At 66.5% G+C, this 55,906-nt stretch carries 53 protein-coding genes and 2 tRNA genes (1 of these 55 cut by a window edge); 32 read left to right on the top strand and 23 right to left on the bottom strand.

Annotation, left to right across the window (positions count from 1 at the left end; all coding sequences use genetic code 11):
* The 5 genes in view from AC3G88_RS28075 to AC3G88_RS28055 are tightly spaced (at most 6 nt apart) and all read right to left on the bottom strand, a layout consistent with a single transcriptional unit that may run on beyond the window.
* Positions 1-87, bottom strand: the start of a protein-coding gene (locus tag AC3G88_RS28075; protein WP_488772438.1) for a formyltransferase. Its footprint begins 840 nt before the window's first position; 87 of the gene's 927 nt are visible here — the first part of the coding sequence; the start codon lies at positions 85-87; its stop codon lies off the left edge, out of view.
* Positions 75-1,067: a glycosyltransferase gene (locus AC3G88_RS28070; RefSeq protein ID WP_488772437.1), complete on the bottom strand. Its 993-nt coding sequence runs from the start codon at positions 1,065-1,067 to the stop codon at positions 75-77. The genes AC3G88_RS28075 and AC3G88_RS28070 overlap by 13 nt, the downstream gene beginning before the upstream one ends.
* Entirely contained in the window at positions 1,046-2,221 is a 1,176-nt protein-coding gene (locus tag AC3G88_RS28065) for a DegT/DnrJ/EryC1/StrS family aminotransferase (protein ID WP_488772436.1), read from the bottom strand. The genes AC3G88_RS28070 and AC3G88_RS28065 overlap by 22 nt, the downstream gene beginning before the upstream one ends.
* 6 nt (positions 2,222-2,227) lie before the next feature.
* On the bottom strand, positions 2,228-2,599 hold the full coding sequence (locus AC3G88_RS28060; RefSeq protein WP_066739936.1) for a DMT family transporter: 372 nt from the start codon (positions 2,597-2,599) through the stop codon (positions 2,228-2,230).
* Positions 2,596-4,311, bottom strand: coding sequence for a glycosyltransferase family 39 protein (locus AC3G88_RS28055; protein ID WP_488772435.1), 1,716 nt, complete (start codon positions 4,309-4,311; stop codon positions 2,596-2,598). The genes AC3G88_RS28060 and AC3G88_RS28055 overlap by 4 nt, the downstream gene beginning before the upstream one ends.
* A 398-nt stretch (positions 4,312-4,709) precedes the next feature.
* Here AC3G88_RS28055 and AC3G88_RS28050 point away from each other — a divergent pair, with 398 nt between their 5' ends.
* Positions 4,710-5,525, top strand: coding sequence for a hypothetical protein (locus AC3G88_RS28050; RefSeq protein WP_488772434.1), 816 nt, complete (start codon positions 4,710-4,712; stop codon positions 5,523-5,525).
* A 79-nt stretch (positions 5,526-5,604) separates the two neighbouring features.
* On the opposite strand, the gene AC3G88_RS28045 is transcribed toward AC3G88_RS28050, so the two are convergent.
* Together AC3G88_RS28045 and AC3G88_RS28040 are read right to left on the bottom strand one after the other, a co-directional pair.
* Positions 5,605-5,889: an amino acid ABC transporter permease gene (locus AC3G88_RS28045; protein ID WP_488772433.1), complete on the bottom strand. Its 285-nt coding sequence runs from the start codon at positions 5,887-5,889 to the stop codon at positions 5,605-5,607.
* Between the two features lie 158 nt (positions 5,890-6,047).
* Entirely contained in the window at positions 6,048-6,959 is a 912-nt protein-coding gene (locus AC3G88_RS28040; RefSeq protein WP_488772432.1) for an amino acid ABC transporter substrate-binding protein, read from the bottom strand.
* A gap of 232 nt (positions 6,960-7,191) precedes the next feature.
* Here AC3G88_RS28040 and AC3G88_RS28035 point away from each other — a divergent pair, with 232 nt between their 5' ends.
* The 14 genes from AC3G88_RS28035 to AC3G88_RS27970 all read left to right on the top strand — a co-directional run bounded on the left by AC3G88_RS28035 (position 7,192) and on the right by AC3G88_RS27970 (position 22,204).
* Positions 7,192-8,295 carry an acyltransferase family protein gene (locus tag AC3G88_RS28035; protein WP_488894357.1) on the top strand — a complete coding sequence of 368 codons (1,104 nt, stop codon included), beginning with the start codon at positions 7,192-7,194 and terminating at the stop codon, positions 8,293-8,295.
* 286 nt (positions 8,296-8,581) lie between these two features.
* Positions 8,582-9,820, top strand: coding sequence for a GTP cyclohydrolase II (locus tag AC3G88_RS28030; protein WP_488772430.1), 1,239 nt, complete (start codon positions 8,582-8,584; stop codon positions 9,818-9,820).
* Entirely contained in the window at positions 9,817-11,124 is a 1,308-nt protein-coding gene (locus AC3G88_RS28025) for a URC4/urg3 family protein (protein ID WP_400393806.1), read from the top strand. The genes AC3G88_RS28030 and AC3G88_RS28025 overlap by 4 nt, the downstream gene beginning before the upstream one ends.
* 110 nt (positions 11,125-11,234) lie before the next feature.
* A complete protein-coding gene (gene upp, locus AC3G88_RS28020) occupies positions 11,235-11,927 on the top strand; it encodes a uracil phosphoribosyltransferase (protein ID WP_488772428.1) in 693 nt (230 codons plus the stop codon).
* Positions 11,927-12,622: a TetR family transcriptional regulator C-terminal domain-containing protein gene (locus AC3G88_RS28015; RefSeq protein WP_488772427.1), complete on the top strand. Its 696-nt coding sequence runs from the start codon at positions 11,927-11,929 to the stop codon at positions 12,620-12,622. Before upp ends, AC3G88_RS28015 begins: the two co-directional genes overlap by 1 nt.
* Positions 12,623-12,767: 145 nt before the next feature.
* On the top strand, positions 12,768-13,709 hold the full coding sequence (locus AC3G88_RS28010; protein WP_488894358.1) for a BMP family protein: 942 nt from the start codon (positions 12,768-12,770) through the stop codon (positions 13,707-13,709).
* A gap of 81 nt (positions 13,710-13,790) precedes the next feature.
* Positions 13,791-15,350, top strand: a complete 1,560-nt coding sequence (locus AC3G88_RS28005) for an ABC transporter ATP-binding protein (RefSeq protein WP_488772426.1) — start codon at positions 13,791-13,793, stop codon at positions 15,348-15,350.
* The gene (locus AC3G88_RS28000) at positions 15,340-16,431 is read left to right on the top strand and encodes an ABC transporter permease (RefSeq protein ID WP_488772425.1); all 1,092 of its coding nucleotides are present in this window, start codon (positions 15,340-15,342) and stop codon (positions 16,429-16,431) included. Before AC3G88_RS28005 ends, AC3G88_RS28000 begins: the two co-directional genes overlap by 11 nt.
* Positions 16,428-17,381, top strand: coding sequence for an ABC transporter permease (locus AC3G88_RS27995; protein WP_488772821.1), 954 nt, complete (start codon positions 16,428-16,430; stop codon positions 17,379-17,381). Before AC3G88_RS28000 ends, AC3G88_RS27995 begins: the two co-directional genes overlap by 4 nt.
* Positions 17,382-17,402: 21 nt before the next feature.
* Entirely contained in the window at positions 17,403-18,692 is a 1,290-nt protein-coding gene (locus AC3G88_RS27990; protein WP_488772424.1) for an amidohydrolase family protein, read from the top strand.
* An 87-nt stretch (positions 18,693-18,779) separates the two neighbouring features.
* Positions 18,780-18,866 (top strand) — tRNA-Leu (locus AC3G88_RS27985).
* A gap of 685 nt (positions 18,867-19,551) precedes the next feature.
* Positions 19,552-20,289, top strand: coding sequence for a hypothetical protein (locus AC3G88_RS27980; protein ID WP_488772423.1), 738 nt, complete (start codon positions 19,552-19,554; stop codon positions 20,287-20,289).
* Positions 20,290-20,381: 92 nt separating this feature from the next.
* Positions 20,382-20,458: transfer RNA gene (locus tag AC3G88_RS27975), tRNA-Arg, on the top strand.
* Between the two features lie 333 nt (positions 20,459-20,791).
* A complete protein-coding gene (locus tag AC3G88_RS27970; RefSeq protein WP_488772422.1) occupies positions 20,792-22,204 on the top strand; it encodes a DUF1254 domain-containing protein in 1,413 nt (470 codons plus the stop codon).
* Between the two features lie 85 nt (positions 22,205-22,289).
* On the opposite strand, the gene AC3G88_RS27965 is transcribed toward AC3G88_RS27970, so the two are convergent.
* Both AC3G88_RS27965 and metE read right to left on the bottom strand, forming a co-directional pair.
* Positions 22,290-24,395 (bottom strand): TonB-dependent receptor family protein, encoded by a 2,106-nt coding sequence (locus AC3G88_RS27965; protein ID WP_488894356.1) that lies wholly within the window; start codon positions 24,393-24,395, stop codon positions 22,290-22,292.
* A gap of 157 nt (positions 24,396-24,552) precedes the next feature.
* A complete protein-coding gene (gene metE / locus AC3G88_RS27960) occupies positions 24,553-26,937 on the bottom strand; it encodes a 5-methyltetrahydropteroyltriglutamate--homocysteine S-methyltransferase (protein ID WP_488772420.1) in 2,385 nt (794 codons plus the stop codon).
* A gap of 138 nt (positions 26,938-27,075) precedes the next feature.
* Between metE and AC3G88_RS27955 the strand changes: the two genes are divergently transcribed.
* Positions 27,076-28,008 carry a LysR family transcriptional regulator gene (locus AC3G88_RS27955; protein WP_488772419.1) on the top strand — a complete coding sequence of 311 codons (933 nt, stop codon included), beginning with the start codon at positions 27,076-27,078 and terminating at the stop codon, positions 28,006-28,008.
* Here the strand turns inward: AC3G88_RS27955 and AC3G88_RS27950 are convergent, their stop codons facing one another.
* Positions 28,009-28,299, bottom strand: a complete 291-nt coding sequence (locus AC3G88_RS27950; protein ID WP_488772418.1) for an AsnC family transcriptional regulator — start codon at positions 28,297-28,299, stop codon at positions 28,009-28,011.
* Between the two features lie 177 nt (positions 28,300-28,476).
* Here AC3G88_RS27950 and AC3G88_RS27945 point away from each other — a divergent pair, with 177 nt between their 5' ends.
* Positions 28,477-28,947, top strand: a complete 471-nt coding sequence (locus AC3G88_RS27945) for an Lrp/AsnC family transcriptional regulator (RefSeq protein WP_066740198.1) — start codon at positions 28,477-28,479, stop codon at positions 28,945-28,947.
* Positions 28,948-28,968: 21 nt separating this feature from the next.
* On the opposite strand, the gene AC3G88_RS27940 is transcribed toward AC3G88_RS27945, so the two are convergent.
* Positions 28,969-29,904: a DMT family transporter gene (locus AC3G88_RS27940; protein WP_488772416.1), complete on the bottom strand. Its 936-nt coding sequence runs from the start codon at positions 29,902-29,904 to the stop codon at positions 28,969-28,971.
* 158 nt (positions 29,905-30,062) lie between these two features.
* Between AC3G88_RS27940 and AC3G88_RS27935 the strand changes: the two genes are divergently transcribed.
* Together AC3G88_RS27935 and AC3G88_RS27930 are read left to right on the top strand one after the other, a co-directional pair.
* Entirely contained in the window at positions 30,063-30,533 is a 471-nt protein-coding gene (locus AC3G88_RS27935) for an Lrp/AsnC family transcriptional regulator (protein WP_066739987.1), read from the top strand.
* A gap of 83 nt (positions 30,534-30,616) precedes the next feature.
* Positions 30,617-31,843, top strand: a complete 1,227-nt coding sequence (locus AC3G88_RS27930; RefSeq protein WP_488894355.1) for a cation:proton antiporter — start codon at positions 30,617-30,619, stop codon at positions 31,841-31,843.
* 4 nt (positions 31,844-31,847) lie between these two features.
* Here AC3G88_RS27930 and AC3G88_RS27925 read toward each other — a convergent pair whose 3' ends face one another.
* The gene (locus tag AC3G88_RS27925) at positions 31,848-32,462 is read right to left on the bottom strand and encodes a uracil-DNA glycosylase family protein (protein WP_488772413.1); all 615 of its coding nucleotides are present in this window, start codon (positions 32,460-32,462) and stop codon (positions 31,848-31,850) included.
* A 69-nt stretch (positions 32,463-32,531) separates the two neighbouring features.
* Here AC3G88_RS27925 and msrA point away from each other — a divergent pair, with 69 nt between their 5' ends.
* Entirely contained in the window at positions 32,532-33,038 is a 507-nt protein-coding gene (gene msrA, locus AC3G88_RS27920) for a peptide-methionine (S)-S-oxide reductase MsrA (RefSeq protein ID WP_092600811.1), read from the top strand.
* A 15-nt stretch (positions 33,039-33,053) separates the two neighbouring features.
* Here msrA and AC3G88_RS27915 read toward each other — a convergent pair whose 3' ends face one another.
* Both AC3G88_RS27915 and AC3G88_RS27910 read right to left on the bottom strand, forming a co-directional pair.
* Entirely contained in the window at positions 33,054-33,434 is a 381-nt protein-coding gene (locus AC3G88_RS27915; protein WP_488772412.1) for a helix-turn-helix domain-containing protein, read from the bottom strand.
* Positions 33,431-33,691: a type II toxin-antitoxin system RelE family toxin gene (locus AC3G88_RS27910; protein ID WP_153949507.1), complete on the bottom strand. Its 261-nt coding sequence runs from the start codon at positions 33,689-33,691 to the stop codon at positions 33,431-33,433. Before AC3G88_RS27910 ends, AC3G88_RS27915 begins: the two co-directional genes overlap by 4 nt.
* A 258-nt stretch (positions 33,692-33,949) precedes the next feature.
* On the opposite strand from AC3G88_RS27910, the gene uvrA reads away from it, so the two are divergent.
* Entirely contained in the window at positions 33,950-39,811 is a 5,862-nt protein-coding gene (gene uvrA / locus AC3G88_RS27905) for an excinuclease ABC subunit UvrA (RefSeq protein WP_488772410.1), read from the top strand.
* On the opposite strand, the gene AC3G88_RS27900 is transcribed toward uvrA, so the two are convergent.
* On the bottom strand, positions 39,812-40,693 hold the full coding sequence (locus AC3G88_RS27900; RefSeq protein ID WP_488894354.1) for a TetR/AcrR family transcriptional regulator: 882 nt from the start codon (positions 40,691-40,693) through the stop codon (positions 39,812-39,814).
* A 287-nt stretch (positions 40,694-40,980) separates the two neighbouring features.
* On the opposite strand from AC3G88_RS27900, the gene AC3G88_RS27895 reads away from it, so the two are divergent.
* The 5 genes from AC3G88_RS27895 to AC3G88_RS27875 all read left to right on the top strand — a co-directional run bounded on the left by AC3G88_RS27895 (position 40,981) and on the right by AC3G88_RS27875 (position 46,129).
* Positions 40,981-42,138, top strand: a complete 1,158-nt coding sequence (locus tag AC3G88_RS27895; protein ID WP_488772408.1) for a porin — start codon at positions 40,981-40,983, stop codon at positions 42,136-42,138.
* 207 nt (positions 42,139-42,345) lie between these two features.
* Positions 42,346-42,879 carry a winged helix-turn-helix transcriptional regulator gene (locus AC3G88_RS27890; RefSeq protein ID WP_488894353.1) on the top strand — a complete coding sequence of 178 codons (534 nt, stop codon included), beginning with the start codon at positions 42,346-42,348 and terminating at the stop codon, positions 42,877-42,879.
* 101 nt (positions 42,880-42,980) lie between these two features.
* Entirely contained in the window at positions 42,981-43,400 is a 420-nt protein-coding gene (locus tag AC3G88_RS27885; protein ID WP_488772406.1) for a short-chain fatty acid transporter, read from the top strand.
* A gap of 349 nt (positions 43,401-43,749) precedes the next feature.
* The gene (locus AC3G88_RS27880) at positions 43,750-45,123 is read left to right on the top strand and encodes an MFS transporter (protein WP_488772405.1); all 1,374 of its coding nucleotides are present in this window, start codon (positions 43,750-43,752) and stop codon (positions 45,121-45,123) included.
* 148 nt (positions 45,124-45,271) lie between these two features.
* Positions 45,272-46,129, top strand: coding sequence for a BON domain-containing protein (locus AC3G88_RS27875; protein ID WP_488772404.1), 858 nt, complete (start codon positions 45,272-45,274; stop codon positions 46,127-46,129).
* A 103-nt stretch (positions 46,130-46,232) separates the two neighbouring features.
* On the opposite strand, the gene AC3G88_RS27870 is transcribed toward AC3G88_RS27875, so the two are convergent.
* Entirely contained in the window at positions 46,233-46,544 is a 312-nt protein-coding gene (locus AC3G88_RS27870) for a hypothetical protein (RefSeq protein ID WP_153949499.1), read from the bottom strand.
* A 225-nt stretch (positions 46,545-46,769) separates the two neighbouring features.
* Between AC3G88_RS27870 and AC3G88_RS27865 the strand changes: the two genes are divergently transcribed.
* Positions 46,770-47,309, top strand: coding sequence for a malto-oligosyltrehalose synthase (locus AC3G88_RS27865; protein WP_488772403.1), 540 nt, complete (start codon positions 46,770-46,772; stop codon positions 47,307-47,309).
* Positions 47,310-47,369: 60 nt separating this feature from the next.
* Here AC3G88_RS27865 and AC3G88_RS27860 read toward each other — a convergent pair whose 3' ends face one another.
* Both AC3G88_RS27860 and AC3G88_RS27855 read right to left on the bottom strand, forming a co-directional pair.
* Positions 47,370-47,849, bottom strand: a complete 480-nt coding sequence (locus tag AC3G88_RS27860) for a hypothetical protein (RefSeq protein WP_488772402.1) — start codon at positions 47,847-47,849, stop codon at positions 47,370-47,372.
* Positions 47,850-48,108: 259 nt separating this feature from the next.
* Entirely contained in the window at positions 48,109-48,465 is a 357-nt protein-coding gene (locus tag AC3G88_RS27855; protein WP_488772401.1) for a hypothetical protein, read from the bottom strand.
* A gap of 287 nt (positions 48,466-48,752) precedes the next feature.
* Here AC3G88_RS27855 and AC3G88_RS27850 point away from each other — a divergent pair, with 287 nt between their 5' ends.
* The 3 genes from AC3G88_RS27850 (at position 48,753) to AC3G88_RS27840 (ending at position 51,082) form a co-directional block, all read left to right on the top strand.
* Complete coding sequence (locus tag AC3G88_RS27850; RefSeq protein WP_488894352.1) at positions 48,753-50,324, top strand: BON domain-containing protein; 1,572 nt, start codon at positions 48,753-48,755, stop codon at positions 50,322-50,324.
* A gap of 102 nt (positions 50,325-50,426) precedes the next feature.
* The gene (locus AC3G88_RS27845) at positions 50,427-50,756 is read left to right on the top strand and encodes a hypothetical protein (RefSeq protein WP_488772399.1); all 330 of its coding nucleotides are present in this window, start codon (positions 50,427-50,429) and stop codon (positions 50,754-50,756) included.
* Between the two features lie 29 nt (positions 50,757-50,785).
* The gene (locus AC3G88_RS27840; protein ID WP_488772398.1) at positions 50,786-51,082 is read left to right on the top strand and encodes a hypothetical protein; all 297 of its coding nucleotides are present in this window, start codon (positions 50,786-50,788) and stop codon (positions 51,080-51,082) included.
* A gap of 28 nt (positions 51,083-51,110) precedes the next feature.
* Here the strand turns inward: AC3G88_RS27840 and AC3G88_RS27835 are convergent, their stop codons facing one another.
* Together AC3G88_RS27835 and AC3G88_RS27830 are read right to left on the bottom strand one after the other, a co-directional pair.
* The gene (locus AC3G88_RS27835) at positions 51,111-51,845 is read right to left on the bottom strand and encodes a PIG-L deacetylase family protein (protein ID WP_488894351.1); all 735 of its coding nucleotides are present in this window, start codon (positions 51,843-51,845) and stop codon (positions 51,111-51,113) included.
* 129 nt (positions 51,846-51,974) lie between these two features.
* Positions 51,975-52,403, bottom strand: a complete 429-nt coding sequence (locus AC3G88_RS27830; protein WP_488772396.1) for a RidA family protein — start codon at positions 52,401-52,403, stop codon at positions 51,975-51,977.
* 124 nt (positions 52,404-52,527) lie between these two features.
* Here AC3G88_RS27830 and soxR point away from each other — a divergent pair, with 124 nt between their 5' ends.
* Together soxR and AC3G88_RS27820 are read left to right on the top strand one after the other, a co-directional pair.
* A complete protein-coding gene (gene soxR, locus AC3G88_RS27825) occupies positions 52,528-53,064 on the top strand; it encodes a redox-sensitive transcriptional activator SoxR (protein ID WP_488772395.1) in 537 nt (178 codons plus the stop codon).
* Between the two features lie 129 nt (positions 53,065-53,193).
* Positions 53,194-53,514 (top strand): DUF4148 domain-containing protein, encoded by a 321-nt coding sequence (locus AC3G88_RS27820; RefSeq protein ID WP_488772820.1) that lies wholly within the window; start codon positions 53,194-53,196, stop codon positions 53,512-53,514.
* A 104-nt stretch (positions 53,515-53,618) separates the two neighbouring features.
* Here AC3G88_RS27820 and AC3G88_RS27815 read toward each other — a convergent pair whose 3' ends face one another.
* From AC3G88_RS27815 to AC3G88_RS27805, 3 genes are all read right to left on the bottom strand, one after another.
* Positions 53,619-55,043 carry a hypothetical protein gene (locus AC3G88_RS27815; protein ID WP_488772394.1) on the bottom strand — a complete coding sequence of 475 codons (1,425 nt, stop codon included), beginning with the start codon at positions 55,041-55,043 and terminating at the stop codon, positions 53,619-53,621.
* On the bottom strand, positions 55,040-55,297 hold the full coding sequence (locus AC3G88_RS27810) for a PAAR domain-containing protein (protein ID WP_488772393.1): 258 nt from the start codon (positions 55,295-55,297) through the stop codon (positions 55,040-55,042). Before AC3G88_RS27810 ends, AC3G88_RS27815 begins: the two co-directional genes overlap by 4 nt.
* Positions 55,294-55,906: T6SS immunity protein Tli3 family protein (locus AC3G88_RS27805; RefSeq protein ID WP_488894350.1), on the bottom strand; the 613-nt coding region annotated here is incomplete at its 5' end. The genes AC3G88_RS27810 and AC3G88_RS27805, both read right to left, overlap by 4 nt.

Below are 55,906 nucleotides of genomic sequence, written 5' to 3'. Positions count from 1 at the left end.
CACCAGGGCCACGTCCAAGCCCTGCGCGTGCAGCACGCGCAGGCAACGGTCGCCGACATTGTGATAGGCAAAGACTACGGCGCGCACGATACCTCCGGCTGGCTGCCTTGCTTGGGGTCGCGTTCCAGCACCGCCTGGATGCGGTAGCGGGGCCGGTCGCGCACTTCCTGGTAGATCCGGCCGATGTATTCACCCAGCAGGCCGATGCCGAACAGCATGATGCCGATCAGGAAGAACGTGAAGGCGAACAGCGTGAACACACCCTGCACTTCCGACCCGAAGATGAAGCGGCGCACGAGCAGTATCACGAACAGGCCCGCCGACGAGATCGACAGCATGGTGCCGATGGCCGAGAACCACTGCAGCGGCACGATCGAGAAGCCGGTCACCAGGTCGAAATTCAGCCGGATCAGCTGGTACAGCGAGTATTTCGATTCCCCCGCGTGGCGCTGTTCGTGTCCCACCTCGATTTCGACCGGGTTCGACGCGAACGTATAGGCCAGCGCCGGAATGAACGTGTTGACCTCGCGGCACGCGTTGATCGTATCGATGATGTTGCGGTCGTAGGCGCGCAGCATGCAGCCCTGGTCCGTCATCTTGATCTTGGTGATCCGCTCGCGCAGCCGGTTCATGGCGCGCGACGCGTAGCGGCGCCAGGCAGTGTCGTTGCGCTGGCGGCGGATGGTGCCCACGTAGTCATGGCCCTTGCGCATCTCGGCCACCAGGCGCGGGATTTCCTCGGGCGGGTTCTGCAGGTCGGCGTCCAGCGTGATCACGATACGGCCGCGCGTGTGCTCGAAGCCGGCCAGGATGGCCATGTGCTGGCCAAAGTTGCCGTTGAACAGGATGACGCGCGTGACGTCCGGGCGCTTGTGGTACTGGGCGGCCAGCATTGCGGGCGAGCGGTCCACGCTGCCATCGTTGACGAAGATCACCTCGTACGATTCGCCCATGCCGTCCAGTGCCGGGTACACGCGGTCGAACAGCGCCTGCAGCCCGTCTTCCTCGTTGTAGACGGGGATGACGACCGAGACCTCGACAGGACTTAGTGAGAGAGACGTTTGCATGTTTCGCTAAGAGTTGCACAGACCCGCTCCACGTCGGCGGCCTGCATCGCGGGGAACAGCGGCAGCGTGACGATGCCACGGCCGATGCGTTCGGCATGCGGGAGCATGCCTTCGCGCCAGCCGAGCGAGCGGAAATAGGTAAACAGATGAACGGGCGGGTAGTGCACGCCAGTCCCCACGCCTTGCTCGCGCATCGCTTCCATCACGAGCTTGCGCGCGTCGGCCGGGCCGCCGCGCAGGCGGTCCGTGGGCAGCACCACCTGGAACATGTGCCAGTTCGTGGTGGCCACGGCGGGGTCCAGCGGCAGCGGCAGTTCGATACCCAGGTCCGCCAGGCCGGCCTCGGCCGCGCACCGGAAATAGGTCTCGGCCAGCTCGGCGCGGCGTGCGGTGATGGCGTCCAGCGTCTTCAGCTGCGCCAGGCCGATGGCCGCGTTGACGTCGGTCAGGTTGAATTTGCCGCCCGGTTCCTCGACGTCCATGCCGTCCATGCCGGTACGGATCACGCCCTGCAGGCGCAGCCGCTCGGCGCGCCGGGCTTCCTCGGGCGTGTTCATGACCAGGCAGCCACCTTCGACGGTGGTGATGTTCTTGTTGGCCTGGAAGCTGAAGCTGACGAGATCGCCGAACGCGCCAATGCGCTGGCCGCGCCAGCGCGAGTCGATGGCCTGCGCGGCGTCTTCGATCACGCGCAGGTTATGGCGCTTCGCGATGGCATAGAGGCGATCCATGTCCACGGGCAGCCCGGACAGGTAGACCGGTATGACCGCGCGCGTGCGCGGTGTGATGGCGGCCTCGACCGCGTCGAGGTCGATATTGCGCGTCACCGGGTCGATGTCGACGAACACCGGCCGTGCGCCGACCGTCAGCACCACGTTGGCGGTGGCGACCCAGGTGATCGGCGTCGTGATGACTTCGTCCCCGGGGCCGATATCGGCGATGCGCAGCGCGATTTCCATCGTGGCCGAGCCATTGGAAAACGTGCGCACCGGACGGTCGCCAAACAGTTCGGACAGCGCAGCTTCAAACGCCTGCACCTTGGGGCCGGACGTAATCCAGCCCGACGCCAGCACCTTGCCGACCTCGGCAATGGTGGCGTCATCGATCTGGGGGCGTACGAACGGGAGGAAATCCTGCGGAGCGGAAGCGGTCATGGTCGGTCAGGAACGGGCAATCAGAAACACACCGGCAAGGATCAGCATGATGCCGGCCACGCGCAGCGGGCCAATCATTTCGCCGAACAGCCACCAGGCAGCCAGCGCGTTGACCACGTACCCCAGCGACAGCATGGGGTAGGCAATCGACACATCGACGCGCGACAGGCCGATGATCCAGACGCCGACGCTGATGACATAGCAGGTCAGTCCGGCGATGACCGGCCATTGCGTCAGCACCCGGAACGCCGTGGTCAGGATGGTGGCGCGCTCGATCGTGATGGCGCCCACGGCATTGGTGCCGGCCTTGAGCAGCAGTTGGGCACAGGCGTTGAGCAGCACCCCGGTGAAGATAAAGGCAAAAGTCGAAAGATTCATCGGGTATTTCCGGCTTCCTGGGCCGGCAGCGGGAAATTGCTGGCGACGACACGTCGCACATCGCGTGCCACGACGTAGAGCGGCACATGCTGTGCCACCAGGCTGTCATAGGTGTCCGGCGACATGATACCGAGCGCCGGCTGGCCGTCCTTCCATTTGGCGACAAATGCGTCCATGGTCGGAATCCATTTGTCCGGCTCCTGCTGCGTGCCGAACTCCAGTTCATCGGGCGCGGCGACCATCGTCAGCGTGCGGCCCAGGTAGAACGGGAGCGTGTGATCCAGCATGCCCACGCCGTAAATTGGCATGTTGTCCTTCAGCACGGCCTTGATGGCTGGCAGCATGTCCACGCCAGATGCCCTGCGGCCCATTACCTCATGGCCGAGCAGCCCGATCGTGCAGGTCAGGAACATCGACAGCGCAAACGCGGCCACGCTCGGAAACACGCCGCGTGTGCGCAACAGCCGGCGCGCCAGCAGCATGCCGGCCAGCAGTACGGCAAACGCCACACCAATATAGACGGCGAAGGCGCGGAACACTTCATTCGGATTGGTTTCGCGATCCAGTGTGGCCACCACCGGTGCGGCCAGCAGGCCCACCACGGCGAGCAGCAGCAGGGCGTTGATCTGGCGATTCCACGAGCGGTCGCTGATCTGGTCCAGCGCCACAGCCGCCAGTATGGCCAGCGCCGGGAACACCGGCACGATATAGCCGGGCAGCTTCGACCCCGACATGCTGAAGAAGACGAAGATGGCCGCGAACCAGACCAGGCTCATCAGGGCCGGCTGGAACGGCTTGCCGCCCGCGCCGCGCTGGGCGCCGGCCCGGTCGCGCACCACTTCCCACATGCGCGGCACCAGGCCAAGCCAGGGCAGCATGCCGGCCAGCAGCAGCGGCACGAAATACCAGACCGAACCCTTGCGAGCGTGGACCGTGGATGTATAGCGGTCCCAGTGCTCGTGGATAAAGAAAAAGTGAGGAAATTCGGGGTTCTTCGTCGAAATCAGCCAGAACCAGGGCACCGTGACCACCAGCATGGCCAAGATGCCGGTCGGCAGATGCAGGCGTCGCCACAGGCCGAGATCGCGTGTCAGCAGCGTATAGACCACCAGCACCAGACCGGGCAGAGCGATGCCCACCAGGCCCTTGGTCAGGATGGCGACCCCCATGGCGACCCAGCACGCCAGCATCCAGGCGCGGCGGGCGCCGGGCGGCGTGTCGGGGTGCTGGGCCAGCAGCATGCAGCCGAGCACGCAGGCCAAGGCGCCGGACAGCGTCATGTCCAGCGAATTGAAATGGCCGGCCACACTCCACATCGGCATGGCCAGCATGACCAGGCCCGCCAGCAGCCCGGCGCGGCAGCCGAACCAGCGCGCGGTGGCCAGCATCGTCACACCCAGCCCGACGATGCCCGACAGCGCCACGCACAGTCGGGCCTGCCAGTCGCCCACGCCGAACAGTTCGTATGCGATGGTCGTCACCCACATGTGGAATGGGGGTTTTTCGAAGTATTTCAGGGCGTTGTAGCGGATCGTCACCCAGTCCCCGGTAACGAACATCTCGCGCGAGATCTCGGCGTATCGGCCTTCGTCCGGGCGCAGCAAATGGCGGTAATCGAGCGTGCCGAACCAGACCAGCAGCACGGCGAGCACGACGAACACAACCATGCCGACAGGCAGCCCGGCTTGGCGCGTGGGCGAAGAACTACGCATATTTCTCCTGAAATGGCCGGGGTCCCGGAGGCTGTTCCTGCATTCGCCTTGTGGCGAACACCCCACAACGCGGGACGCCCCGTCCCGGTGGACACGAACGGCGCGGCGGGCTGTGCCTCCCGCGCAAGGCCTGCAAAGGCGTGGTCCGGAGGTCAGTTTTCGGGCAAGGCGACCGCTACGGGCGCGCAATGGTAGCACGAGCGCATTTCCAGCCTCGCCGTTTTGGCTCGCAAAGGGCGCTGGGCTTGGACTTGGGGGCGTTTCCGCCGCGCCGATTTCGCGTAATACTTGCGCCATTCCGGCACTTGCCTGGCAGAAACCGACCCTGCCTCCGCCGGCCCTCGATACGGACGATCGCCATGAGACCGGCGTTGCTGGTGTGGTTGCTGACAGGTGTGATGAATACGGCATTTGGGCAGGCGTCGGCCCCCGATGCTGCGCCGGTGTCGGGCATGTCGCCGCCAATGCCCGGTGGCGCGGTGCTTTGCGACGCGCCCTGGTTCCGCTCCGGCTCCCGCGTGCAGTTGGAGGGCGACGGCTCCATGCCGATGTCCATCACGATGACCTTGCGCGACGTCATGCGCACCGCCCGCGGCTGCAGCGCCCAGCTGGAGGTGCGCTCGAAGTCGGCACTGTCGGCCTTGATGGGCCCGCCCGTCGTCATGGATCAGGTCCACGAGATCAATATCGACCGTAACGCCGCCACGGCACGCACGCGCATCGACAGCCGCAACGCCGTGATCAATGCCCGTGCCCGTTATGCGCGCATGTTCGGCGAGGCGTCGTTCAATGGCAGCGGTGTCTTCAACTACGCGGGCCTGGAAATCAAGGAAGGCGCCACGCTGGAGGGAGAATCCTTCCAGTCCAGCGTGTCGCTCAAGATCTATCCGCTGGGCAAGGATGAAGTCGTGGGCACGATGCAGGCCTTGCACGCATCGATCATCGTCGGCTCGCGCCATGTGGGCCGCAAGCAGATGATCAACACGGTCATGGGCCGCAAGGAGTGCATGCCCATCACCTACGAGAAGCGCACCTCGCTGGGCCCCCTGATGGTGGGCGACGAACTGCTGCAGCTCGAACCGAGCGTGCTGCACGTGACCGACTGGTACTGCCCCATGGAAGCATTCGTGTTGCGCACGGAAATCCGGCAGAACAACGAGGTGCAGCGGGTGGACGTGACGGCGCTGGAAATGTTGCGGGAGGAGGGGCAGTAGCTTCCCTCCCTTTGTCCAGAACATAAAAAAGGAGCCGTATGGACTCCTTTCTTTTGTTGGGCAGGCGCGGGATTGGCGCTCAATTCCCTTGCGCTGGCTTCTTCGCCGGGGCCTTTTTCGATTTCGACTGTTTCGGGGCGGCGGTGGACTGGTCGGTCAGGTCCGCACGGGTGCTCTTGTTCGCGCCCTGGGAATACGGGTCGAACTTGTCGCCGGACTTGGCGCCCTGGCTGTAGGTGTCGAACTTCTCGCCCGACTTGGCGCCCTGGGAATACGGGTCGAACGACTTCTTGTCCTGTGCGATGGCAGCCACGGATGCAGTGGCCAGTCCCAGCGCGACGGCGGTGGCGATCAATTGCTTCATGGAAATCTCCTCTGAGTTGCCGCCCGGGGCAGTAATTCTCGATGGCGGTCGCGTTGTTGCTGGTCCTACCGGACGGTAGAACCAGGCTCAGGCCAGTGTGGACAAGGCCGCAAAGGGCGTCAACTCAGGGCTTTTCCGGGGAGATACTCGGAAAATGCTTATTCCGTCACAGCGTCGGAAGGGTGTTTCCAGGCTTGCAGCACTTCGGTCGAAGGCGCCAGCGCCAGGTTGGTGCCGCGCGTGCCGATCGGTTGCTGGAACCAGCGTTTCTGCAGGGCGGCGGCATCGGGGCTGGCGAACGTCCTGATCAGCGTCTGGTCTACCAGCTGCTTCCACTCGGGATCGGCCTTCGACATCATTAGCGCGTTCTGTTCCACCGACAGGGCCGGGCCGACGATCACGTACTGGGACGGGTCCTTCGACTTGGCGCGCAGGCCGGCCAGCAATACGTCGTCCATCACGAACGCCTGGGCGCGTCCCGTTTCCAGCAGCAGGAACGATTCCCCGTGATCCTTGGCGTAGACGTCACGGAAGCCATACTCGCTCTTCAGGCGGCGCACGTGGCGGTCGCCCGTGGAACCGGCACTGGTCACCACCGTCTTGCCGCGCAGGTCATTGAACGACTTGATGCCGGAATCGGCGCGCACCAGCATGCGCACGGTGGAAACATAGTGCGACACACTGAAGGCCACCTGCTTCTGGCGCTCCAGCGTGTTGGTGTTCGGTGCGCAATCCAGGTCGGCCAGGCCGTTGACCATGGCGGGAACACGATTCTGGGGCGTCAGCGGCAGCCAGCGCACCTTCAGGTCTTTCAGTCCCAGCTTCTGTTTGGCCGCCTCGGCCACGCGCAGGCACAGGTCCACCGCATAGCCGGCGGGCTGGCCCTTGTCGTCGGCGAACGAGAAGGGCAGGGCCGATTCGCGATAGCCGAGTGTGATCGTGCCGGTATCGCGGATCTTGTCGAGCACCGGGCTCGGGCTCTGTGCGTGGACGGCCGGCACGACGGTGGCGGCCAGGGCAACACCAGCGATCAGGCGGCGGACGGCGGGGAAAGCGACAGACTGGAACATGTTCGAGGGTGAGGCAGCTGCACGGAAAGACGCAAGGGTATACCCCCGGAGAGCGGGCACGAAGAATTTGTTTCTTATTAGCTAATGCCCGAGAGTAGTGCAATGAAAGTCGCCTTTTCGCCACGTCGTAACCCGATTTACAAGCGTTACGGGGCCGGTTACCTGCCCATCGACGGATGAATGCACCGATGCGGGTACAATTCGGCCCACTTTGTACCCCCGCAAATAACAAATGAGCCCCCGTCCTTCCCGTCTGGCGTGTGTAGACGCTCTGAAGGCGGTCAGCTCGCAGCTGATCGTATTGCACCACCTGGCGTTCTACGGACCGATGTCCGATGCTGCCAAGACCCTGGCGCCCGGCCTGATCGGCTGGCTGGCCGACTACGCGCGCATAGCCGTGCAGGTTTTCCTTGTCATCAGCGGATTCCTGGCCGCGCGCAGCCTGGCGCCAGGCGGCCGTCTGACCGTGGCGAGCCCCCTGCAGACCATCTGGCGCCGCTACCAGAAGCTGGTGGTGCCGTTTGCCGCGGCCATCCTGGTGGCGATTGCCGGTGCCGCCATCGCCCGCACCTGGATGCAGCACGATTCCATCCCGGCCGCGCCGCACCTGGCGCAATTCGTCGCGCATGTGCTGCTGCTGCACAACATCCTCGATGTGGACGCGTTGTCCGCCGGGGTCTGGTATATCGCCATCGACTTGCAATTGTTCGCGTTGATGGTGCTGGCGCTGTGGCTGGCACGCGCCGTGGCCCGCGATGGGCTGCCGCTGGGCGTGCCGATGGTAGGCGTGCTGGCGATGGCCTCGCTGTTCTGGTTCAACCGTGATGCCACGTGGGACATCTGGGCCGTCTATTTCTTTGGCGCTTACGGCATGGGATCGCTGGCCTACTGGGCGTCGAATCCGGGCCGCTCGTTCATGCCGCTGCTGGCGCTGGCCGCGATGGGAATGGCCGCGCTGGCGGTGGACTTCCGCCTGCGGATCGCGGTGGCGCTGGCCACGGCGCTGCTGCTGGCCGTCTCGCGTCGTGGCGGCTGGCTGGAAAGCTGGCCCGCCGGTCGCCTGACCGCGTATTTCGGCCGCATTTCCTATTCGGTGTTCCTGGTGCACTTTCCGGTGTGCCTGGTGGTCAATGCGGTGGTCACCCACCTGGTGCCGGGCCGGCCCGGGCTCAACGCGCTGGGCATGGGGCTGGCGTGGGTCGCCAGTAACGTCGCCGGCGCGCTGTTCCACCGCTATGTGGAGGCCGCCAGCCCGGTGCGTGCGCTGGTGAACTGGCTGACGGCCGATCTGCCCCAGTGGGGACGCGGGCGCCTCGGTCATCGGGCGGAAGGCTGATCCTCCCGCAATGCCAACGCCAGAACGGCACGTTCGACCGAACGTGCCGTTTTTGTTGGTGCCGACGCCGGATGCGGGGCGCGCCGGAATCCGGTGCGCGCTGCACCGGGATGTACCGCACGCGCCCTGCGGGGCGCCGCATCGAGGCACGCCGCCGGTGCGTACGGGATGCCACGGACGGTAACAACCCCACTTGGGCGTTGGCACGAACGTTGCCTACTATGAACACATAAACCTGACCATCTGGTCAGGATTCGTGTTCCGGTTTCATACCGGGGAGGCGACCATGTCCGACCATATCGTCCTGACCTCGCACGCGCGGCGCGACAAGCCGGCCGAGCCGATCCACTGGGGCGCGCCCACGGCGGCCGGGCGGGGGCCCGTGATCGCCAGCCTGACCGACCCGACCCAGCGCAACGTGATTGGCACGCACGCCGGGGCCTATGCGATCTACCGGGCGCTGGCCGTGGCCTCGGGCAGCCTGCAGCGCGCGCATCGCCCCGACCTGACGGACACCGCGCCGGCCGAGCCGATCGGCCCCCATGCGCAGTGGGGCGACCCCGACAAGATCGTATCGCTCGATCCGTGGGGCCATCTGGTATCGACGGTCTTTGCCGACCGCATCGCCGCCGGGTTCGACATCCGGCCCACCATCGCCATCACGCGCGCCCATATCAACATGCCGGAATTGCTGGCCGCCATCACGGCGGGCCGCCTGGCCCCGGATGGCGACATCCTGTATCCCAACGGCGATGTGCGCGTCACCAAGGCCGCCATCGATCCGGTCTGGTACCTGCCCGGCATCGCGCGCCGGTTCGATATCAAGGAGAGCATCCTGCGCCGCAGCCTGTTCGAGCAGACTGGCGGCATGTTCCCGGAACTGGTCACGCGGCCGGACCTGAAGGTCTTTCTGCCGCCTATCGGCGGCATGACGCTCTATTTCTTTGGCGATATCAGCAAGCTGGGCCAGCCCGAGACCCGGGTGGCCTGCCGCGTCCACGACGAATGCAATGGCTCGGACGTATTCGGATCGGACATCTGCACATGCCGGCCCTACCTGGCGCATGGCATCGAGGTCTGTATCGAGATGGCCCAGCAGGGCGGCGTCGGGCTGGTGGTCTATAACCGGAAGGAAGGCCGCGCGCTGGGCGAGGTGACCAAGTTCCTGGTCTACAACGCACGCAAGCGCCAGGTAGGCGGCGACCGCGCCGAAACGTATTTCGCGCGCACCGAGTGCGTGGCCGGCGTGCAGGACATGCGCTTCCAGGAACTGATGCCGGATGTCTTTCACTGGCTCGGGATCCGGCGGATCGACCGCTGGGCCTCGATGAGCAACATGAAGCATGGCGCGCTGACGGCGCAGGGGATCGAGGTGGTGGAGCAGGTGCCCATCCCCGAGGCGCTGATCCCGGCCGATGCGCGCGTGGAAATCGATGCGAAGGTGGCGGCGGGTTACTTCACCAGCTACACGCCGCCGGATGCCAACGAACTCGCCCTGGCAAAGGGCAGGGGGTTGAACGAATGAACGAGTATTCCGCAGGAGGTACGACCGGACACGAACCCGGCACGGGCAGCGGCTGGCACAGCCCGGTGCCGCCCGATCATCCCGCTTCCGCACTGCTGAGCGGCGAAGCGGTGCGCACGCATTGCGCGGTCGTGACCGAATTCGTCGCATCCGGCGAGTCTGAACTGTTTACCTGGCACCCGGACCGTATCCACGCGATTGCCGACTACGTGGCCGCCACCATCCGGCGGCGCTACCCCGATCTCCAGGTGCCTTACCACAGCCGCTGGCGCCATTTCGAGAGTGGCGGGCCGGGGCAGGAATCGATCAACCGCTGGCAGATCCTGTGCGAGCGCGCCGGCATGTCGGGCGCCGACCATTGTGCCGAGCGGGCGCGCATCGGCATCGACCTGGTGATCCCGAGCGTGCTGCTCGATGCCGGCGCAGGCCCCGACTGGCGCTATCGCGACCCGGCCAGCGACATGATGCTGACGCGCTCCGAAGGGCTCGGCGTGGCCAGCTTCGACCTGTTTGCCCGGGGCGGCTTCTCGGCCGAATCGGGCGATCCGCTGCGTGCCGATGCCGAGCGGCTGGCCCGTATCGATGCCTCGACCATCGCCACGGCCTTCCAGGTGGCGCAGCACAACCCGCTGGTGGGCCTGGAAGGGCGTGCCGGCCTGCTGCGGCGGCTGGGCGAGGTCATGCAGGCCACCCCGGCAGTCTTCGGCACGCCGGCGCGGCTGGGCAACCTGTTCGACTACCTGGCTGCGCATGCGAAGGACAACCGCATCGAGGCCGGCTTCGTGCTGCGCACGCTGCTGGTGGCGCTGGGCCCGGTCTGGCCGGGACGCGTGCAGATCGATGGCGTGTCGCTCGGTGACTGCTGGCGGCATCCGGCAGCGCCCGGCGGGCTGGTGCCATTCCACAAGCTCACGCAGTGGCTGACCTATTCGCTGCTGGAGCCGCTGGAGGATGGCGGCCTGGTGGTGGTGGGGCTCGACGCGCTGACCGGGCTGCCCGAATACCGGAACGGCGGGCTGCTCTATGACTTCGAGCTGACCGTGCCGCGCGACGGCGAGTTCGCCAGCCGGACCCATACCGTGGACGAACCCGAGATCGTCGAGTGGCGCGCACTGACCGTGACGGGGCTCGACCTCGTGGCCGATGCGGTGCGCCAGGCGCTGGGTCTCAAGGAAGCCGACTTTCCGCTGGCGCGCGTGCTGGAAGGCGGCACGTGGGCGGCGGGCCGCCGCATCGCGGCACAGCGCCGGCCGCCGGGCGGGCCGCCGCCCTTCGCGATCCAGAGCGACGGCACGGTGTTCTAGCGGCAACGCGGCATTGCACGGCAGTCCTGACTGACAGGCAGCCAGAGCGTGGCGGGCCCGGGGCCCGTCGCGCCCGGCCAGGCGAATTTCGGATGACCAAGGAGCGCACCATGAACGACATGTCGGACGTACCCACGGCCGTCCAGGCCTTTGCCGAAACGGAAGCCAGCGCGGCGCCCGCCGTGATGGTGGTCAACCATCCGCTGGTCCAGCACAAGGTCACGCTGGTGCGCAGCGAGGACACCACCACCGACAACTTCCGCCGCCTGGTGCGCGAGATCAGCCAGTTGCTGACCTACGAAGCCACGCGCGACCTGGCCATGGAGACCATCGCCATCAAGACGCCCATCGCGCCTATGCAGTCGCCGGTGCTGTCGGGCAAGAAGCTCTGCCTGGTGTCGATCCTGCGGGCCGGCAATGGCTTCCTGGACGGCATGCTGGACCTGCTGCCGGCGGCGCGCGTGGGGCATATCGGCCTGTATCGCGACCCCGAGACGCTGGAGCCGATCGAGTACTACTTCAAGATGCCCGAGGATATCCAGGAGCGCTTCGTGATCGTGGTGGACCCGATGCTGGCGACCGGCAACTCGGCCATCGCGGCGATCAACCGGCTCAAGGAGGCCGGGGTGACCACCATGAAGTACGTCTGCCTGATCGCCTCGCGTCCGGGGCTGCGCGCGCTGCAGTCCGCCCACCCCGACGTGGCCATCGTCACCGCCGCCATCGACAGCGAGCTGAACGAGCACGGCTACATCGTGCCGGGCCTTGGCGATGCCGGCGACCGGCTCTACGGCACAAAGTGATGGATGCCCTGGCGCGCGCGCCGTCGCCGGCGCGCGGCATCGAGCCCCGGTCCGGCCCGCCCGGCGGCCGCATCCGGCAGGAAAACGAGGCGCTGATCGTGCGCGCGGCCGAGTACGTCTTCGCGCGGGCCGGCTTTGCCGGGGCCACCATGGCCGATATTGCCGCCCGCGCGGGCGTGCCCAAGTCGAACCTGCACTACTACTTCCGGACCAAGCAGGTGCTGTATCGCGCCGTGCTGGCGCACACGCTGACGCTATGGCTGTCCGAGACCGACATCATCAGCGCCGAGCACTCGCCACGGCTGGCGCTGGAGCAGTACATCCGCGCCAAGATGCGCCTGTCGGCGAGCCATCCCGATGCGTCGCGCGTGTTCGCCAACGAACTGCTGCACGGCGCGCCGGAGATCGGCAACGTCCTGCGCCAGGCCCTGCGCGAACTGGTGGCGCGCAAGGCGATGGTGATCCGCGCGTGGATCGAGGGCGGCCAGATGGCGCCGGTGGACCCTTACCACCTGTTCTTCACGATCTGGGCCGCCACCCAGACCTATGCCGACTTCGAGGCGCAGGTGTGCGCCGTGCTGGGCGTGAGCCAGCTTGACGCTGACGACTTCGAGCACGCCACCGAGCATCTGGTGGCCTTGCTGCTGCGGGGCTGCGGGCTGCAGGCACCCGATTCCGACCCGGAGCGCGCCTGAGCCGGGCGCTTTCCGTCCCATCACAACCATCAACCACGCGCCATGGGCGCACACAACGCAGAAAAAGGGGAGTGAAGTCATGCACAAGGGAAGCGATCGTCGCACCTGGCTGAAAGCCGCAGCGGTGGCCACTGCGCTGGCCGCCATGGGTCTGCCGGCTGGCGCGCAGGCGCAGTCGAAGATCAAGGTGGCCGCGGTGTACACGGTGCCCGTGGAGCAGCAGTGGGTGTCGCGCATCCACAAGGCGCTCAACGAGGCCAAGTCGCGCGGCGAGATCGACTACGTGTTCTCGGAGAGCGTGTCGAACGCGGACTACGAGCGCGTGATGCGCCAGTACGCCGAACAGGGTAGCGGCCTGATCGTCGGCGAGTCGTTCGCCGTGGAAGGCGCGGCACGCAAGGTGGCCAAGGATTATCCGAAGACGGCCTTCCTGATGGGCTCGTCGGGCAAGCCGCAGGCCCCGAACTTCTCGGTGTTCGACAACTACATCCAGGAACCGTCGTACCTGACCGGCATGATTGCGGGCGGCATGACCAAGACCAACCACATCGGCATGGTGGGCGGCTACGCGATTCCCGAAGTCAACCGGCTGATGCACGCGTTCATGGAGGGCGCCCGCGAGATGAACCCGAAGGTGAAGTTCACGGTCAGCTTCATCGGCTCGTGGTTCGACCCGCCCAAGGCCAAGGAAGCCGCGTTCGCGATGATCGACAAAGGCGCCGACGTGCTCTATGCCGAGCGTTTCGGCGTGTCGGACGCCGCCAAGGAGCGCGGCAAGCTGGCCATCGGCAACGTGATCAACACCCAGCCGCAGTACCCGGCCACGGTGGTGGCATCGGCGCTCTGGAACATGGAGCCGACCATCGCGGCCGCGCTGGCCAAGGTCAAGGCCGGCCAGTTCAAGAACGAGGACTACGGCCAGTATTCGCTGATGAAGTTCAAGGGCGCGGAACTGGCGCCGCTGGGCACGTTCGAGGGCAAGATGCCGGCCGATGTGATGGCCAGGGTCAAGGCGAAGGAGAAGGCGATCCTCGACGGCAAGTTCACGGTCAAGGTCGTGGAGACCGAGCCGAAATCGACGCCGTAACGCCGCTGGCGCAGGGCGCACAGGGCCCCGTCCGGCTGGACGGGGCCGCTTCATTTCCTTTTGTCTGATTTCCTAAACGCGATGCCCCAGGAATTGCCGGTGCTCCGGCTCTCGCACATCACCAAACGGTTTGGCCCGCTGCTGGCCAACGACGATATCTCGCTGGACCTGCATCGTGGCGAAGTGCTGGCCCTGCTTGGCGAAAACGGCGCCGGCAAGAGCACGCTGGTCAATATCCTGTTCGGGCACTACATCGCCGACGCGGGCAGCGTGGAGGTGGACGGCGTGACGCTGCCGCCCGGCAATCCGCGCGCGGCGCTGGCGGCGGGCGTGGGCATGGTCCATCAGCATTTCACGCTGGCCGACAACCTGTCGGTGCTCGACAACATCCTGATTGGCACCGAGCCGCTCTGGCGCTGGCGCCAGCAGCGTGGCGCCGCGCGGGCGCGTATCGACGATCTGGCGCGGCGCTTCGGGCTGGCGGTGCAGCCGCAGGCGCGGGTTGGGTCGCTGTCGGTCGGCGAACGGCAGCGCGTGGAGATTATCAAGGCGCTCTATCGCGGCGCGCGGGTGCTGATCCTCGATGAGCCCACGGCCGTGCTGACGCCGCAGGAGGCCGACAGCCTGTTCGCCACGCTGGGGCAGCTGATCGCCGAAGGGCTGTCGGTGATCTTCATCAGTCACAAGCTCGACGAGGTGCTGCGCGTCTCGCACCGCGTGGCGGTGCTGCGCGGCGGCCGGCTGGTGGCGGAGCGCCGTGCGGACACCACCGGCAAGGCGGAACTGGCCGAACTGATGGTGGGGCGCCGCGTGGAGATGCCCACGCGCAAGGCCGGCCTGGCTGGCGGCGAGATTGTCGCTGCGCTCGATCGGGTCAGCGTGGCGCCCGCGGCCGGCCGGCAGGGCCTGCGGGACGTGACGCTCGACCTGCATGCCGGGGAAATCGTCGGCATCGCCGGGGTCTCGGGCAATGGACAGGTGGCGCTGGCCGAGTTGATGAGCGGCGTGGTGGCGGCATCGTCGGGCAGCGTCCGTGTGTGTGGCGCGGCGCTGCCGGCATCGCCCCGGCGGTGGATCGGCGCCGGCGTGGCGCGCATTCCGGAAGACCGGCATGCCGAAGGCGCGGTGGGCGACCTGGCCGTGTGGGAGAACGTCATCATCGAGCAGCTTGGCAATCGGGCGTTCGTGCGGGGCGGCGTGATCCGTGGCGCGGCGTCGCGGCGCTTTGCCGGCGAACTGGCGAGCCGGTTCGATGTGCGCGGTGGCGGCATCGACGTGCCGACGCGCACGTTGTCTGGCGGCAACATGCAGAAACTGATCCTCGGCCGGGCGTTCTCGGTGCGCGGCGCGCAGGCGCCGGCGCTGGTGGTGGCCAGCCAGCCAACCTGGGGCCTCGACATCGGCGCGGTGGCGTACGTGCGCGGCCAGTTGCTCGATGCCGCGGCGCGGGGCGCGGCCGTGCTGCTGATTTCGGAAGATCTCGATGAACTGATGGCGCTGTCGGACCGCATCGCCGTCATCCATGCCGGCCGGCTGAGCGCGGCCCGCGCCACGCCGGCATGGACGCTCGGCACGCTGGGCCTGGCCATGGCCGGGGCCGACGATGCCCACACGCAGGTGGAGGTGGCCCATGCGGCTTGAAGCCCGGACCGCGGTGTCCCGTACCGCCCTGGTGATGGCGCCCGTGGGCGCGATTGTGGTCACGCTGCTGATCTGTGCGCTGCTGGTGTCGCTGGCCGGCGCGCCTGTCGGCAAGGCCTACCTGCTGCTACTGGACGGCGGCTTTGGTTCGCGCTTTGCGTGGTCCGAGACGCTCACCCGCGCCACGCCCCTGATCCTGACAGGCCTCGCCGTGGCCGTGGCGTTCCGCACGCGGCTGTTCAATATCGGTGCCGAGGGCCAGCTTTACCTGGGGGCGTTGGCGGCCGTGGCCGTGGGCGGGCAGGTGGATGGCGCGGCAGCGCCGTGGGCGGCGTCGTTGCCCAATGGCATGCCGTTTGGTCTGATGGTCGCGGCTGGCATGCTGGCCGGCGCCTTGTTGCTGCTGCTGCCGGCGCTGCTCAAGCTGAGGCTGGGCGTGGACGAGGTGGTCACCACACTGCTGCTCAATTTCATCGTGCTGCTGGGCGTCTCGCTGATGCTCGACGGGCCGATGAAGGACCCGCTGGCGATGGGCTGGCCGCAGTCCGTCGCGCTGGTGCCGGAACTGGAACTGGGCCGGCTGATGGAACGCTCGCGCGTGCATAGCGGCCTGCTGGCTGCCGTGGGCCTGGCCCTGCTGGTGTGGGCGATCAACCGGTTCACGGTCTTTGGGCTGCAGATGCGCGCCGTGGGCGCCAACGCCCGCGCGGCGGCATTCGCGGGCATGTCGGTGACGCGTGTGACGCTGCTCGCAGCGGCCCTGTCCGGCGCGCTGGCGGGCCTGGCCGGTGTGGTGGAGGTGGCCGGGCGCACAGGCTATCTCACGCTCGACATGTCGCCGGGGTACGGCTATACGGGCGTGGTGATCGCCATGCTGGCGGGCCTGCATCCGGTGGGCGTGGTGGCATCGGCCATCTTCGTGGCGGGCATCCTGGTGGGCGCAGACGGCATGAGCCGGGCCGTGGGCGTGCCCAACACGATTGCCGATGTCATCGTGGCGGTGGCGCTGCTGTCCATGCTGGTGGCGACCATGCTTGCACGCTATCGCCTGCGTTTCGACCGGATCGGGAAGGTGGCCTGATGGAACTGTTCGATATCGTTGCCGGGGCCCCGTTCTGGATTGCCGTGCTGCGCGTGGCCACGCCGCTGATCTTCGGCACGCTGGGCGTGCTGCTGTGCGAACGCGCCGGGGTGCTGAACCTGGGCATCGAAGGCATCATGGTGGCCGGGGCTTTTTCCGGCTGGCTGGCGGTGTACCACGGCGCGCCGCTGTGGGGCGGCGTGGCGGCGGCGGCGGGGGTGGGGTTGGCGTTCGGGCTGCTGCATGGCTGGCTGACGGTGTCGCTGGCGCTGTCGCAGCATGTGGCGGGGCTGGGCGTGACCATGCTGGCCACCAGCGTGTCGTACTACGCCTACCGGCTGGGCTTTGCCCAGGTCTCGACCCCGCCGACGATCACGCCGTTCGCGCCGATGACATGGTGGGCCGACGTGCCGCTGGTCGGCACGGTGATGGCGGCCGAAACGGCGCTGACGCTGCTGGCGCTGCTGATGGCGCCGCTGCTGGCCTGGCTGCTCTATCGCACGCCGCTGGGGCTGGCACTGCGCATGGTCGGCGAGAACCCCGCCGCCGCCGAGGGGCAGGGCATCCGCGTGGGGGCGGTGCGGATCGGAGCGATCATGGCCGGGTCGGCGTTGATGGCTGTGGGGGGCGCGTTTCTCACGCTGTCGGCCTTCAATGCGTTCTTCTTCAACATGATCAATGGCCGGGGCTGGATCTGCGTGGCGCTGGTGGTATTCGCGTCGTGGCGGCCGGGGCGGGCATTGCTGGGCGCGCTGCTGTTCGCGGCCTTCGATGCGCTGCAGCTGCGCCTGCAGCAGGGTGGGGCCAGCCTGCCTGGCCTGCCGGCGCTGCCGTACCAGGTCTACCTGATGCTGCCTTATATTCTGTCGATCCTTGCGCTGGTGCTGGTGGCGCGGCGCGCGGCCTATCCGCAGGCGCTGATGAAGCCGTACCGCAAGGGCGAACGCTGAACTATCCGGAAAGAGAATCCCATGTTCGATACCATCCTGCGTCACTGCAACCTGCCCGATGGCCGTACCGACGTCGACATCGGCATTGCCGCCGGCCGGATCGCGGCTGTCGAGCCCCGGCTGACGGCCACGGCAGGCGACGAGATCGATGCGGCGGGCCAGCTGGTGTCGCCACCGTTCGTCGATGCCCATTTCCATATGGATTCCACGCTGTCGTATGGCCTGCCGCGCGTGAACCAGTCCGGCACGCTGCTGGAGGGCATCGCGCTGTGGGGGGAGCTCAAGCCGCTGCTAACGCAGGACGCCATTGTCGAACGGGCGCTGGCCTATTGCGACTGGGCCGTGGCCAAGGGGCTGCTGGCAATCCGGTCGCACGTGGACGTCTGCGATCCGCGCCTGCTGGCGACCGAGGCGCTGCTGCACGTGCGCGACCGCGTGAAGCCGTACCTCGACCTGCAACTGGTGGCGTTTCCGCAGGATGGCGTGCTGCGCGCGCCCGGCGCGCTCGACACCCTGCGGCGCGCGCTGGACATGGGCGTGGACGTGGTCGGCGGCATTCCGCATTTCGAGCGGACCATGACCGACGGCGCCGCGTCGGTGAAGCTGCTGTGCGAAGAGGCTGCCAAGCGTGGCCTGCGTGTGGACATGCACTGCGACGAAAGCGACGACCCGATGTCACGCCATATCGAGACGCTGGCCAGCGAATCGGTGCGGCTGGGGCTGCAGGGACGGGTCACGGGGTCGCATCTGACGTCGATGCACTCGATGGACAACTACTACGTGTCGAAGCTGCTGCCGCTGATGCGCGAGGCGGGCGTGGCCGCCATCGCCAATCCGCTGATCAACATCACGCTGCAGGGCCGGCACGACACCTACCCGAAACGCCGCGGCATGACCCGGGTGCCCGAGCTGCTGGCCGCGGGCATCCCCGTGGCGTTCGGGCACGATTGCGTGATGGACCCCTGGTACAGCCTGGGCTCCGGCGACATGCTCGAGGTGGCGCACATGGGGCTGCACGTGGCCCAGATGACGGGCCAGGACGCGATGCGCGCCTGCTTCCGGGCCGTGACCGAAACGCCCGCGGCCATCCTGGGGCTGGACGGCTACGGCGTGGCCCCCGGCTGCCGCGCCGACCTGGTGCTGCTGCAGGCGCACGATCCGGTCGAAGCCATCCGGCTGCGAGCCACGCGGCTGCTGGTGATGCGGGCAGGCAAGGTCGTCGCGCGCACCGCGCCGGCCACCGCCACGCTGTCGCTGCCCGGCCGACCGGCCGAAGTCGACTTCGGGCTACATCGCGGCCAGGTTTTTTGAAGTTTCTGCGAGAGGGGTGTTGACAGGATGCGCGTCACTCAGCATAATCACGTTCTTCGCATCACCGCAGCAATGCAGTGAAACGAAGCCCAGATGGCGGAATTGGTAGACGCACTAGGTTCAGGTCCTAGCGGTGGCAACACTGTGGAGGTTCGAGTCCTCTTCTGGGCACCAATTCAAGACCCCGCTCAACGAGCGGGGTCTTTTCATTTGTACGCCCGGAAAGGGCAGTCCCTGCGGACTGCCCGCGGGGACTCGAAAAGCTTGCGCCTGCAGGCGCAAGCCGGGGTCGCGCCTGGGTGACCGAGTCCTCTTCTGGGCACCAATTCAAGACCCCGCTCAACGAGCGGGGTCTTTTCATTTGTACGCCCGGAAAGGGCAGTCCCTGCGGACTGCCCGTGGGGACTCGAAAAGCTTGCGCTTGCCAGCGCAAGCCGGGGTCGCGCCCGGGTGACCGAGTCCTCTTCTGGGCACCAATATTTGAAAGCCCTGCTCAACGAGCAGGGCTTTTTCATTTCCGCAGCCTCTCGTGAAATTGGCGAGTTGCCTGCCTCGTCCGACATCATCTCTCTCAGCCGCGCTCTCCGCCTTTTAGCGGGCGGCACACCCCACATTCGCCTCTAACCATCGCGCGGCCTTTGACCTATGCTCAAGCTGATCGGGCATGGTCCACACAACGCCCGACGAGGTGGTTGCCATGTCCGTACAGTTGATGTGCGGGAGAGAGGAGCGTGCCGGACGGTTGTCTGGCAGGGCGCATGTCGCCCGCCTGCATGCGGGGCACCCCGGTCTCCCCCTGTGTTTCGTACTTGCGCTGCTGGCCTGCGCCGTGGTTCATGCCGAGGAGTCCCTGGACGGCATGTCAGGGCGTGATGCGCTGCAGTTCGTGCAGGACGCGCGCGCCCCGGATACACCGCCGCCCAACCAGGCCGCACCACCAGCCATGCCGGAAGACACCGCGCTGTCGGTCGTGCCGCCGCGCATGGTGATCGGCAATGATGACCCCGACCTGCCGATCCCCGTCCATGCATCACGGACGGCGCCGGAATCCGTGCCCGAGGCCGAGCCCATCGCCATCAATCTGGCAAGCATCGATCGTGTCGTGGAGCGATTCAACAGTACGCCCCGGACGCCGCTCGTCCATGTTGAAGATGCGACGACCGCCACAGGCCTTGTCGACAGCCGTGCGCGCAGCATGGCCGTGGCGCTCGACGCGCCGTTGTCGCGCAGCGGCATGGGCCTGACGCTGCAATCGCGGGTGGAAATGGCCTATCGGCCAGGCATGGCCCCCGTGCCCAGTAACTGGGATGCACCGCCCGGCGAGGTCAGTGCCACGGGGCTGGCCGTGCGGCTCTACGGCTCCAAGCCGACGCGGCTGAGCGGTGTCTATCCGTTCGTCGAGGCCGACTGGTGGCAGGACAACCGGGCGAAGACCATCAACATCAATGGCACGCGTATCGATACCGATCTGCTGCGCGGACTGTTCTCGTTCAACATCGGCGCGCACAGCAGTTCCACCACGGGCCTGCGGCTCTGGATGAAGGCGCGCGCCGGACGCAACGCGGGCGGCACAGTGGGTGCCAGATACCGCTGGTAAACAGAGATGGCAGCGTCGTGCGCAGTCTGCGAAATAATTTTCACAAAGGGCTTGCGCGGAAGGTGAATTGCGATACAATGCGTCCCTCGCGTGCGGCTGTAGCTCAGTTGGATAGAGTACTTGGCTACGAACCAAGGGGTCGTGGGTTCGAATCCTGCCAGCCGCGCCACCTATTGGAAGGGCCTCCAGCAATGGAGGCCCTTCGTCATTTGGGGCCGGTATGTACGCCCCACCCCAGTAGGCCCAACCCCCGTAGGCCCCACCCCAGCAGGCCCCACCCCAGCAGGCGTGACGTCGCGCTCACAAAGCTGATCCTACCCCCATACTCAGTCGGGTCAGTGTTCGGTATCGCCCGGAGACGCGCCCCGGAATCATTGACAGTGGCCGAGTCGCGGGCACATCATTCGTCCGGAACAGATGCGCCTCCGGAGCAACACGCGTCCCCCCCGGACCCGTCGTGCACATTCCCCGGAAGGCCGCCACCATACTGGGAAACGGGGTCATGAACCGAACGATACGCCAACTGGCAAGCGTGGTCGCGCTTGCCGCCTTCCTTTCTGCCTGCGCATCCGCGCCGCCGCCCGCGCCGGACATACCGGCCGCGGAACAGCCGCCGTCGGATCGGGCGATGAAGGCGCTGTCCGCCGAAGTGTTTACTTATGGCTATCCGCTCGTGCTGATGGATGTCACGCGCGAGGTGATGACGGCCAAGACCCCGGTCAACACGTTCAACCATAGCCGCGCGTTCCCCGATGCCACCTACACCACCGTGGTGAGCCCGAACGCGGATACGCTGTACTCCACCGCCTGGGTGGATGTGTCCAGGGAACCGGTGGTGCTGGCCGTGCCCGATACGGCGGGCCGCTATTACGTCATGCAGATGCTCGATGCCTGGACCAATGTGTTCGCGTCGCCGGGCAAGCGCACCACGGGCACGCGTCGTGGCGCTTTTGCGATAGTCGGCCCCGACTGGGAAGGCACGCTGCCCAAGGGCGTGACGGAAATCCGTGCGCCGACCAGCATGATCTGGCTGATCGGCCGGATCCAGACCAACGGCAAGGCGGACTACGCCAATGTCCACCGCCTGCAGGACCAGTTCCGCCTGGTGCCGCTGTCGGCCTGGCGCAAGGGCATCCGCACCACGCCGCCGGCCACGCCGCGCGCAGGGATGATCGACACCGAGACACCGCCCGCCGAACAGGTGGCGGCGATGGACGCCCAGGCGTTCTTCAGCCGCATGGCCGCGTTGTTGCCGCAAAACCCGCCCGGGCCCGACGACGTGTCGATGCTCGAGAAGATGCAGCGCATGGGCGTCAAGGCCGGCGAACCGTTCAAGACAACGGTGCTGGAACCGTCCACGGCGCGCGCCGTGCAGGAGGGCGCCACCGCCGCGCTGGCCACCATCGCCGCCAACGGCCGCAAGAGCGCGGCGGGCAACACGGGCTGGCGACTGCAGCGCGACACCGGCGTGTACGGTGCCGATTTCGACCGCCGTGCCGCGGTGGCGATGTACGGGCTGGGCGCCAACCTGGCGGAGGATGCGGTCTACCCGGTTGCCCGCGCCGACGCGTCGGGTCGTCCGTTCGATGGCGGCAGCCGCTATGTGCTGCATTTCGACAAGGGCCAGCTCCCGCCGGCCAAGGCCTTCTGGTCGCTGAGCGCCTACAACGACAAGCAGGCCTTTGCCGACAATGCGCTCCAGCGTTACAGCATTGGCAGCCGCGACCGCCTGCGCTACAACCGCGATGGCTCGCTGGACATCTATATCCAGTACGAACGCCCCCCTTCCAGCCAGGTGACGAACTGGCTGCCCGCACCGCCCGATGCCTTCAGCCTGATGCTGCGGGCGTACTGGCCGGAGCAGGTCCTGCTCGACGGCAAGTGGATGCCGCCGCCCGTGCAGCGCGTGAACTGAGCGCGTTGCCTGCGGCGCCAGCATGCAAAAAACCCTTCCGGTCTGGAAGGGTTTTTCGTTTGGAGCACCGGCCGCAGGCGTCCGACTAGAACCGGTATTTCACCCCGGCGTAGAACGCGCGGCCGACGCCCGGATAGAACACGGCGGTGTTGGCCGTGCGTGCATCGGTGACGGTACTGAAATCACTGATGTAACGCTTGTCGGCCAGGTTGCGGGCGTCGAGGAACAGCGTCACGCCGCGCTCGAACTCGTAGCTGGCCTCGATACCGAACAGCACATACGACGGCACCTTGAGCGTATTGGCGTAGTCCACGTAGGCGCCGGTCGGCACCCAGTCGATCGTGCCCGCCACGCGCAGGCGGCTGTTGCGGCTATAGGCCAGCGTGGTGCGCAGTACGTGCTTCGGCACCCCGGCGATGCGGTTGTTGCCGTACACGGGATCGTTGTCGAAGCGGAAATCGCTGTAGTTCCAGATCTGCGATACGGTGAACTTGTCGCCCTTGCCGACGATATCGCGCAACACGTCGGCGCTGGCGCCCAGTTCCACGCCCTGCAGCACCGTCTTGTTGGCGTTGAAGGTCGATGCCGGAATATCGGCGCTCACCGTGTATTGCAGCAGCTGGTCGCGCAGGAGCGAACGGTACGCCGTGACATCCCACGCAAAGCGGTCCCATTTGCCGCGCGTGCCCAGTTCCAGCGTCCAGCCGTGCTGGGCCGCCAGCGGCACGAATTGCTGCGTGGCGCCGATGGTCTGGCTCAGGTCCGTAAAGTCCGGGACGTCGGCGCTGCGCGTGATGTCGATGAACGCCTGGATGTCGGGCTTCGGTTCCCACAGCACGCCAAATTTCGGATTGACGCCGCTGAATGTCGCGCCATCGGACTTGGCTGTCGGGTTGGCCGGCAGGCCGCCGTAGTCGGTGTATTCGCGCCGGTTGCGGTAGGCCTTGGCGCCCGCCATCAGCGCCACGGTGGGCAGCACGTACAGGCGGTCTTCCAGGTAGGCCTCGTAGTTGTACGCGTCCTGCTTCGCGTTCAGCGTCTGGGCGCCGCGATTGCCGTTGATATTGACGTACTGCCGCGCGTCGTTGTTGCCGCCGAAGAAGCGCGCCCCGGCGATCAGCTGGTTGCGCAGGCCGCCCAGCGTGAAGTTGCCCGTGTAGCGCGGCGCGAAGCCGTAGGTCCAGCTGTCCTGATCCACGACCTGGAAGATCGGGTGGTACAGGCTCTTGTGGATGCCCCAGGTGGTCAGGTCGATCTGGCCGTTATCGAGCTTGATGCTGGTGACGTTTGCCACCCGCTCGGTGCGGGTATTGCGCGCCTGGTCCCCCGCCAGCGCACTGGCCGATGCCATGCGCGGCGTGGTCAGCGCCTGGTTCAGCGTCAGCGCGCCGGGCAGCAGCTGGTCGACGATATAGGCGCCAAAGTAGAACCGCGTTTCCACCGCCGGGCTGAAGCGATAGCCGACGTTGGCGTTGATCTGCTCGTACTGGCCGCGCTCGTGATTGCGCCAGCCTTCGGCATGGCTGACCGTGGCGTTCGCCAGGAAGTCCCACTGGCCGATCTGGCGCGATACCTGGCCGCTGCCCCGTATCGTGCCGAAGCTGCCACCGTCCACGCGCACCATGTTCCGGGATTCGGCAGTCAGCGCCGTCGGCGTGGTGAAATTGACCGCGCCGCCCAGCGTGGTGCTGCCATACGCCAGGCCGTTGCCGCCCTTGTAGACCTCGGCGGCCGACAGTGCCAGCGGATCGATCTGGTAGAAATCCCCACTGCCGTCGGCAAAGTTCGTCGGTACGCCGTCCTGCAGGATCTCGATGCCCCGTGTGTGGTAGCCACGCGCCACGCCCGAGCCGCGAATCGACAGGCGCAGTTCCTGCCCATAGCGTTCCTGCACGTACACGCCGGGCGAATCCTTCAGGACATCGCGCAGGTCGTAGGCATAGGTATTGGTGAACGATTGTGCGTCGACAAAGCCGACCGATCCCGCCGACTGGAACAGCGACTGCCGCTGCTGCGCCAGGCCCGGCGCGGTCAGCGACCCGACGGCGGCAGCCGTGGCGGTAATGGTCGGCAGGGTAGGGATAGGGGCGGCATCCGGGCTGGTGACGGTTGCCGATTGGGCGAAGGCCGCGCTCGAGAGTGCGGCTGCAGGAAGCACCGCGACGCGGCGCCAGGGTGTGGCTCGTTTCATTCCTCTTGGTCGAAGATCACGCCGGATACCGACGTGACATCGCAATTTTCTTGTTTGGCTCGACCGAAAGGATACGGAGCCGCACGCGGCGCCGCCATGCGACACAGCGACGCAACGTGCGCTCCAGCGCATAAGCTCAGGCGTTCAGCGCATGACCTTAGGCACTGGCTTGCCCCGCGCACGACGGTCCGCATGCCGCGCCATGCCCATGCGGGGCGGGCTTGGCCGTGGCGGCGGGCCGCACCACGCGCTTCCAGCTTGCCGGCGCGTGGCCGGCAAGCTTCTGGCGCAGCGCCCGGGTGGCGCTGACCATATTCGCCAGGGCCGCCTCGGTCTCGGTCCAGCCACGGGTTTTCAGGCCGCAATCCGGGTTGACCCACAGGCGTTCCGGGGGAATCACCTCGCAGGCCCGCTCCAGCAGGCGGGTCATGGCTTCGACGGAAGGTACGCGCGGCGAATGGATGTCGTAGACACCGGGGCCGATCTCGTTCGGATAGTCGAAATCGCCAAACCCTTCCAGCAGTTCCATGGCCGAGCGCGAGGTCTCGATTGTGATCACATCGGCATCCATGGCGGCGATGGCCGGCAGGATGTCGTTGAACTCGGCATAGCACATGTGGGTGTGGATCTGCGTTTCGTCGCCCACGCCCGAGGCCGACAGGCGGAAGGCGCTGACAGCCCAGTCCAGATAGGCGGCCCAGTCGCCCCGGCGCAGCGGCAGCCCTTCGCGCAGCGCGGGTTCGTCGATCTGGATCACGCGGATGCCGGCGGCCTCCAGGTCGCAGACCTCGTCGCGGATGGCCAGCGCCAGCTGGCGCGTGGTCACGGCGCGCGGCTGGTCGTCGCGCACGAACGACCATTGCAGCATCGTCACGGGGCCGGTCAGCATGCCCTTCATCGGCTTGTCGGTCAGCGACTGCGCAAAGCGGGCCGTATCCACGGTCATCGGCTCGGGACGGTACACATCGCCAAAGATCACCGGCGGCTTCACGCAGCGCGAGCCGTAGCTCTGCACCCAGCCGTTCTCGGTGAATGCGTAGCCGCATAGCTGTTCGCCGAAATATTCGACCATATCGTTGCGCTCGGCTTCGCCATGGACCAGCACGTCGAGGCCCAGCGCCTCCTGCTTGCGCACCGCCAGTTCGATTTCGGCGCGCATGCGGTCCAGGTAGTCCAGCGCGCCGATATCGCCGCGCTTGAAGGCGGCCCGGGTCTGGCGAATGGCGGGCGTCTGCGGGAACGAGCCGATCGTCGTGGTAGGCAGCGCGGGCAGCTTCAGCGCGTCGCGCTGGCGGACGATGCGCACATCGAATGGGCTGTCGCGTTCGGCCATGTCGGCGGTCACGGCTGCCAGCCGCTTCTGCACCTGCTGGTTGACCACGCGGCGCGACGTGCGGCGCGCGGCCTGCGCGGCATCGGATGCGGCAAGCTGCCCGGCCACAGCCGATTCGCCAAGGTTCAGGGCCAGGGCCAGGGTATGCAGTTCGTCCAGCTTTTCGGTGGCAAATGCCAGCCACGCTTTCAGTTCCGGGTCGAGACGGGTTTCGGCATCGAGCGATACCGGCACATGCAGCAGCGAGCAGGAAGGCGCCAGCCAGAGGCGATCGCCCAGCTGGGCATGCAGGGGCGCGACGGCATCGAGCACCTTGCGCAGGTCGGTGCGCCAGATATTGCGGCCGTCGATCACGCCCACCGACAGCACGGCGCTACTTGGCAGCACGGCCTGCCACGCAGCCAATTGCTGGGGTGCCCGCACCAGATCGATATGAAAACCGTGTACCGGCAGCGCGGCGACACGGGCGGCATGATCGGCGGCGGTGTCGAAATACGTGGCCAGCAGCAGCTTCACGCCGGCATCGGCCAGCGCGGGGTAGGCCTGGTCATAGGCATCGAGCCATTGCGGCGGCAGGTCCAGGCACAGCGCGGGTTCGTCGATCTGTACCCACTCGATGCCGCGTGCCTGCAACTGGGACAGGATACGCCGGTAGGCTTGCACCACCTTGGGCAGCAGACTCAGCCGGTCGAAGCCGGCCGCATGCGACTTGGACAGCCACAGATAGGTGACCGGGCCGATCAGCACCGGACGTGTGGGCAGGCCCAGCGCCAGCGCCTCATCAATTTCGTCGAAATACCAGTTGGCACCGCCGTCGAAAGTACTGTCGGCGTCAAGCTCCGGCACGATGTAGTGGTAGTTGGTATCGAACCACTTGGTCATCTCCATGGCCGGCTGGGCCGCATTGCCGCGCGCCAGTTCGTAGTACTGCGCCAGCGTCAGCGCGGCCGGATCGAACCCGAATCGTTTGGGCAGGGCACCCAGCAGCGTGGTCAGGCCCAGCATCTGGTCGTACCAGGCGAAGTCGCCGGCCGCCACCGTAGCCAGCCCGGCATCGGCCTGCAACTGCCAGTGACGGGCGCGCAGCGTGGCACCCACCTCGCGCAACGCCGCTTCCGATGTCTCGCCGCGCCAGAACGCCTCTTGCGCAAACTTCAGTTCCCGTCGGGCGCCAATGCGCGGAAATCCCAAAACGTGTGTACGTGCCATGCGGTGCTCCAGTGATTTCAGTGATGTCTGATCTGGCGCACAGTGTCAGTTCCCCGCTAGAATGAATCAAGCGAGATGTTTTAAACAAAGTATGAATTTCATTCAACTTACTGGTTTGAGGGCCGGGAAGGGGCCGCGATGATTGAAGTCCGTCATTTCCGGTCGCTGGTGGCGATTGCGGACTCGGGCAAGCTGGCAACGGCGGCCGAGCGGGTGCACGTGAGCCAGTCGGCACTTTCCCATCAGATCAAGGCCATCGAGGCGCACTACGGCATGGCGCTGTTCGATCGCACGCGCCAGGGCCTGCGTTTTACGCCGGCCGGGGAGCGGCTGCTGACGCTGGCGCGCGAAACGCTGGCGGCAATCAGCGCCGCGGAGCGCGACTTGCTACGCCTGAAAAGCGATACCCGCGGCGAATTGCGCGTGGTGCTGGAATGCCATACCTGCTTTGACTGGCTGATGCCCGTCATGGACGAATTCCGGCGCCGTTGGCCGGAGGTGGAAATCGACCTCGTGGCCGGTTTCCACGCCGATCCGCTGGGGCTGCTGGCGCAAGGCAAGGCCGATATGGTGATCGGATCAAAGCCGCCGGCCCGACGCGGGCTGACCGTTGCCCCGCTGTTCCGCTTCGAGATCCTGGCGGTGATGGCCAACGAACACCGCCTGCGCAACAAGCGGCGCATCGAGGCGGCAGACCTGGCTGGCGAAACGCTGATTACCTACCCGGTGCCGGAGCAGCGGATCGACCTGATCCGCGAAGTGCTGGAGCCGGCCGGCATCCAGCTGGAACGGCGCACGGCCGAACTGACGGTGGCGGTGCTGCAGCTGGTGGCCAGCCGGCGCGGCGTGGCGGCGCTGCCCAACTGGGGCGTCAAGAACTACGTCGACCACGACTACGTGCTGGCCAAGCGCATCGGGCCCAAGGGGCTGTGGAGCGAACTCTATGCGGTGCTGCCGTCGGCCATGGCCGATCGGCCGTATGTGGACGATTTCGTATCGATCGTGCGCGAGACCTGTGCGGCGGAACTGGATGGCATCGAACTGCTCGAAGACATCCCGCGCCCGGCGTAATCACGCCGCCAGCGCCTCAGGCTCGTCCAGCGTTTCCTGTTCGCCCGTGAACGCGGCGTCAACGATTTCCAGGTCCGCGCCATGGGCCACGCGCCGCACGAACAGCTCCAGCAACTCGACCGTATCGGCCTGGCAGACCAGGCGCGCGACGTTGGCGCGGCCGGCATCGAAGGACATCTGCTGGAGCGACAGCCCGGTGCGGCGGGCATTGGCCAGCACCCATTCCAGACTGCCGAAGGTGTCGCTCAGCGGGGAGCGGTCGAGTCGCAGGGCAAGATCAAGGGCAGGCATGGCGGGTTCCGGGTGGGGCATTGCAGGATGCGAAGTGATTCGCAAGGAGTCCGGTAAATTTACCAGTCATGCCGCAAAATTGGCTTCTGAAATTTCCTCGATACGCCTCGGTGTGGAGAAGAATCTGCCGCAGTGAAGTAAAATGACGGTTAATTTATCCTCCATCATCGGATTGCCGTGACGAACGTTCCCAAACTCGACGACATCGACCGCCGCATCCTGCGCGAACTGCGCCGCGATGGGCGGATCTCCAACGCCAAGCTGGCCGAGCGGGTGGGGTTGTCCGCCACGCCCTGCTGGAACCGGGTCAAGGCGCTGGAGGACGCCGGGGTGATTGGCGGGTACGCCGCGCTGCTGAACCAGAAGGCGCTGGGGCTGCCCGATACCGTGCTGATCGAGGTCACGCTGGACCGTCACGACGACGATATGCTGCACCGCTTTGGCGAGGCGCTGGCCGAATTGCCAGAAGTGCTGGAGGCCCATCTGCTGACGGGCGAGTACGACTACCTGATCAAGGTGGCCGTGGCCGGAACCGAGGGCTATGAGGAATTCCTGCGCCACAAGCTCTACAAGCTGCCGGGCCTGCGGCACAGCCATTCCACGTTCGTGCTGCGTACGCTGAAGCGCGAACTTTCAGTCGAGCCCTGAGCAGCAGCGCGATCAGCGGGATCAGAGCGATCCGCGCGACGCCAGGCGGCCCAGCCGGGGCGCCAGCGCCGTGGTTACCACGCCCAGCGCGATCAACCCGAGGCCAATCGACAGATCCGCCGAAATCCGTTCGTGCCAGGCCACGGCGGACAGCACCAGCCCGAGCAGCGGCACGCCCAGCATGGCGATGGACGTGGCTGCCGGTGGCAGCGACTGGGTGACGTTGAGCACCACGATAAACGTCAGGGCCGTGGCCAGCGGGCCGGTGTACAGCACGGCGGGCCAGATTTCGCCGATGGCGGCCAGGTCGGGCGCACCGTCCCGCAACAAGGCCAGCAGCACCAGCGGCACCGTCGCCACCGCGCATTCCCACGGGATCATGTCGGCACCGAGCCGCACATGGCGGTGGGCCCGCAGGTGGATGATGCTGACCGACCACGCCAGCGACGCCCCGAGCAGCATCGTCAGGCCCATGACCGTGTGCAGTTCCCAGCCGCCCAGCGCCGGCGCGACGATCACGGCGATGCCGGCGTAGCTGAAGCCGGTGGCCAGCCATTGCCAGCGCGACGGCCGTTCGCCCAGCACCAGCGACGACAGCGGAATCACCCAGATGGCCGTGGCGTAGGCCACCACCGAGGCGCGTCCCGGCGCCACATATTGCAGCGCCCACAGCGCCAGCGCCGTAAAGGCGGCCATCTGCAGCAAGCCGACACTGAACACCAGCGGCCATTCCTGGCGCGACGGCAGGCGCAGCCGCTTGAGCGCGCCCAGTACGACGAAGCTGATCAGCGCCGCCGAGCCGAAGCGCAGCGCGGCAAACCACAACGGGCTGACGTGCGACAGCCCGAATTTCATCACGGGCCAGTTGCCGCCCCAGATGATGACGGCGCCGATCAACGGCAGAAATGACTTGAAGGCGGCAGAGCGGGCGCTGCCGGCGGGGGCAATGACGGACATGAAATCGTGTGGGGTCGGAGCGGGCTGGGGAGTCACCGGAATGACTCGCCGAATGTCCAAAAGTCTACGATTCATTGCACCGCAGCATCGGCCGGCACTTTGTCATCACGGCCCGTTACAGCATAGAATGCCGGCAAACCTGACTATGGAAGCCGAACATGCTGGACATCGATCTGGACGCCACTGACATCCGTATCCTGGGGGAATTGCAGCGCGACGGCAGCCTGACCAATGTGGAACTGGCCAGCCGCATCAATCTGTCGCCATCGCCATGCCTGGCGCGCGTGAAACGCCTGGAAAAGATCGGCGTGATCTCGCGCCGCGTGACGCTGCTCGATGCCCGGCGGCTGGGCTTGAAGGTGGTGGTGTTTATCTCCGTGTCACTGGACAAACAGCGGCGCGAGACACTCGATACGTTCGAGCGCAAGATCGGCGCGCTGCCGCAGGTGATGGAGTGCTACCTGATGTCGGGCGATGCCGATTACCTGTTGCGCGTGGTGGTGCCCGACGTGGAGGCGCTGGAGCGGCTGATCATCGACCAGATCACGCGCATTCCGGGCGTGGCCAGCATCCGGTCGAGCTTTGCCCTGAAACAGGTGCTCTACAGCACCGCACTGCCGCTCGGTTGAGGGCGGCTCTCGGCACTGCCGTATCATCGCGGCTTCGCCAGCGGGCAGCCGCCCCACGCATCAAGCCATACCCAAGACGCCCCATGAATCCGTCCGCGCTGAACCCCGCTTCCATTTTCTTCGTCCAGGCTTGCCTGGTCGTCGGCGTGCCGCTGGTGTTGTGGCGCGGCCTGCGCATGGGCGGCATCGTGCCCCTGGTCGTGATGCAGATCGCCGGAGGCATCGTGCTCGGGCCGTCGGTACTGGGTGCGCTCTGGCCGGACAACTGGCACGCGCTGTTCGGCGCGCAGAAGCTCACTGCGCTGTCGGGGCTGCAATGGCTGGCGGTGGTGCTGTTTGCGTTCCTGTCCGGGCTGCACGTCGGCGGCCCGGAGGCCCGGGGCCTGCGCCGTATCGCGCTATGGGCCGCGCCGAGCTGCGTCGCGCTGCCATTTGTCCTGGGGGTGGGCGCCGGTTATGTACTCGGCGCCTGGCGCCCCACGCTGGCGGGCGAGGCGGCCACCCCCTGGCAATTCGCCATTGCCGTCGGGGTGTCCATGGCGGTCACGGCGTTGCCGGTGCTCGGCGCCATCCTGCGCGAGATGAAGCTGACCGATTCCACGGCCGGACGCCTGGCGCTGGCCTGTTCGGCATTCAGCGATGCGGCGATCTGGATCGTGCTGTCATGCATCCTGGCCAGCACCGGTCAGGCCGCCGCGCAGCCGCTGAAGCTGGCGATCGGCGGCGCCATCTATCTGGCGGTGATGTTCGCGCTGGTGCGGCCGTTGCTGGCGCGATGGCTGCCCGCCATGCGCGGGCATGACGCGCGGCTGGCGGCGGTGGTGGTGCTGATCTTTGCATCGGCCTGCATATCGGAACAGACCGGCCTGCATTACATCCTGGGCGGGTTCCTGGCCGGCGTGGTGCTGCCGCGCCAACTGGCCGCCGATATCGGCAAGCAGCTGGAGCCCACCACCGTGGTGGTGCTGATGCCGTTCTTCTTCCTGATGACCGGACTGCGGACCGACCTCAACACGGCCGGGACCGATGCGCTGATCGTCTTTGCCGTGACGACGGTGGTGGCCGTGGCCGGCAAGATGGCGGGCACTGCGCTGCCGGCGCGATGGGCCGGTCTGGGCCGGCGCGATGCCTGGGCCGCCGGCGCGCTGGCGCAGACCAAGGGACTGATGGAAGTGGTGGTGCTGGCCATCCTGCTGGAAAACCGGCTGATCAGCACACCCGCGTTCTCCGGCCTGTTGCTGATGGCGCTGGCCACCACGGTACTGGCCAAGCCGTTTACGCTCGCCGCCCTGCGGATGCGCGACGACTGAGGCCTCAGCCGGATAACCGCGCCCGCACGGCGGCCTGCAGCGCGGGCAATAGTGCTGACTCGAACCACAGGTGCTGGCGCATCCAGGGCACCACGCGCCACGATGGGTGGGGCAGCGGAAACACATTCGGGCCGAAATCTAGGAAATCGGCTACCAGTTCGGTCATCGACCGCTTTGGCACCGCCGGCTGCTTCGGCAGATAGGCGGCCTGGGCATAGGTGCCGACCAGCAGGGTCAGGCGGTCGTCGGGCAGGCAGGCCAGCACGCGCTGATGCCACAGCGGCGCGCATTCGCGCCGGGGCGGCAGGTCACCGCTCTTGCCCTTGCCGGGGTAGCAAAACCCCATCGGCATGATGGCGACGCGCGCGGCGTCGTAGAACTCGTCCTTTGTCACGCCCATCCAGGCCCGCAGCCTGTCGCCGCTCGGGTCATCGAACGGCACGCCGCTGGCATGCACCCGCGAACCCGGCGCCTGGCCGATCACCACGATCCGCGACGTGCCGCTGAACTGCACCACGGGGCGCGGCCCGGCGGGCAGGGCGGCGGCGCAGTGGGTGCAGGCGGCGATCTCGCGCCGCAGCGTCTGGATGACATCGTTCGCGTGTGGTGGAGACTTCATGGCGGGTCAGCGAGTTTCGTGGGGGTTGCGTATATTACGAGGCTCGATGTATTGCGATGGAATATCACGATGACCACACAAACCGAAACCGCGATCCTGGCCGGCGGCTGCTTCTGGGGCATGCAGGACCTGCTGCGCCGTTACCCGGGCGTGCTGACCACGCGCGTTGGCTACACCGGGGGCGATGTGCCCAACGCCACCTACCGCAATCACGGCACGCACGCCGAAGGCATCGAGATCGTGTTCGATCCGAAGCAGATCAGCTATCGCCAGATTCTTGAGTTCTTCTTCCAGATCCACGATCCGACGACGAAGAACCGCCAGGGTAACGATATCGGCACCAGCTACCGTTCGGCGATCTTTTACCTCGACGACGAACAGAAGAAGGTGGCCGAACAGACCGCGGCCGACGTTGATGCGTCTGGCTTGTGGCCGGGCAAGGTCGTGACGGAAATCGCACCGGCCGGGCCGTTCTGGGAGGCCGAACCCGAACACCAGGACTACCTGGAGCGGATTCCCAACGGCTATACCTGTCACTTCATCCGTCCGGGCTGGAAGCTGCCGCAGCGCGGGTAACCGGGCCCGGCGCGCTCAGGCGGGCGGGTCTTCCACCAGCAAGTCCAGCGGCACGGCCAGCGCGGTGGCCAGGGCGCGCAGCACCTCGATGCTGCCGTCGCGCTTGCGGTTTTCGATCTGGCTCAGATAGGGCTTGCTGACACCGGCCGTGCTGGCCAGCGCGTCCTGAGTCAGCCGGCGATGGTCGCGCCACGCCTTGATCGGGTGGTCGCCGGCCAGCAGGGCGTCGAGCACGGCAGCCGGAATCCGGAAGCCGTCGTCGGCGGCCACGGCGGCGTCGTGCATCCGGACATCTTCCATGGCTTCAAACAGGTGCTGGACGCGCTCCCAGAGGTCGATCGGAACGATCGCATATTCGCGGTTGCCTTCGCGCTGGATGAACTGTATCGCGGTCATTGATATGCACTCCCACGTGATTTGACGGTCAGCACGACGACCACCAACTGCCCGGCTTCGATCCGGTACAAGACCCGCCAGTCGCCAACGCGCAGCCGAAAGGCGTCCCGGCCCATCAGCTTGCGCACGTTCTGGTTTGGCGCATAAGGGTCCGCTGCCAGCAGACCTACCTTGGCCCGGATGTTGCGGGCGACGTTTCGGGGCATCGACAGCAGCTGCTGTGTCGCCTCCCTGGTGAACTCGATCTCGTGCTGCATCCCGATGTTAGCGCATTGCTAATATTATGCAAACGATGTTTGCTCAATTCGGGGGCGACTTGAACGTGGGTAGGCATTCTGGCGCAAGATCCGCCTGCCGGGACGCATGGCTTCCGAAATCGGAATTGTCTGCTGGCTGTCAGGAAGCCTGTACGTTTATACAGTATAGTTAGGGCACTTCCGCGCCCGCGCGGCGTGGTGAAAAGCTTCCAAAGAACGTTAAGTTCTGCATCCAACTCACTGATTCGAGGCAAGAAATTGTCAGATTCCGGTACGATCCGTATTCGCGGCGCCCGTCAGCACAATCTCAAGAACGTTGATCTCGACCTGCACACCGGGCAAATGACCGTGGTGACGGGGCCGTCGGGGTCAGGCAAGTCGAGCCTGGTGTTCGACACGCTGTACGCCGAAGGCCAGCGCCGCTACGTGGAGACCTTCAGCGCCTATGCGCGCCAGTTTCTCGACCGCATGGACCGGCCGCAGGTGGACAAGGTGGACGGCGTGCCGCCCGCCATTGCCATCGACCAGACCAACCCGGTGCGCAGTTCGCGGTCGACCGTGGGCACGATGACCGAGCTCAACGACCACCTGAAGCTGCTGTACGCCCGTGCGGCCGAGCTGTTCGACAAGCAGACCGCGCTGCCGGTACGCCACGACTCGCCCGAGACGATCTACGCCGAACTGCAGGCCCGCACGGCCGCCGGCCAGCCGTTTGCCGATGCCCGGCTGGTGGTGACGTTTCCGGTCGAACTGCCGGAATCGGCCACCGAGGACGAAGTGACGCAGTGGCTGTCGGTCAGCGGCTATACGCGGGTGCATGGGCAGCGCATCGTCGAATCGCCAACTGGCAACCGCAAGGTGCTCGATGTGGTGGCGGACCGCTTCCGCATCGGCAATGTGGAAAAGGCGCGCGCCATCGAGGCCATCGAGGCATCGCTGAAGCGCGGCGGCGGCCGGGTCAGCGTCAATGTGGTGACCGACGAGGGCGAGGGCCCGGTGTGGAAGTTCTCCACCGGGCTGCACAGCCCCGAGAGCGATATCCGCTATGCGGACCCGCAGCCGGCATTGTTCTCGTTCAACTCCGCCTACGGGGCCTGCGAGACCTGCCGAGGGTTTGGGCGGGTGATCGGCGTGGACCTGGGCCTGGTGATTCCGGACGGGCGCAAGTCGCTGCGCGACGGGGCGATCAAGCCGATGCAGACGCCGGCCTGGAAGGAATGCCAGGACGACCTGATGCGGTATGCGGCCAAGGCCGGGATTCCGCGCGACCTGGCGTGGAACCAGCTCAGCGAGGCCGAGCAGCACTGGGTGATTCATGGGTCGCCCGACTGGAATGGCCAGTGGAACAAGCAGTGGTACGGCGTGATGCGGTTCTTCAACTACCTGGAGTCGAAGGCCTACAAGATGCACATCCGCGTGCTGCTGTCGAAGTACCGCAGCTACACGCCGTGCGAAACCTGCTGCGGCGCGCGCCTGAAAACCGAAGCCCTGCTGTGGCGCCTGGGCAGCAAGGACAACGCTGACGCCGTGCTGGCGCCGGCCAGCCGCTTCCTGCCGAAGGGCGTGGCCTGGAACCGCGCCCAGCTGGAAAGCCTGCCGGGTTTGACCGTCCACGATCTGATGCTGATGCCGATTGCGCGCATCCGCCGCTTTTTCGACGACCTGACGCTGTCGAGCGCCTTGCTCGACGATGCGCTCAAGCTGCTGCTGGCCGAAGTCCGCACGCGCCTGAAGTACCTGTGCGACGTGGGCCTGGGCTATCTGACGCTGGATCGCCAGAGCCGCACGCTGTCGGGCGGCGAGGTGCAGCGGATCAACCTGACCACCGCGCTGGGCACGTCGCTGGTGAATACGCTGTTCGTGCTGGACGAGCCCAGCATCGGCCTGCATCCGCGCGACCTGAACCGCATCGTCGAGGCCATGCACCGCCTGCGCGATGCCGGCAACACGCTGGTGGTGGTGGAACACGATCCGTCGGTAATGCTGGCAGCCGACCGCCTGATCGACATGGGCCCCGGCCCGGGCGAGCGCGGCGGCTCGATCATCTTCGACGGCACGCCGGACACCATCCGCAAGGAACCGACGCTGACGGGCGACTACCTGGGCGGCCGCCGGCGCGTGACCGATGCCACGGACTGGCGCCTGCGGCCCGTGGACGACACCACGCCGCGCCTGAAGCTGGAAGGGGCCACGGAGCACAACCTCAAGGACGTGACGGTCGAGATTCCGCTGAACCGGCTGGTCTGCGTCACTGGCGTGTCCGGTTCGGGCAAATCCACCCTGCTGCAGGATGTGCTGTATCCGGCCATGGCACGCCATTTCGGCAAGGCCACCGAATCGCCCGGGGCATTCCGCGACCTGGTGGGTGCCGATCTGGTCGATGACGTGGTCTTTGTCGACCAGTCGCCCATCGGCAAGACGGCGCGTTCCAACCCGGCCAGCTACGTGGGCGCGTTCGACGAGATCCGCAAGCTGTTTGCCAAGGCGCCGCTGGCGCTGCAGCGCGGCTATACGGCCGGCACGTTCAGCTTCAACTCGGGCGACGGCCGGTGCCCCACCTGCGGCGGCTCGGGCTTCGAGCACGTGGAGATGCAGTTCCTCTCCGATGTCTACCTGCGCTGCCCGGACTGCGATGGCACGCGCTATCGCGCCGAAGTGCTCGAAGTGAAGATCGAGCGTGCCGCGCGCGGCCAGGCACCGCGCACGCTGAGCGTGGCCGACGTGCTGGAACTGACCGTCAGCGAGGCGACGGCGCTGTTCGAAGGCGATGCGGCCGTACTGCGCGTGCTGGCGCCGATTGCCGACGTGGGCCTGGAATATGTGAAGCTGGGCCAGCCGGTGCCGACGCTGTCGGGTGGCGAGGCGCAGCGCCTGAAACTGGCCGGCTTCCTGGCCGAAACGGCGGCCGCGCAGCCGGTGAAGAACCGCAAGGCCGTGGTGCTGCCCAAGCGCCTGTTCATGTTCGACGAACCGACCACCGGGCTGCACTTCGACGATATCGCCAAGCTGATGCGCGCGTTCGGCAAGCTGCTCGATGGCGGGCACTCGCTGATCGTGATCGAGCACAACCTCGATGTGATCCGTGCTTCCGACTGGATTGTCGATCTGGGCCCCGAAGGCGGGGACGCCGGTGGCGAGGTGCTCTGCGTGGGCACGCCCGACATGGTCAAGGGCTGCGCCAATTCGCATACCGGCCATGCGCTGCTGGCCTATGACAAGGCCCTGGGCGAATCGGGCACGCTGGCCGCCGAGCGCGAGGAACAGGCCAGGCACGGTTTGCCGCTGCAGGCCGCGGTGCAGGCCGCCCGGGCGCGCCGCGCCGTGGAAGGCGAGGGCGTGGTGCGCATCGTCAATGCCCACGAGCACAACCTGAAGGCGCTCAACGTCGACATTCCGCACGGCAAGTTCAACGTGATTACCGGGGTGTCGGGATCGGGCAAGTCCACGCTGGCATTCGACATCCTGTTCCACGAAGGACAGCGCCGCTATCTGGAATCGCTGAACGCCTATGCGCGGTCTATCGTGCAGCCGGCTGGGCGCCCGGAAGTGGATGCGGTCTATGGCATCCCGCCGACGGTGGCCATCGAGCAGCGGCTGTCGCGTGGCGGCCGCAAGAGTACCGTGGCGACGACGTCCGAAGTCTGGCACTTCCTGCGGCTGCTCTACGTCAAGCTGGGCATCCAGCATTGCGTGCATGACGGGGCGCCGGTGACATCGCAAAGCCCGGCATCGATCGCAGCCCAGCTGCTGCGCGACTATCGCGGCCAGCACGTGGGCCTGCTGGCCCCGCTGGTGGTGAACCGCAAGGGCGTCTATACCGACCTGGCCAAGTGGGCCAAGGCGCGCGGCAATACGCATCTGCGCATGGATGGCGAATTCCTGCCGGTCGATCCCTGGCCGCGTCTGGACCGTTTCCGCGAGCACACGATCGAACTGCCTGTCGGTGACATCGTCGTTTCTCCAGACAACGAGGCGGCACTGCGCGCCTTGCTGGATCAGACGCTGGAACTGGGCAAGGGCGTGATGCACTTGCTGGCACCGCTGGACGGACTGCACGACGCCATGCACGACGGCAAGGGGTCGGGCAAGGTCGGCGAAACCAGGGTGTTTTCGACCAAGCGCGCCTGTCCGGTCTGCGGCACCAGCTATCCGGAGCTGGACCCGCGCATGTTCTCGTACAACAGCAAGCACGGCTGGTGCGGCACCTGTGTCGGCACGGGTCTGGCACTAACGGGCGAACAGCGCGCGGCGTTCGATGACACGGTGCTGGGCGGCGACGACCGTGGCCGCGAGCAGAGTCTGCCGTCCGAGGAGCAGGAACCCGAAGGCGTGGCCGATACGCCATGCCCGGACTGCGGCGGCACGCGCCTGAACCCTGTGGCCCGGGCGGTCACGTTCGACGCGAATGCCATTACCGACGTGGCGCAATGGACGGTGTCCGACACCCGCCGCTGGGTCGATGGCCTGCGCCTGAAAGGGCGCGATGCCGAGATTGCCCGCGATGTGGTGACCGAGATCGCCAGCCGCCTGCAGTTCCTGGAAGAGGTGGGACTTGGCTACCTGAGCCTGGACCGTGCCGCGCCGAGCCTGTCTGGCGGCGAGGCGCAGCGTATCCGGCTGGCCGCCCAGCTTGGCAGCAACCTGCAGGGCGTCTGCTACGTGCTGGACGAGCCGACCATCGGCCTGCATCCGCGCGACAACCAGATCCTGCTCGATGCCTTGCGCAAGCTCGGTGACAAGGGCAACACGCTGGTCGTGGTGGAGCACGACGAGGACACCATCCGCCGGGCCGACCACATCATCGACATCGGCCCGGGGGCCGGCAAGCGCGGCGGCAATCTGGTGGCGCAGGGCGGCGTGGCCGCGCTGTCGGCCGCTGCCGATTCCACCACGGGCCGGTTCCTGGCGCATCCGATGATCCACCCGCTGCAACCGCGCAGGCCGGTCAGGCCGGCGCGTGCCGGCAAGGAAGCCGAGCCGGCCCAGTGGCTGACCGTCGAGGGGGCGCACCTGCACAACCTGCGTGACGTGACCGCGCGGATTCCGCTGGGGCGGCTGGTGGCCATCACGGGCGTGTCGGGCTCCGGCAAGTCCACGCTGGCGCGGGACGTGCTGATGACCAATCTGCTCGATGCGGTGGGGCGCTCGGTGATGTCGTCGCCGGCCACGCGCCGGGCGCGTGCCGCAGCCGAAAAAGCCGGCAAGCCCACGGCCACGAAGGCGCTCAGTGTGGAGCACGCCTGGCACGGCTGCGCGGGTATCAGCGGCTGGGAATCGATCGACCGCGTGCTCGAAGTGGACCAGACGCCGATCGGCAAGACGCCGCGATCCTGTCCGGCGACCTATATCGGCGTCTGGGACGCGATTCGCAAGCTGTTTGCCGAGACGCTGGAAGCCAAGGCGCGCGGCTACAGCGCATCGCGGTTCTCGTTCAACACCAGCGACGGGCGCTGCCCCGCCTGCGAGGGGCAGGGCGTGCGCACCATCGGCATGAGCTTCCTGCCCGATGTGAAGGTGCCGTGCGACGTGTGCCACGGGCAACGTTTCAACCCCGAAACCCTGGCGGTGACGTGGCGCGGCAAGAACATCGGTGACGTGCTGACGATGGAGATCGACGAGGCTGTGGAGTTCTTCGCGGCCATCACGCAGATCGGCCATCCGCTGCAGCTGATGAAGGACGTCGGCCTGGGCTATCTGACGCTGGGTCAGCCGTCGCCGACGCTGTCTGGCGGCGAGGCGCAGCGGATCAAGCTGGTGACGGAGCTGTCGAAGGTGCGCGATGACATCACGCGGCGCGGCCAGAAGGCGCCCCACACGCTCTACGTGCTCGACGAGCCGACCGTGGGCCTGCACATGGCCGACGTGGCGCGGCTGATCCGCGTGCTGCACCGGCTCACGGACGGCGGCCACAGCGTGGTGGTGATCGAGCACGACCTGGACGTGATTGCCGAGGCCGACTGGATTATCGACCTGGGGCCGGAGGGCGGTGCCCATGGCGGCACCATCGTCGGGGCCGCAGACCCCGAAACGCTGTCGCGCATCAAGGCCAGCCACACGGGTGCGGCACTGGTGCCGGTGCTGGCCCGTACCGCGCCCGACGCGGCCCGCGCCACGGGCTGATCAGCGCGCCCGGGGCGCTCTCGGCGGCTTCGGGGAGGTCGCCAGCCCCGGGCCTGCCCCGGATGCCCCGGACGTGCCGGCCGGCGGCCTTGGACCCGCCAGGGCCGCCGCGCAGAAATCGATCAATTCCTCCACGGGCGGCCCGCTGCGGGCCCGCTTGCTGCGTTCCCGCACCCAGTGGGCCAGCGAATACACCACCGTATCCATGAACCAGATCAGGCGAAGCTTCATGACGTCGCGCGGCACGTCAGGCAGCAGCGCATAGAGGTGTTCGCGCACCCGGTACAGCGCGCTCATGGCGGTCTTGTCGACCAGCCCCTTGTTGAGCAGGGCCGGGCTGAACGTGGTCTGGGCCAGCACCTGCAGGTAGTTGGTGCCCCAGTCGGTGTCCAGCACCACCTCGACCAGCGGTCGGATGGTGGCTTGCACCACGCCGTGTATGTCGATGGGCCGGCCGCGGCCTTCCAGTTCGTCCAGATGCCGGTGGCGGATTTCGTTGACCTGGTGCAGGCGCCGGTTCAGCAGGTGGCTGACCAGGGCTTCGCGCGATCCGAAGTGATAGTGCAGGGCGGAACGGTTGCGCTGGCCGCTTTCCACCACGATCTGGCGTAGCGGCACCTGTTCCACACCCTGCTCGGCAAACAGGCGCTCGGCGATTTCAAGAATGCGCCGCGCGGTATCGGTCAGACCGTCAGGGGCGCCAGAGGCGGTAGCGGCGGCAGCGTCCGTCCCCTGGGCGCTTTTGGCGCTTTGGGCGTCGGGCGCGCCTGCCGGACGGTCGGCATCGGCGGCAGCGGCCTTGCGACCTGGCGTACGGCGGGGGTCGTGCGCGGGTGGGCGCTGCTCATCCGCGATCATGGCGCGCGCTTGCTTGAGCTTCATGGCGTGGTGGCGTCGCTGGCTGGCTTGTCGTTATCAAAATGAAAGCCTCGCAAGGATACGGAAAAATCCGATGTCCGACATCCATTTGGCGTCGCATTTTCTCCATTTTCGTACCTCTCCGGGAAAGTCCTAACTAACTGAACGTGCGTATGCCGTTAGCCTGCGGTCCATGTCAAATTAATACGAGAGATTAATTCGACCTGACGCGATTGGCGACGATCGCACCCGGGCGCTGGACGGAGGAGACCACTGGCGCCACCAGCCACCACACTCGGAACCGTAAAACAATGAAGAAGACGCTGTTCGCTGCGCTTGCCGGCGCGCTGCTTGCGCCCGCCGCCTGGGCCCAATCGTCCGTGACGCTCTATGGCGTTGTCACCTCCAGCATCCAGTACGTCAACCACGTGCAGAACACCAGCAACGGGGTGCTGGCACCGGGCAGCGGATCGGCCGTGTTCATGAATTCGTCGGGCATCGCGCAGTCGCGTTTCGGCCTGCGGGGCGTCGAAGAGCTTGGCGGTGGGCTGAAGAGCCTGTTCGTGCTGGAAAACCAGTTCAACACCGATGACGGCAAGATGGGCAATGGCGGGCTGCTGTTCGGCCGCCAGGCCTTCGTGGGCCTGCAGAACCAGTGGGGCAAGGTGACCTTCGGCCGCCAGTACACCTCGGCGTTCCTGACGATGGGCAGCTTCACGCCGCTGGCGTATGCCCCGGAATTCGAACCGGTGGTGGGCGTCGCCGGCCCGAACTTCCGCGAGAACAACGTGGTGCAGTACCAAGGCACGTTCGGCCCGCTCACGGCCATGGCGCACTGGTCGTTCGGTGAACGCAGCGGCACGTTCGCCGCGGGCTCGGCCTATGGCGTGGGTCTGTCTTATGCGAATGGCCCGTTCGGTATCGCGGCGGCCTATGACGAGGTCACGACGCTCAACACCGCGCAGGCCGCCGGCACTTCGGGATCGAACGACTATGGCCGCGACATGCGCGCGATGCTGGGGGCCAGCTACCGGCTGGGGCAGGTCAAGATGGTGGCGGGCTACCGCTGGGGCAACTCGGTGGCGCCGGCCACCGGCACGCCAACCCTGCTGCCGCACCGCGACGACATGTACTGGGTGGGCGTGAACTGGGACGCCACCGCTGCGCTGCGCCTGTCGCTGGCCTATTACTACGACGACATCAAGTCCGCACGTATCGGCGGCGTGACGACCAACCCCAAGAACCCGCAGCAGTACCTGGCACTGGCCGACTACAGCCTGTCCAAGCGGACCGATGTGTTCTTCGCGGTGAACTACGCGCGCAACGCGTCGCTGAACTGGGACAACATTTCGTACCTGCCGAACGGCCAGTCGGTGGGCTACCTGCCCTCGACGTCGCAGGTCTATTACAAGACGCCCGATGCCAGCGGCCAGCTGGGTGTGTCGCTGGGCGTTCGGCACATTTTCTGATCCGGAGCCGTTCCCGGCTCATACAAGGCAAGCGAGGGGCCCGCGCGGACTCCACGACGCGCAGGCATTGCGGCGCCACGGCCAATGGTCGGGGCGCCTTTTTTCGCTAGGTGCCGCCCGGTATGTCGGCCGTGCCGACGGGGCTTTGGCCGATGCGTGCCGAAAGGTGGGTATCATCGGGCCGATACACCGACAAACGGGAACGACATGCAACGCAAGACTTTCCGCAACATGCAATGCCCGATCGCCCGCAGCCTCGAACGCGTGGGCGAGTGGTGGAGCATTCTGATTCTGCGCGACGCGTTCTATGGCACGAAACGCTTCGACGAATTCCAGCGCAACCTCGATATCGCGCCGAACATGCTCACGCGCCGGCTCAATGGCCTGGTCGAGGAGGGCCTGCTCGAAAAGCGCCAGTATTCGGAACGGCCGCCCCGCTACGAATACGTGCTGACCGACTGCGGGCGCGATTTCCGGCCAGTATTGCTGGCGCTGCTGGCCTGGGGCAACCGCAATTTCGCGCCGGAAGGGGCCAGTGTGCAGATTGTCGACCGCGACACCGGCACGGTCGTCGAGCCCCTGCTGGTGGATGCCGCCAACGGCGAGCCGCTGCAGATGGGCAAGCGCCACGTGGTGCGGGCAGGGCCGGCGGCGGACGATCGCACACGCGAGCGCCTGTCTTCGGCGGCGTCGTACATGACCGCGCCGGCACCGGCCAAAGTCAAGGCGCCCGCCGCCTGACCTTGCCGCGTCAGGTTGCTCCGAAAGCATTTCTGGCATAGAGTCCAAGGGATCAGCACCCCGTTTTCCGACGGTTTTTTCGCCGACTCCGGACAGACCCGATGCCACGTTTCACGACTTTGTACCCGTTTTCGACAGCCATCCTGGCCATGATCCTGGCGGGCTGCGCCAGTGCGCCAATGCCGCCGCCCGCGCTGCCGCGCACGTCGCAACAGCCGACGACCACCATCACCACGCCGCAGACCGGTGTCAGCCGCGCCCAGCTTGATGCCGCCGGCAATGCCTGCGAAAAACGGGTGGCCGATGCGGTCAAGACGCGCTACCCGCAGCCGGGCAGCGTGATGATGATGCCGGATCGCGAACGCATCGCGCAGCAAACGACCAACCAGACGTCGATCAGCGGCGAAGGCACGTTCGAACCCGACGCCAGCGAAGAGGCCATGGCGTTCCGCTACACCTGCCTCTACAACATGCGCACCCTGCGCGTGGACGATGTCCAGATGAAGTACGGGCCGCACTGATCCGTCCTCACGTTACCTCGGTGCATTCCCGAGGATTTGCATGATGTTGGCCCGTGTTCGGCGACGAACCAGGGCCAATCCGCTGGGTTCGCCCCCCAAGACGGCGTCAGCGGCCCACCCGGCTTGAAATCGCCGCCAGCACGCCCGCGCGTTTTGTCGTATCGTCTCGTCTTGCGATACTTGACGGCGCAATGATTGCCACGTCATTTGTGCCGCGGCTTTCCATCCGTTCCCGCTCGCCCCCCGGACCGATATCGTGCAGAACCCCGCCACCCCGCCCGCCGAAAGCGACGCAGCAGCCCCCGCAGGCCCCGCCGTCGCCGCGGCCGTTCCTCCTGCAGACAGCCCGATGACCGCCCGCGAAAGGCGCGGGATGGCCGCCATCATGATTGCCGTGTCGCTGGCCACGCTGGACACGGCCATCGCCAACACGGCCTTGCCGAACATCGCGGCCGACCTGAACAGCACGCCCGCCGCGTCGGTGTGGATCATCAACGCCTACCAGCTGGCGATGGTGGCCACGCTGCTGCCGTTTGCCGCGCTGGGCGGCGTGGTGGGGCACCGACGCATCTACCTGGGCGGCGTGGTGGTGTTCATCTTGTCGTCGGTGGTCTGTGCGATGGCCTGGTCGCTGCCGTCACTGGCGGCGGCGCGGCTGCTGCAGGGCGTGGGCGCCGCGGCCATCATGAGCGTCAACACGGCGCTGATCAGTGCGATCTTTCCGATTCACCGGCTTGGGCGGGGCGTGGGCCTCAACGCGCTGGTCGTGGGGGTGTCGTTTGCGGTGGGACCGACGGTGGCCTCGGTGATCCTGTCGATCGGCCCGTGGCCATGGCTGTTTGCCGTCAACCTGCCGATCGGCCTGCTGGCGCTGGTCATTGCCTGGCCGTCGCTGCCGCAGACCAGGCGCAGCCAGCATGGTTTCGATCCGGTGGCGGCCGTGCTGAACGCCATCACGTTTGCCGCGCTGATCTTCGCGCTGGGCGAGGGCGTGCAGCGCGAGCCGTTGGAATACGTGCTGGCTGCCGCAGCCATCTTCGTGGTGGCCTTTGTGCTGCTGCTACGCCGCGAGCGCGGGCATCCGGCGCCCATGCTGCCGGTGGATCTGCTCAAGCGGCCGATGTTCGCGTTGTCGACGGCCACCGCCGTCTGCTCTTTTGCCGCGCAGGGCCTGGCGTTTGTGTCGCTGCCGTTCTACTTCGAACATGTGCTGGGGCGCAATCCGGTGGAGACCGGCTTCCTGCTGACGCCCTGGTCCGCCGTGGTGGCCGTGATGGCGCCCATTGCGGGCCGCTTGTCCGACCGCTATCCGCCGGGCCTGCTCGGCGGCATCGGCCTGGCCATCATGGCGGTGGGCATGGCGTCGCTGGCGATGATGCCGGCCGATGCCAGCGTGCTCAATATCGGCATCCGCATGGCGATCTGCGGTGCCGGATTCGGCTTTTTCCAGTCGCCCAACCTGAAGGCGCTGATGGCCAGCGCGCCGCGCGAGCGCGCAGGCGGCGCCAGCGGCGTGGTGGCCACCGCGCGACTGCTGGGCCAGGCCACCGGCGCGGCGTTGGTGGCCTTGTCATTCGGCATCGCCGGAGCACACGGGCCCACCTTGGCGCTGAGCCTGGGTGCCGCTTTCGCGGCAGCGGCAGCCGTCGCCAGCGGGCTGCGGCTGGTGACGCCACAGAGTGCCGATAGCGCGGCCATGCAGGGCGCGCGCAAATCGTCCTAGGCAGCAAGACCTGCGCGCAGGGCTTGTAGAAACTGCATGGCGCCGGTGCTTCCGGCGCCATTTTTCATGGTGCTCCGCTCCGGTACGAAACTTGCCGGTCTCCATGCATCGGGGGCGTTCATCGCCCCGGCTTCACGGAGGCATGGCAATGAACCGATCAGACGACTACGGCCGTCGCCGTAGGCCCGATCAGCAGTACGGTGGCTATGAAGAGGGCTATGGCAACGTGCCTGGCGACGATCGTCACTGGCGACGCCGCGATCTGTCGGCAGGCCGCTATGGCAACGCCGGCGAACGCAATCCGTATGACGCCTATGAAGATCGCGACGCCCGCCTGCGGGACGAAGATCCGCGCAACCGCGACGCCTGGCGTCAGGGCCGCACCGCACAACTAAGCGGCGGATGGCGTTCACGCGGCGCCACCGTCTACTATCCCGGCCGGCCCACGTACGATGAGTCGCCCGACGAAAGCTCGCCCCATAGCCCAGGCTACGTCAGCGCCTACAGCAGCGGCTACGAGGACGGTTACGACGCCGGCACCCGGACGTCGAACGCGCAGATGCCGGGCCGCGACGAGCGCTGGCGCGGCACGCGCAGCGGCTATGAAGGCGGCTACGAACGTGGCCGAGACAGCCAGCGTGGCTCGGGCTACGAGGACTACGGCGTCGAATCGGGCCGCAATTTCCGGCAGCGTCCGCGCATGGGCCAGGCGGTGCGTGGACGGGGCCCCGAGGTCTATGGCCGCCGCCCGGCCGGCCCCAAGAACTACACACGCTCCGACGAGCGCATCCGCGAAGAAGTCTGCGAGCGCCTGACGCACGCGCCCACGCTGGACGTGAGCGACGTGACGGTGGCGGTGGCGGGCAGTGTGGTCACCCTGACCGGCACCGTGGACAACCGGCGCATGAAGTATGAGATCGAAGATCTGGTCGACGATACGTATGGCGTGTCAGATGTGGTCAACCAGATCCACGTGCGCCCGTATGGCGCGCTGGCATCGGAATAGTCCTCGACAGATTCAGAACATTCGCGGCGCTTATCCGGACCACCCGCCTGCGAGCCCCGGCACTGCCGGGGCTTTTTGCTGGCGCGGCGGTCGGCGTGCATGGCTACAAGTCGCTGCCGCTGGGCGGATTCTCCATCCGCTTGTCGGTCTGGTCGGCGCGATCCACCGGCGTGTCGGCCGGCAGTTCCTCGGCGGCGCGTCGTACTTCGTCGAAAATTTCGTCCTCGGGCAGCTCGTCGTCGTCCGGCTCATGCCGCTCGCGCGATACGTCTCCGAGTTCCCTTTCGATGTCTTCGGTCGCTTCGCTGTCCAGGCGGGGGTCAAGCGTGCTGGGGATGCCTTCCGGGTCTGCGGCCTCCAGGTTGCGGCTCTTGCTGTCGGCGTCCGCTCGGCCGTGTCGGGTGGTCTTGCTCATCGTCACTCCTGTTGTCGTATTGCATGGTCGGGTATGCAGGACCTGCGGCAAGTTGCATGCCAATGTCGGCGTTGCAGGCTGCGGCGGTAATGGATTCGCGTGCGGCGGGCGCGGCGCCTATATTGAGTCAGGGGACCGCCGCAGAACCAGTTGGCCGCACTGCCTGTGAAGAGGCTGGAACGGCAATTGCTGAAACAAGGCAAGCATCGTGCGAGGGAGATAACGATGAACCTGACCGGCGTCCTGGCCACGCTCAGCGTGGCGTCCTCCGTGGCCGTGTCTTCGACGCCCGTCGAGAAACAGCTGCTGGCCATCAGCCCGCACGACTTTGCCCAACAGTTCAACCTGGTCGCCCACGACGCGGGCGCCAAGCTGACGCTGCCCGATTTCCGGGCCAAACCGGGTTGGCACCGCGCCAACACCAGCGAAGGCGTATCGGTCATGGTGCGCGCCGCGCATACCGGGTATGCCATCGACGAAGTGGTGGTGGTGTGCCGGGCCGCCGAGCAGTGCATGATGACGATCTGCACGGCCGCCCGGGCCATCGACGCGACCGTGGAGCCCAATCTGCTGCAGTACTTCGTGGCTGCGCGCATCGCGGGGCATCTGGGGGAAGTGGCCCTGGTGATGTCCGGACTGGTCTATCTGGTCGTGAATCCCGATGACGAGGACTATGTGGCGCTTGTGATCCGGCCCTATCAGCCGCAACAGGAACTGACCGCACACCGCCAGGCGGCAATCAAGGTGCCCCCGCGCTCCACTTGAACCGCGATGGGCCGGGAGCGCCCCTGGCGGCCACCGCACCGGAATCCAACGGACCGGCTGCTACGGCACCGGCCGGACCATGCGGCGCGCGCCCGCGCCCGGTGAGCGCGCCGGGGCGAACTCCATCGCCCGTTGTTCCAGCAGCCGCTGCAGTTCCGTGGCACCGCGATAGTAATGCGCCAGCAGCAGGCGCAACTCCGGGTCGGGAAGCGGCTCTCGCAGCAGTTCGCCATAGGCTGCGGCGGCACGGCCAGCCTGCTGGGCGGCATGCCGGAGCAGGGGCAATTCGCCAGATTCTGCGGGCGGCGCGACATGTTGCGGATCCCGCGCGCGGCCTTCTGCACTGCCGTCCTTGCCATCGCCGGCCGCCGCGGCACGCGCGCCGAGTTCGGCGGACGCACAGCGTTGCATATTGGCACGATGGGCAAATACGGCCCGAATCTGCGGGTCCGATGCCGCGGCCGCCACGGCGGACAACGCCTCTGCACACTGCATGGCGTGACGACTAAGCCGCGCCAGCGTGGTGTTGAGTGCATCCATGTACGTCTCCGGTTGATGCTTTAACTGTAGGTGAAGCGCGCTGGCGGACGGCCGAATTGCATGGCCGGTGTGGTTAATCTTTTACAGATCGGAATTCACCGAATTCGATACGGGCGTGCTTGTCCGATCGAACCCGCGAGACACACGCAAAAAACGCGCCGCACATTGCTCCGGTTTGGGGAACAACGTGCGGCGCGCCGCAAGCGGGTCTACGGGGGAGGCCCGTGGAAAGACAGGCCCGCTGGCGTGACCTGGGCGGTTAAGGCTTCTGGACCGGATCAGGCGAGTCGCCCTTGGGCCCCGAAGGTGCGGTCGGCGTGGCTACCGGCGAAGCGTCCTGTTCGCGCGGCTTCTTGGCGTGCTGACCCGTGTTCTTCTTGGCCTTGTGGGCCGACTTGGTTTGCGCGGTCTTGTCCTGCTGCATGGTCGAGTCGCCGCTCATCATCGCGCCGCTGCCCGAACTGCCGCGCTGGGTCGACGGGCCTTCTGGTGCCGGCGGGGCGCTGGGGTTCGTTGCGTTGGGCGAGAGCGGCGGGTCATTCTTGGGCTGGGCCATGGCCGGCATGCAGAGCATGGCGCTGATGGCCAGTGCAGTGGTCGTGAGCAGGCGTTTCATCGATCGTCTCCCGAAAATTGGTGGCGGTGACTTCACGATATGACTCCGCCCGCGGTGCGCTCAGGGGGAGGCCACTGAATCGGGTGTAGGCCGTTGACTACAGCATGTGAAGCCCGTTTGCAGGATTTATATGGCCATGTAAATCGAACCGGCGCCCGGCATCGGGCAGGCGCCCGCCGCGCCATGGCTGGCCGGCTGCCCGGGCGCGCCGGTGCCAGCGGTATGGAATTTGCGTCGGAGGGTCCGTATTGACCGTATTGGCCGTATTGACCCCACCGGAGACGCTCATGAACCAGGGAAACAACAGGGGTAGTGGTTCGGACGACCGCTACAGCGCCTATGGCGCTGACCGTGACGATCGCAGTGATCAGGACGAACGCGACGACCGCCGTCGGCAGGGCGGCACGCAGCGCCAGCAGGAAGCCTACAGCGGCGGAGACTGGCTTACCCATCGCCAGCAGGGCGGCAGCGACTGGCAAGGCCAGGGACGCAGCCAGTCACAACCGGGCCAGCAAGGCGCGGGCAACGACTGGCAGGGCGGCGGCCAGCAGCCCGGCGGTAGCCGCTGGAGCGGCGGGACGTCGTCGTCGCAAGGCTCGTCGTCGGTGTCGTCAAGCGGCTACGGCGGCTATGAAGGGCAGAACCGGCGCTTCGAGGAAGGCTATGGCGAAGGGCGCTATGGCGAGTACGGCGAAGGCCGGCAGGGCGGGCGCCAGCAGCCAGGCCCGCAGTCTGGCCAGCAGTCAGGCCGGGAGTTCAACCGGGAGGGCGGCGAGCGCAATGCCCCGCAGCGGTATGAACGTGAACGCTGGGGCGACTGGCACCAGGAGGGCGGCGCCGGGCACGGCAGCGAATGGTCGAGCCAGCAGGGCAGCCAGGGCGACGAGTGGGGGCAGGGCCGCGGCCGCTGGGATCAGCCGGCACGCGGTGGATCGGCACAGCGCCAGGGCGGATGGGAACAAGGGCGCGAAGGCCGTCAGCAGGGTCGCCAGTCGGGCCGTGACGCCGGAGGCGCCTGGGGCAGCGGCTGGGAAGGTCCCACCGGGTCGGAACCCGACATGCGCACGCACTATCGCGGCGGCTACGGCGTATCCGACTATGGCGACCAGGACCCGTCTGCCGGCCAGGGCTTCCAGTCCTGGCAGCGCCGCGCTGGCGGCGACTGGCAGCGCGAGCGGCAGGGGTCGGGCCAGGGGTCCATGCGCGACCGTGGCGGACGTGGCTTCGGCGGTAGCACTGGCGCCGGCGGCTACGATCCGAACGAACGGGCCTACGAACATTTCACCGGCGCCGACGAACGCAGCGATCTGAACCGTGGCTATGGCGGAGCCGGTGGCTCTGCGGCGGCACGGCGGGCGCAACGCGCCGGTCCGAAGGGCTACCAGCGTTCCGACGAGCGTATCCGCGAAGATCTTTGCGAACGCCTGGCGATGAGCAGCCGCGTGGATGTCCGCGAGGTCGAGGTCTCCGTCAGCGGCGGCGTGGTCACGCTGAGCGGCACGGTACAGGACCGTCAGCAGAAATACCGGATCGAGGATATGGCTGACGAAGTGTTCGGCGTGAAGGACGTGCACAACCAGATTCGTGTCACGCGCGATTCCGCCATGGGCAGGGAAGGTAGCGGGGGCAGAGAAGGACAGTCCGGCGGGTCGCGCATGTCGCAAGGCATGAGCAGCCCCAGCAGCCAGGGCAGCACCGCGCCCTCCAGTGCGGCGGGCAGCTCGGGCAGCCTCGGCACGGGCATCGGCTCAGGGTCGTCATCCGGCTCCGGCTCGGGCTCCGGCACGACATCGGGCAGCTCATCGGGCTCCCCTTCAGGCTCCACTTCAGGCTCCACGTCGGGCAGGTCGGGAAGCTGACCGCCGACGCATTGCGCCAGCGTGTGGGGGGATGGCCCCGCGCGCTGGCGACTTCACCTGCAAGCATCCATACACCAAAGCATTCGAACAAGGAGATGCCCCATGCCTTTCGCCTATGCAGGAACCCGCCGCCGCAGGAATCGCGACAGACGTCGCACGCACGAATCGCCGGAGAACAACGCCGTAACCCGCGACCGCGAGGGCGCACCCGACGCCCGGGATTCCCGGGATTCCCGGAATGCGCCGGATGCCAGGGAAGAGCGCGACCCGCTGGCCACCCGTCGTGCATCGAGCGAGGAAAGCCCCGGCGCGCGCGAAGGACAGCGGGCCACCACACGGCAGGAAGACCAGCCGGCGGGCATCAAAAGCCAGGATCTGCTGGACCCCGGCAGCCGCGAGCCGGATGCGCCGCCGGTCGATAACCGCTCGTAGTCCCTCAACGGATGACAGGAGCCGCCACCATGCGACATATCCACCTGATGCCGACCCGTGCCCGCCGCGCCTTGTGCGTGGCCGCCTGCCTGTCACTGGGCGGCGTGGCGTGGGCCCAGACCCCGTCCCAGACACCGAAGGTCGACAACCGCGCACCCGGCACCGCCGCGTCCGATGTGGCGCCCGGCGCACGCGAGTGGGGATTGACCAAGGAGGGGCATCGGAAGCCCGGTAGTGGGCCAGCCCTCAATCAGGGGGCGTCCTCGGCGCAGACCTACGACTATCCCGCTTCCGCGCCAAAGACGGCGCCGGCCAAGCGGCCCTAGCGATATGCCGCAAGCGGACCGGCGCGCACTACTGGTGCACGTCGGCCGCATCCAGAGACCAGTAGCGTTCCGGTGCGCAGACGTCGGCCAGTTCGGCGGGTGAGAACAAGGCCAGCTGGCTGGCGTAGGCTTGCACGGCCCGCGCCTTCTGCGCCGTGAAGACGCTGATCGGCATGTGGACGGGAGAGGCGAGCAGGCCCTCCTGCCACCAACCGGCCATCCGGCTTTGCACGGCGCCCGGCATGCGGCGGTAAATGGCTTCCTCGTAGAAAATCCATCGGAATGCAGGCACCTGCGGCTCGTTTTCGGTATGCGGGACGGTTTCCGGCAAGTCGACAAAGGCTGCTTCGCGCACCAGCATGCATGCGGCGTTGACCAGCATATGATCGGCATGCCGTAGCCCCATCGGCGCCACCACCGTGCCGCCCGGTTGCAATGCCAGCAGGCGGCCAAGCCGCAGCGCGATACTGACGGCGTCGTAGCGTTGGCCGTATTGCTGTTCCAGAAAGTCGAGCCAGACCGGGTCTGCCCCCAGCGCGGACAAGGCGCGGGTATCTTCATGGCGCCGGGCTTCCATGGCATGCCGGGCCGACGCAAAACCGGCCGCACTGTCACGGGCCGGCGCCGCCAGATCCGGCCCGGGCAGGCCGGCAAACACCGTAATCACCAGCGCCTGCCGGCTGGCAGCGAGCAGGCTGCCGCAACTGAAGACGGCATCGTCAAGGTGAGGGGAAATTATCGTCAGCGGATGTGGAATTTCCATGATTTTGCAATGCCGACCGGGCGTTAATGAATCCGGCCCGGCCATGGGCCGGGGTTACCCGTGGCATTGCAAGGGGCATGCCGGTCGGCCATACGCCGGTATGACAACCGCTGACCGGCGTCCGGCGCCTCAGTCCGGCAGCACCGCCACCGCCTCGATTTCGAAGAGCATGCCGTCCAGCGCCAGCCTCGGCACAGGAATCAACGTGCATGCGGGTGCGGGCCAGTCGCCCAGCAGCGCCTGCCAGGCGCGGCTGAAGATGGCCAGCCGCTCCATCGAATGGTCGACGATCAGCACGGTGATCTTGGCCACGTCGGGGATATCGGCGCCCCCAGCCTGCAGGGCCACGCGCAGGTTGACCAGGGCCTGATTGACCTGCGCGGAGAAATCGGCGCGCAATCCGCCACACATGTCCTCGCCGCCTTGGCCCGCCGCGAAGATGATCCGGGCGGGGCGGTTGGCGATCGCCACATGGGAATAGCCGTTCAGCCGGGGATCGTAGAGGTCTGGCGGATTGACGAATTGCAGGTACGGCGCGCGGGGCGATTCAAGCAGCATGGCAGGGTCCTGAGTCAGAGTCGCGCCAGTATCGAACCTCAAGCGCACTTGAGGTCAAGCGCCGTTGCGATACCATCTCGCCCTGCAAGGGCTTTCGAATTTTCTTCAAAAAATAGGGACCACCATGCCAAAGACCGTCGCCCCCGACAGCGTCTCCGACGCGGCCCCCGTTCGTGCGGAACGGCGGCTGCGGGCACGCGATCCGCTCACCGTCGGCGAAGTGGCCGAGCGCAGCGGCATCGCGGTATCGGCGCTGCATTTCTACGAGTCGAAGGGATTGATCGCCAGTACGCGCAGCGCCGGCAACCAGCGCCGCTATCCGCGCGGCATCCTGCGCCGGCTGGCCGTCATCCGCGTGGCCCAGCGCATGGGCCTGCCGCTGGCGACGATCGCCGACGCCTTCGCACATCTGCCCGCCAACAAGGCGCCGACGGTGGCCGACTGGCGCCGGTTGTCCGCCGCCTGGCGCGCGGACCTCGATGCACGCATTCGCACACTGACCATGCTGCGCGACCAGCTCGACGGCTGCATCGGCTGCGGCTGCCTGTCGCTCAAGGCGTGTCCGTTGCGCAACCCGCAGGACGTGATGGCGCACCAGGGGCCAGGCGCCCACATCGAAGAGGGCAGTTGCCAGCATCGGCAAAAAACAATCCGGCGTTGAATGCCAACGCGCGCGCCCGATCGTGACAACCCGACAACTTCGTGCGATCTGAAAAAGCCCATTGGGCGCTGGCGTCCATGATGAATCCTGTTCACAACCCCTGCTGACAAGGAGCACATCATGAACACGATGAAGAAACTGCTGATCGCCGCCGCCATCGTCGCGGCCCCCGCCATGTCTTTCGCCCAGAGCGTCCCGGCCGCCCAGGCCCCGGTCACCCGGGCTTCGGTCCTGGCCGACCTGATCGCCGTGGAAAAGGCGGGCTACCACCCCGGCCGCAATGACGACAACTACCCCGTCGACATCCAGGCCGCCGAGGCCAAGGTCGCAGCCGAACAGGGCATCCAGCCCGCCCCGGCGGTAACGCCGACGGTCAAGGCATCCATGCACGCCGCCAACACCGTGCCCCGGATCGATCGTCCGCGCAGTGCTTTTTATGATGGGGCTTGAGAAGGTGGGGGGGCTATGCCGCTTGCCTGAAGCCGGCCCCGGTGTCCAGGATGCCGGGGCCATCCTTGCGTGGCCCCGCCTCGCAGCACGCGGGCATCCGCCGATCAGCCCCTCAGCCCGTCCGCCGGATAGCAAGCTTCGTCAAACTCCCTTGACAACAGGCGGTAGTAAAGCAACTCGCTCGCGACTTGCAACGCCATGCCGGCGAACGCAAACAGCGCGGCCGCCCACCACGGCAAAAGCCCGGTGCGGTCGGCGTCGCCGTCAGCCACACCCGGATTCCCGACAAACACTGCCATCGCAATCATGGCGGTTGCCCACATCAGAGAAAAGGGTACTACGCCGTCCTCTGCGGGACGGTCCGGGCTCTCCGGCCGGTTTGCCACGATGTTCACTGCAACGCCTGATTTGCACGGTATTGCAACAAGCTGCGCACCTTGTCCATGCCGCACCATTTTCGCGGCGAGCGATTGCGCCACCCACCCGTTTGCATGTCCTGGCTTGCCGAGCGCCTGGTCGATATCCTGCGTGTCCGCACGTAGTGCCGCGTCCTTGACCGCCGCCGTGACGGCATGCCGCAACGGCTTGTTCAGGCCGGTAAGCCAGAATTGCCGGATACGGTTCGCAGCGACCGGTTCAGAGCCGAGCAGCATGGCGATACCTCTATCTACCTCATCGGACTCCGCCACGACGGGCCGATACAGGCAAGCCTGGGGCCTGAGCCCGTGCCGGTTGCGGGCCAACGCGGTCGCGTCGGCAAATAGCATTGCGACTGCCATTTCGGAACACGGCGGCTCGGCACCAGTGCGTCCGAGCTGACACGCAATGAATAGCCGGACGCCCGACATCGGCTCTTGTTCTATCCAAAGCGAGTCCATGGCGTCGGGCTGCCCCGGCGGTTGCCACACGAGTGTAGGGTGGCCGGGCAGCTTCCACGCTCCCACCACACGCTGCAATACCGTCAGGTCATCCTGGTCCTCCGACTGCAACACAATCGGTATCGACGCCGTACGCCCGATGCGCTGCAACGCCGGCAATAGGGGGAGTAGCAGATTCTTCAAAAGATGCTCGATGCGCGCTTCCCCCGATGCCAGGTCGAATTCGAACGTGACGGCCTTGCCGGCGTTGTCAGGGGGACGGCCTTCCAGACCGAGCATCCGCTCCGCGATTTCGTCTTCGGGCGTCATCACGACGCTATCCACCAGGACGACGTGATCGCGCGTCCAGCAGAGCCAATGGTAATTTCGCCACTGGCACATCAAGTTCCATAGCACGGCGCCCTTCCACGGCATTTCATAGCCGGCGTACACCACTGCCCCGCAGACGGCTACAAAAAACAGAAAAGGCAGGAACGTTGCCTGGAACAGGAAGGGGCTCCACGAGATGGCCTTGCCGTCGGGCCATTGCGCAATGGCGATCAGGACGCCAACACCCTGAACGGCAATGAAGAACACGACAAACAGCCAGATCGGTGGAAAGTCCGGCTCGGGCCGTTCAGCCACTTTGCGGGTGTTCCATTGCAAATTCATTCGATCGTTGCTCCGGACGACGCTGCGATCATCACGCTGCCGCATGCCGAACGACAGCCATGTACCGCCAGCTTTCTGCCGTTTTCCCGATACCCTGTACCGCCCTCGACGATGGGATTGTCGCCGTGCTTTGGACAGGAAACGAGATCTCCAACCAGCGCCGCGCGGCGACCGTCGATATTGAAGGTCGAGGTAGCTGTTTTCACGCAACCACCGTGCGAGGTGGGATCACCGAGTAATACCGGATGGCTCATTTTGATTTGACTTTTGGAAGGTTGGTGGGACGGATCGAGTCGTCGCAGGAAATGTATTCCTGGCCTGAAGGGGTGCGGAGGCCTTTTAGGTAGTCGGGGCGCTTTTCGGAAGGAAAGTGTTCGTAACGGATGCCGGAAGGCAGCTCAAGCGCCATGCCGCCTCCAGGAATCAGCGGGTATTGCGTAACGTTGTAGTCTCCCGGTCGCCATTTTTCCGAGATATAGACGCGATCCGAAGTGGCCGCAACGATGTAGTTTCTTGAATCTTCATAAGGCGTCTGGGTATTTCGCATGTAGTACCAACCGCGGAATGAACGACCACCATCCGTAGAGTAAACAAACGAGATATTGCAGCCCTTGTCCGGACACACGCCATCCGGCGTGTACGACGAAGGAATCACGATAATCTGTCCCGTAGGGTCCGCGTTGATCAAACGTCCCTGGTAGTTCTCAATGCCGTAGCGCCCAAGCCGTGTGCGAATGCCCTGTCGTGGGTCGTTGTAATACGTCGTGCCGTGGTGGCAATCCTTGTAGTTCTCCAGCGAAATATAGCGGTGGTCGTCGAACCAGTAGATGGCTTGTGGGGGGACGTCGTAGTCGGGGGGAGGC

Source organism: Cupriavidus sp. 86D6 (genome assembly GCF_057815095.1).
Note: the sequence above shows the minus strand (reverse complement) of the source record. Positions and strands in the feature narration are given on the sequence as shown.

What these genes read in the sequence shown, in the direction of transcription:
- AC3G88_RS28070 (WP_488772437.1), bottom strand. Translation starts at nt 1,067, where the DNA reads ATGCAAACGTCTCTCTCACTAAGTCCTGTCGAGGTCTCGGTCGTCATC.
- AC3G88_RS28065 (WP_488772436.1), bottom strand. Translation starts at nt 2,221, where the DNA reads ATGACCGCTTCCGCTCCGCAGGATTTCCTCCCGTTCGTACGCCCCCAG.
- AC3G88_RS28060 (WP_066739936.1), bottom strand. Translation starts at nt 2,599, where the DNA reads ATGAATCTTTCGACTTTTGCCTTTATCTTCACCGGGGTGCTGCTCAAC.
- AC3G88_RS28055 (WP_488772435.1), bottom strand. Translation starts at nt 4,311, where the DNA reads ATGCGTAGTTCTTCGCCCACGCGCCAAGCCGGGCTGCCTGTCGGCATG.
- AC3G88_RS28050 (WP_488772434.1), top strand. Translation starts at nt 4,710, where the DNA reads ATGAATACGGCATTTGGGCAGGCGTCGGCCCCCGATGCTGCGCCGGTG.
- AC3G88_RS28045 (WP_488772433.1), bottom strand. Translation starts at nt 5,889, where the DNA reads ATGAAGCAATTGATCGCCACCGCCGTCGCGCTGGGACTGGCCACTGCA.
- AC3G88_RS28040 (WP_488772432.1), bottom strand. Translation starts at nt 6,959, where the DNA reads ATGTTCCAGTCTGTCGCTTTCCCCGCCGTCCGCCGCCTGATCGCTGGT.
- AC3G88_RS28035 (WP_488894357.1), top strand. Translation starts at nt 7,192, where the DNA reads ATGAGCCCCCGTCCTTCCCGTCTGGCGTGTGTAGACGCTCTGAAGGCG.
- AC3G88_RS28030 (WP_488772430.1), top strand. Translation starts at nt 8,582, where the DNA reads ATGTCCGACCATATCGTCCTGACCTCGCACGCGCGGCGCGACAAGCCG.
- AC3G88_RS28025 (WP_400393806.1), top strand. Translation starts at nt 9,817, where the DNA reads ATGAACGAGTATTCCGCAGGAGGTACGACCGGACACGAACCCGGCACG.
- upp (WP_488772428.1), top strand. Translation starts at nt 11,235, where the DNA reads ATGAACGACATGTCGGACGTACCCACGGCCGTCCAGGCCTTTGCCGAA.
- AC3G88_RS28015 (WP_488772427.1), top strand. Translation starts at nt 11,927, where the DNA reads ATGGATGCCCTGGCGCGCGCGCCGTCGCCGGCGCGCGGCATCGAGCCC.
- AC3G88_RS28010 (WP_488894358.1), top strand. Translation starts at nt 12,768, where the DNA reads ATGGGTCTGCCGGCTGGCGCGCAGGCGCAGTCGAAGATCAAGGTGGCC.
- AC3G88_RS28005 (WP_488772426.1), top strand. Translation starts at nt 13,791, where the DNA reads ATGCCCCAGGAATTGCCGGTGCTCCGGCTCTCGCACATCACCAAACGG.
- AC3G88_RS28000 (WP_488772425.1), top strand. Translation starts at nt 15,340, where the DNA reads ATGCGGCTTGAAGCCCGGACCGCGGTGTCCCGTACCGCCCTGGTGATG.
- AC3G88_RS27990 (WP_488772424.1), top strand. Translation starts at nt 17,403, where the DNA reads ATGTTCGATACCATCCTGCGTCACTGCAACCTGCCCGATGGCCGTACC.
- AC3G88_RS27980 (WP_488772423.1), top strand. Translation starts at nt 19,552, where the DNA reads ATGTCAGGGCGTGATGCGCTGCAGTTCGTGCAGGACGCGCGCGCCCCG.
- AC3G88_RS27970 (WP_488772422.1), top strand. Translation starts at nt 20,792, where the DNA reads ATGAACCGAACGATACGCCAACTGGCAAGCGTGGTCGCGCTTGCCGCC.
- AC3G88_RS27965 (WP_488894356.1), bottom strand. Translation starts at nt 24,395, where the DNA reads ATGAAACGAGCCACACCCTGGCGCCGCGTCGCGGTGCTTCCTGCAGCC.
- metE (WP_488772420.1), bottom strand. Translation starts at nt 26,937, where the DNA reads ATGGCACGTACACACGTTTTGGGATTTCCGCGCATTGGCGCCCGACGG.
- AC3G88_RS27955 (WP_488772419.1), top strand. Translation starts at nt 27,076, where the DNA reads ATGATTGAAGTCCGTCATTTCCGGTCGCTGGTGGCGATTGCGGACTCG.
- AC3G88_RS27950 (WP_488772418.1), bottom strand. Translation starts at nt 28,299, where the DNA reads ATGCCTGCCCTTGATCTTGCCCTGCGACTCGACCGCTCCCCGCTGAGC.
- AC3G88_RS27940 (WP_488772416.1), bottom strand. Translation starts at nt 29,904, where the DNA reads ATGTCCGTCATTGCCCCCGCCGGCAGCGCCCGCTCTGCCGCCTTCAAG.
- AC3G88_RS27935 (WP_066739987.1), top strand. Translation starts at nt 30,063, where the DNA reads ATGCTGGACATCGATCTGGACGCCACTGACATCCGTATCCTGGGGGAA.
- AC3G88_RS27930 (WP_488894355.1), top strand. Translation starts at nt 30,617, where the DNA reads ATGAATCCGTCCGCGCTGAACCCCGCTTCCATTTTCTTCGTCCAGGCT.
- AC3G88_RS27925 (WP_488772413.1), bottom strand. Translation starts at nt 32,462, where the DNA reads ATGAAGTCTCCACCACACGCGAACGATGTCATCCAGACGCTGCGGCGC.
- msrA (WP_092600811.1), top strand. Translation starts at nt 32,532, where the DNA reads ATGACCACACAAACCGAAACCGCGATCCTGGCCGGCGGCTGCTTCTGG.
- AC3G88_RS27915 (WP_488772412.1), bottom strand. Translation starts at nt 33,434, where the DNA reads ATGACCGCGATACAGTTCATCCAGCGCGAAGGCAACCGCGAATATGCG.
- AC3G88_RS27910 (WP_153949507.1), bottom strand. Translation starts at nt 33,691, where the DNA reads ATGCAGCACGAGATCGAGTTCACCAGGGAGGCGACACAGCAGCTGCTG.
- AC3G88_RS27900 (WP_488894354.1), bottom strand. Translation starts at nt 40,693, where the DNA reads ATGAAGCTCAAGCAAGCGCGCGCCATGATCGCGGATGAGCAGCGCCCA.
- AC3G88_RS27895 (WP_488772408.1), top strand. Translation starts at nt 40,981, where the DNA reads ATGAAGAAGACGCTGTTCGCTGCGCTTGCCGGCGCGCTGCTTGCGCCC.
- AC3G88_RS27890 (WP_488894353.1), top strand. Translation starts at nt 42,346, where the DNA reads ATGCAACGCAAGACTTTCCGCAACATGCAATGCCCGATCGCCCGCAGC.
- AC3G88_RS27885 (WP_488772406.1), top strand. Translation starts at nt 42,981, where the DNA reads ATGCCACGTTTCACGACTTTGTACCCGTTTTCGACAGCCATCCTGGCC.
- AC3G88_RS27880 (WP_488772405.1), top strand. Translation starts at nt 43,750, where the DNA reads ATGACCGCCCGCGAAAGGCGCGGGATGGCCGCCATCATGATTGCCGTG.
- AC3G88_RS27875 (WP_488772404.1), top strand. Translation starts at nt 45,272, where the DNA reads ATGAACCGATCAGACGACTACGGCCGTCGCCGTAGGCCCGATCAGCAG.
- AC3G88_RS27870 (WP_153949499.1), bottom strand. Translation starts at nt 46,544, where the DNA reads ATGAGCAAGACCACCCGACACGGCCGAGCGGACGCCGACAGCAAGAGC.
- AC3G88_RS27865 (WP_488772403.1), top strand. Translation starts at nt 46,770, where the DNA reads ATGAACCTGACCGGCGTCCTGGCCACGCTCAGCGTGGCGTCCTCCGTG.
- AC3G88_RS27860 (WP_488772402.1), bottom strand. Translation starts at nt 47,849, where the DNA reads ATGGATGCACTCAACACCACGCTGGCGCGGCTTAGTCGTCACGCCATG.
- AC3G88_RS27855 (WP_488772401.1), bottom strand. Translation starts at nt 48,465, where the DNA reads ATGAAACGCCTGCTCACGACCACTGCACTGGCCATCAGCGCCATGCTC.
- AC3G88_RS27850 (WP_488894352.1), top strand. Translation starts at nt 48,753, where the DNA reads ATGAACCAGGGAAACAACAGGGGTAGTGGTTCGGACGACCGCTACAGC.
- AC3G88_RS27845 (WP_488772399.1), top strand. Translation starts at nt 50,427, where the DNA reads ATGCCTTTCGCCTATGCAGGAACCCGCCGCCGCAGGAATCGCGACAGA.
- AC3G88_RS27840 (WP_488772398.1), top strand. Translation starts at nt 50,786, where the DNA reads ATGCGACATATCCACCTGATGCCGACCCGTGCCCGCCGCGCCTTGTGC.
- AC3G88_RS27835 (WP_488894351.1), bottom strand. Translation starts at nt 51,845, where the DNA reads ATGGAAATTCCACATCCGCTGACGATAATTTCCCCTCACCTTGACGAT.
- AC3G88_RS27830 (WP_488772396.1), bottom strand. Translation starts at nt 52,403, where the DNA reads ATGCTGCTTGAATCGCCCCGCGCGCCGTACCTGCAATTCGTCAATCCG.
- soxR (WP_488772395.1), top strand. Translation starts at nt 52,528, where the DNA reads ATGCCAAAGACCGTCGCCCCCGACAGCGTCTCCGACGCGGCCCCCGTT.
- AC3G88_RS27820 (WP_488772820.1), top strand. Translation starts at nt 53,194, where the DNA reads ATGAAGAAACTGCTGATCGCCGCCGCCATCGTCGCGGCCCCCGCCATG.
- AC3G88_RS27815 (WP_488772394.1), bottom strand. Translation starts at nt 55,043, where the DNA reads ATGAATTTGCAATGGAACACCCGCAAAGTGGCTGAACGGCCCGAGCCG.
- AC3G88_RS27810 (WP_488772393.1), bottom strand. Translation starts at nt 55,297, where the DNA reads ATGAGCCATCCGGTATTACTCGGTGATCCCACCTCGCACGGTGGTTGC.